The organism is Salsipaludibacter albus, assembly GCF_019798055.1.
GTDB lineage: Bacteria > Actinomycetota > Nitriliruptoria > Nitriliruptorales > Nitriliruptoraceae > Salsipaludibacter > Salsipaludibacter albus.
On sequence record NZ_JAHOPH010000004.1, the window covers coordinates 1 to 57,671 of the forward strand.

Consider the following 57,671-nt stretch of genomic DNA (forward strand, 5'->3'; position numbering starts at 1 on the left):
CCTCGGCGGCGGCCTCGGCGCTCTCCACGGCCTCGGCGGCGCGGACGGCGGCACGATCGGCCGCTGCCAGGTCGTCGCGAGCACGGACGGCGGCACGCTGGGCGTCGGTCTCCTCGGCCGCGAGCTCGTCGAGCTCGGCCTGCAGCGCGGCGACCCGCTCCTGCAGCAGTGCGACCTCGGCGTCGGTGATGCCGCCGACCGACGGGATCTGCATGCCCGAGCCGGGGATGTCGCCGATGCCGGGCGACGGTGAGGGCGACGGGGTCGGGTCGGGCTCGTCGCTCCGCGACGGGTCGGGCTCCGGGTCGTCGGTCGGCGTGGGCGGCCGCGACGTCCGGGTCGGCTTCGGCCGGGGCTCGTCCGGCTCGTCGGGCTCGTCGGGCTCGTCGGGCTCGGTCGGATCGTCGGGCTCGGTCGGTTCGGGCGACGGATCGGGGCTGGGGGTCGGCGACGGCGAGGTGGTGGGCTCCGCCGGACCGGGGGAGGCGCTGGCGTCCGTGCCGGGAGCCGCCTGCTCGGCGGCGACCGGCAGCGCAGCGGCGAGCAGGATCGTGGTGGTGACCACGACCGTGGCGATGCGACCGACTCGGACCATGTGTGTGACCTGGGGGCAGCTGCCCGTCGGTGGGACGGGTCCCCGAAGATGCCCCCGCGAGGCGCCACTGTAGCCGTCCGACCGGGAGCATCAACACCACTCTTCGTGGATCTCGCGGTCCCTCGTGGCGCTGGTCGGGCACGCGTCCTGCCGGTCGCGGAAGGTGGTGTGACGGCTATCGTCGCCGCTCTGTCCCGGAGCGCAGGAACCATAGTGGTCGAGTCCCGCACGCTCGCCCGGAGCTATCGGCGTGCCGGGGAGGGCGAGGCTGCGCGCACCTCGCCGCTGGACGCGCGCGTGGCGATCGCCCTGGCCGAGTCCGACGAGGCGATGCGGGCGATCGCGGCGGCCCCGGCGCACGGCCGCCGACCCTCGGCCGTCCTCGCGGCACTGCAGGACCTCGCCCTGGCGGGGCGTGCGCCGGCCCTCGCCTCGGCCCACGCCGACCGCGACGGTGACGCGGCCGCGGTCGCCGCGGTCGCGTTGCTGGTGACGACGCCGGACCTGGTCATGGCCACGGCGGCACGCCGACCGGTCCGCGCCGACGAGACCGGGCGCTGCGCCGTGCTGCACCCCGCGATCGCCGAGGCCGCTGCCCGGGTGGGCGCGTCCACGATCGGGATGGTGGACCTGGACGGTGGGGCCGGGCTGAACCTCACCGTGGACCGGGCGGCCGTGCGCCACGGCGACGGCGGGATGCTCGGGGACCCGTCGTCGGTCCGCCACACCGCCGAGGTGGTCGGCGACCGGAGCGTGCCGTGGCGCGTCCTGCCGGAGGTGGTCACGCGGATCCTCGTGGACCGTGACCCGTTCGACGTGACCGATCCGGACGACACCCGCTGGCTGCGTGCCTGCGTCCCGCCGGACCATCCGGAGCGACGCGCCCGCCTGGACGACGAGCTGGCCCTGGCGGCGTCGGCGCCACCGACCGTGGTGCGCGGTGACGCGGTCGACGTCCTGTCCGAGGTCGTCGCCGACATGCCGTTGGACGCACTGCCGGTCGTCGTCACCACGTGGTCACTCGCCCGGCGTTCCCGCGAGGAGCGGCTCCGGATGATGGAGCACCTCGACGCGTCGGCGACCGACCGGCCCGTGGCCTGGATCACGGTCGAGGGCGTGGGCGTCGCGCCGGCCGTCCCGACCCTGGGTGATCGGCGCGGCTCCGGTCACAGCATCGTCGGGTTGACGATCGTCGAGGCCCAGACCCTGCGCTCGGAGGCCATCGGCCGGTGCTGGTCGCGCGGCCGGTGGATGTCGTGGCTGGCCGACACCCGTGGCGACCGCACCGCAGTCAGTCCTGCGCCAGCTCCTCGGCCAGCATCACGATGATCCCGCTGGGTCCACGGACGTAGGTCAGCCGGTAGACGTCCTGGTAGTTGGCCACCCCACGCAACGGGTGGCACCCGTGCCGGGCGGCGATCTCGAGGGCCGCGTCGAGGTCGTCGACCGAGAAGGCGACCCGGTGCATGCCGATCTCGTTGGGGCGGGTGGGCGTCGTCTCGATCGCGTCGGGGTGGATGTACTCGAAGAGCTCCAACCGACCATGGCCGTCCGGCGTCTGGAGCATCGCCATCGCGACGTGGTTGCCGTCCAGCCCGACGGCGGTGTCGGCCCAGGCACCACGGACCGTGTCGCGGCCGAGCACGGCCAGGCCGAGGTCGGTGAAGAAGGCGATCGCCTCGTCGAGGTCCCGGACCGCGATGGCGACGTTGTCGAGGGTGATGGGCATGCGGGGGAGGCTAGTGGGCGACCTGCCGGGGGACGGGTGGCCCGCGGTGCACGCCAACGCCCCTCGGAAGTCGCAATTGTTCAGCATAATCAGTGTTATCAGGAATTCAGACGGCAACGTGTGGAGCACGTCGTCGTGGTCACCGGTCCCAGCCACTATCGTCATGCCCCGACCAACGACGAGGACTCCCGTGACCGTGACCACGCCCCTCGTCACGCGACGTACGAGACTCGAGACCAGCCTCGTCGTCCTGACCCTCGTCCAGGTCGTGCTCGTCGTCGTGCAGGGCCTGACCGCCGGCCACGTGCTGACCGGCAACCGGACGTTCGTCCTGGCACACGAGATCGTCGGCGCCAACGTCATCGGGTTCGTCTCGATCGCCCAGATCGTCGTCGTCGGCCTGCTGCTGCGTGCCCGGCTGGTCCGACCGTGGCTGCTCGTGCTGGCCGTGGTCGCGTTCGGGCTGGTCGTCGCCCAGGTGTTCCTGGGCTTCGACGGCCGCATGGCGCTGCACGTGCCCAACGCGTTGCTGGTCCTGGTCGCCCAGGGCGTCCTGCTCGTGGGCGGTCGTCGCGACCCACGAACCGACACCGCCTGACGCCGTATGGCCGTCCCAGACAGGAGCACGAGTGCCCGGGCCCGAGCAGCGCTGGTGGACGCTGGCACCCCTGCGTCGTGGTCGCCTGTGGATGGCCCCGGCAGCCGGCATCCTCACCGCCTTCGTCACCGCGGCTGGCGCGCTGGCCGTGGACCGCTGGCTCCTCGACGGCAGCGGGCCACTCCCGCTCTACGACGGCAGCGCCGACACGGCCCGGACCCTGTTGTCGGTCACCGTGACGAGCCTCGCGACGATCATCGCGCTGGTGCTGACCATCGTCACGGTCGTCCTCCAGCTCGCCAGTGACAAGTACTCGCACCGGGCCCTGCGCACCTTCCTGCGGGACACCCAGTCGCACGTGTTCCTGTTCACCGCGGCGGGGACGTTCGCGTACGCGCTGGTCGTCCTGCTGCTGCTGGACCTCACGATCGAGCCCGACAGCGGCCGGGTGGTCGGGATCGCCATCCCGCTGGCGTTCGTGGGTGCGATCCTGTCGCTCGGCGTGTTCGTCCGCTCGGTGGACCACATCGTCCACGCGTCGCGGGGGACCGCGATCATCGCGCGCATCGCCGACGAGTCCCGTCGCCAGGTCGGCCGGGTCCACCCCGAGTCCCACGATGCGGGTGACCCCTCCCCTGCCGCGCCGCCGGAGTCGGATCCCGTCCGCCTGGTGCGAGCACCGGAGCCCGGGGTCGTCGAGGCCGTCGAGGTCGACCCCCTCGCGGCATGGGCCGCCGAGCACGACGCCGTGGTGGTCGTCGCCGTCGGCGTGGGCCGCTTCGTGCCGGGCGGGGCCCCGATGCTGGCCATCCACGGCCTCGATGAGGACGATGACGACGTCGGGGACGGCGCTGAACCGGGTGTTGGGAACCACCGGGTCGCCCGCACGGAGCCGGACGACCGCGCGGGCGACGACGGGCCGGACAACCTCGGGCGCCTCGTCCGGCTCGACGCGGAGGCGACGATCACCGCCGACGTCCGGTTCGGCTTCCGCCTCCTGGTCGACATCGGCGAGAACGCGATCTCGCCCGGGGTCAACGACCCGACGACCGCCGTGCAGTGCATCGACCAGTTGCACGACCTGCTGCTCCTGCTGTCCGGCCGTGCGCTCGGCCAGCCGTGGATCGACGGTCCCGACGGGCAGCCGCGGGTGTACCTGCCCACCCCGGGGTGGGAGGACTACGTGGGCCTGGCCGGGGACGAGTTGCGCCTGTACGGGTCCCGGGACCTGCAGGTCGTGCGCCGGCTCCGGGCGATGTGGCTGGACCTGCTCGACGTCGTGCCGGAGGATCGCCGCCCGGCGGTGCAGGACCAGCTCGAGCGACTCGAGACGGCCGCCGACCGCGACCTGCCACCCGACCTCGCCGACTGGCGCGACGACGACGGGCGCTGACGGCCCTGCGGCGTCCGATCGATGCTTGCCGGCACCGGATCGGCGCGACCACGGGATAGCGTCGGGCCCGATGACTGCCACCACGATCACCGACCGGGCGTCGCGCCTGCGGACGCGACTCGCCCGTGCGTCCGACATCGAGGGCAGCATGCTGGCGATGGGGGCGTTGACGGGGTTGTTGACCGGGCTCCTGGCCTCCGGGTTGATCCTGGGCATCCGGTTGCTGCAGCCACTGCTGTGGGGCGGCGACGTCCTGTGGTGGGAACTGCTCCTCCTGCCCACCGCCGGCGCCTTCGTCGTTGGCCTGCTGGTCACCTACGTGGTCCCGGAGGCGTCCGGTTCGGGCATCGTGCGGACCATGGAGACCCTGGCCGTCCGTGGGGGCAGGTTCCGCCGTCGGGTCCCCCTGGCCGGACTCGCGGCCACCACGGTCGCGCTCTCGGCCGGCGCCTCGGGTGGCCGCGAGGGACCGATCGCCCTGATGGGGGGCGCCACGGGGTCACTGGTCGGCCAGTTGTTCCGGCTCGACGAGGACCGGATGAAGTCCATGGTCGGCGCCGGGGTCGCGGCCGGGATCGGCGCCTCCTTCAACGCCCCGATCGGGGGCATGCTGTTCGCGATCGAACTGATCCTGGGCCGGATGCGTGCCCGGTCGCTGCAGGTCGTCGTCGTGTCCTCGGTCGTGGGGTCGGTGACGGCCCGCCAGCTGGTCGGTTCCGGGGTCACCTTCGACCTGCCCGTCGACTACCAGTTCTCGGACCCGTGGCACCTGCTCGGCTACGCGGTGCTCGGCCTGTCCGCGGCCGGGCTCGGGCTGGCGTTCGTCCGGGGGGAGGCCGCCGCCTTCCGGATGTTCACCTGGCTTCGTCGTCGGCTGTGGCGTCCCCTGACCCTGGCGATCGGCGGTCTCGGGGTCGGGATCATCGCCCTGTTCGTCCCCGAGGTGCTCGGGACCGGTGACGCCCTGCCGCCGATCGAGGGCCTGATCGACCCGGTCCATGCCCTGCTGACCCGTGACCTCGACGTCGGCTGGGCAGCGATCGGGGTGCTGGCCGCCCTCCTGGTGGCGAAGTTCGCGGCGACCATGCTCACGATCGGCTCGGGCTCGGCGGTCGGGACCTTCGCCCCGACCCTGTTCACCGGGGCGGCCCTGGGTGCCATGGTGGGCATCGCGGCGGACACCATCGTGCCGAGCGCCGGCCTCGACCCGCGGGCCTTCGCCCTGGTGGGGATGGCGGCGGGGTTCTCCGCGGCAGCCCGGGCCCCGCTGACCTCCATCATCATCGTGTTCGAGCTGACCGGCGACTACGGGATGGTGCTGCCCCTGATGCTGTCGTGCGGCGTGGCCACGTGGCTGGCCGACCGATGGGAGCCGGACTCGGTCTACACCCACCCGCTCCACGAACGCGGGATCGTTCCGGGCGAGCTGGACGACATCGACGTCCTGCAGGTCGTGACCGCTGGCGAGGCCATGACCCCGGACCATCCGAGCCTGCTCGACGTCCAGCCATGGGAGGAGGTCGTGGACCTGTTCGAGCGGACCGGCAGCCACGGCTTCGCCGTCGTGGACGGGGGCAACCGCCTGGTCGGCGTGGTGACCCGCAGCGACGTCGAGGACGCCGAGCGCCACCCGCTGGTGCGCTCGGGCAGGCGACGGGTGTCCCAGCTGACCGCACTGGACCTGGCCACGCAGCGACCCGTGGCGGTGCATCCCGACGACCCGGTCCACAATGCCGTGCACCGGATGGCCGCGCTGGACATCGGTCGGGTCCCGGTCATCGAACGTCGCTCGCGGCGTCTGGTCGGCATCGTCCGGCGGGGTGACGTCGTCGGTGCCTACCAGCAGGGCCTCAACCGTCACCTGGGCGACCAACAGCGTCGTGCGACCCGCTCGCTGCGCGACCTCGCCGGGGTGTCGTTCGTGGAGGAACGCGTGGCCGAGGGCAGCCTGGCGGACGGCAATCGCGTTCGCGAGGTGGCCTGGCCCGCACGCACCATCGTGACCACGATCCGGCGGGGCGGCGAGGTCGTCATGCCGACCGGCGACACCCGCTTCTCCCCCGGCGACGTGGTGGTCGTGCTGGCCGACAACGCCTCGCGCGGGACGGTGCGCCACCTGCTCACGGTGCCCAGCCGTGACGGCTACGACCCGACCGATCCTGCCCAGCAGGACGGGGTTGCCGATGACGAGGCGACCGTCGAGTGAACGACCGCCCCCGTCGTCACCGCCCACGCCCTCCCGCGAGCGCCCGGTGACCGTCAGGCCGGGGTGTCCAGTCCGAGCGCGACGCGGACGGCCTCCTGGCCGGCATCGACCAGGCGACGGGCCTGGGCCGGCTCGAAGTCCAGGATCTCGCCGATGCCCCTGATCGGCTCCTCGGGGGTGACTGGCACCAGGTCCACGCGACGATGCTTGGTGTCCACGCCGGACGCGACCAGGTCGTTGACGGTCCGTGCGTGGTCGAGGTCGGTCAGGATCGACGAGCGGAAGGTGTGCTCGACGGCCAGCGCCAGGACGTCGCCCAGCGACTGCGGGGGTCGGGGCCGACCGCTGGGCACCGACGACGCGACCACCACCGCGACGTCCGGGTCGTGCTGCAGTGCGGCCGCCAGCGGGGTGTTGGACGCCAGCCCGCCGTCCCAGTACTCCCGCCCGTCGATCTCGGTCGGGCGGAACAGCCCCGGGATCGCGGCCGACGCCAGCAGGTGGTCGACGGTCATCTCGACGACCCGCAACCCGTCCATCGGGCGATCCGGAGGCGGACGGTTGGCGAACCGCACGAGTTCCCCGGTGGCGACGTCCACCGCGGACACGACCAGGGTCACGTCGTCGCGCAGTGGCAGGACCTCGCCCCCGATCGTGTCGACCAGCCGGGCACGCAACGGCCCGAGCTGGAACAGCCAGGTCCACCCGACCAGGTCCAGGAGCCACTCGGTGGTGGTCTGCTCACCCAGCCCGAGCACCCGGCCCGCCAGGGTGCGCGGGTCGGCGAGCAGCCGGCCCGGTCGCAGCAACCGGTGCACGTCCATCCGCGGTCGGTAGACGTCGCGTGTCTGCTGGTCGGTCCACAGCGAGCGGATGCGGTCCGGCGACCAGTCCATGGCGGCCGCCGCGGCCGTCAGCGCGCCGGCGGAGGTCCCGGCCAGCACCTGCGGTCGCAGGCCGGCCTCGTGCACGGCCGCGACCACGCCCGCGTCGAACGCGCCACGGGCACCCCCACCGGACAGCACGAGTGCGAGTCGCCCGTCCCGCAGCTGCGCCCCGCCGGGCGGGGCGTGGTCGTCGGCGCGGGCATCGGCCACGTCAGGTGTCGGTGTCGTGCTCGTCCGGACGCTTGGCGGAGTCCCAGGCACCCACGCGGCGATCGTCGGCGGCGCCGATCAGTCGTCCGGCCTCGGGATCGACGATCAGGGCCTGGATGGCACCGTAGAACTCGACCGTGGGCACCTCGGTGGTCACCTCGTAGCCCATGGCGGTCAGGTCGCTGACCACGTCGCCCGGTGGCGACTGCTCCACCTGCAGCGTGTGCCCCTCCAGGTGGAACCGGGGATCCTCGACGGCCTTGGTGATGTCCTCACCGTGGCCGGCCCACCGGATGATGGTCTGGGCGACCATGTTGGGGATGCGACGACCACCCGGCGATCCGATGCCCATCTTGGGATGGCCATCGCTGGTCAGGATCAGGGGTGACGTGAAGCTGCGGGTGCGCTTGCCCGGGCCGACGGCGTTGACCGACTCGGGGTCGCGGGAGAAGTTCTTGAGCTGGTCGTTGAGCCAGAAGCCGTCCACCATCAGCCCCGAGCCGAAGAAGTTCGACAGGGTGTTGGTGGCCGACACCATGGTGCCCTCGTCGTCGACCACGACGAAGTGGGTCGTGTCGGTCGAGTCGGTGAACAGCGGGACGTCCTCCTCCCACTCCCCCACGTCGGCGAACCCGTCGGGCGGGATGGTCTCCGCCAGCGCCTCGGCGTGGCGTTGGTCGGTGAACGCGTCGACGTCCACCTCCTCCATCGTCGGGTCGCCGATGTACTGGATCCGCTGGCTGTTGGCCACGCGCCACGCCTGGGAGATCTCGTGGTAGCCCTCGGTCGACTGGACCTCGACGTCGTCGACGCCCTCGGCCTCGGCGATCTCGAGCATCTGGATGACCGTCGGGCTGCCGGTCGGCGCGCCGGCTCCCACCAGGCCGTAGTCGGCGTACGTCCCGGTGGACGGCTCCAGCCGCAGGGGCTCGTAGGCCGCGAAGTCCTCCATCGACAGGCCGCTGACCTCGTCGGTGATGTCGGTGGCCAGCTGTCCCTCGTAGAAGGCGGACGGACCCTCGTCCTGGATGCGGCGCAGCGACTCGGCGTACTGGGGCTGGTACACGGTCTCGCCGACCTCGACGACGCTGCCGTTGGGGAAGAAGCCCGGGATGAGGTGGGTCGGCATCCGGTAGGTCGCCGCGAGCAGCCGCTCGCGCAGGTACTCCCCCACGACCAGGCCGTCCTCGGCCTCGCGGGCAGCCGGCTCGATCAGGCTGGCCATCGACACCGTGCCCCAGTCGTCATGGAGCATCTGCATGCCGGCGACGAACCCCGGGACCCCGATGTTGGACGACGGGATCTCGCCACTGAGCGGCGCGGTCTCGCGGTAGTCGTAGGCGACCGGGTCGCCCTCCCACGGGTGGACGACCATGGCGCCGCCACCCCCGATGCCCGACCCGAACGGCTCCACGACACCCAGGACGTAGGACACGGCGATCGCGGCGTCGACGGCGTTTCCGCCTGCCTCGAGGACCTGCATCCCGACGTCGACCGCGATGGGGTGGCCGGCCGCGACGCCGTAGTCGCCCAGGTCGTAGGGCTCGGCCGGCGGGAGGTCCGACGCCGTCGCCGACGGGTCGATCGAGGGCGCCGGTGCGGGATCCGACGTGGGAGCGGCCTCCGCGTCGTCCGTGGGCGCGGGGGCGTCCGGGACGAACTCGATGGGGTCGCGGGCGTCCGGGTCGACGGTGGGCGCGACCTGCTGGGCCTCCACGACCTGCTGGCCGAGGAAGACGGCCTGCTCCTGGGCCAGGCGTGGGCGCTCGAGGACCCACACGCCGAGCATGCCGACCGCCACGACGACGGCCAGCACGGCGTTGATCCAACGGTTGGTCACGACTGCTCCTCCTCGAGCATCGCGGACTGGTCGAACTCTGCGACCAGGACGTCTCCCTCGCGCTGCCACGGCAGGCTGCTGCCCGCGGTCACACGCTGGAAGATCCGCGCACGACGGTATGCCCCCGACAGTCCCTCCACCACGCGCGGGGTCGCCTCCTCGATGTAGATCGGCACGATCTCCACCATGGCCGAGCCGTCCTCGTCCAGTCCGTAGCGGGCGATGAACGACTCACGGGTGCGCGACCACCCCTGGTCGAAGACGAAGTTGCCCAGGCTGTAGAACACCAGGGTGTCCCCGACGACGTCGACGGTGAGGGCCACGTGCGGGTGGTGGCCGGCGATGACGTCGGCACCGGCGGCCGAGGCGGCCTCGACCAGTTCGCGCTGGCGCGCACTCGGGCCGTTGTCGTACTCCTCGCCGAAGTGCATGTTGACGATCACCAGGTCCGCGTTGGCGTCGGCCTCCACGATCATCGGCAGCATCGTGTCCTCGGAGGCGTCGAGGACACCGCCCTGGAACGCGCGGGCGATGAAGCCGTTGACGAAGACGTCGGTGAACGACAGCGTGGCGACCGTGAAGTCGCCGAACTCCTGGTAGTCGATCGTCTTGGCCTCGTCGAGGTCGCGGCCACCTCCCGCGTGGTGCAGCCCGGCCCCCTCGACCGCCTCGATCGTGGCGCTCAGGCCCGGGATGCCGTGGTCCATCGCGTGGTTGTTGGCCAGGCTCACGGTGGTGAAGCCGGCGTCGACCATCGCCTCGGTCGACGCCGTCGGACTCTGCAGGAAGATCAGCTTGTCGGCCTCGGGGAGGTCCGGGTCGTCGGACACGACGGTCTCGAGGTTGCCGCTGACGTAGTCGCCGGCCAGCAGTGGCTGGACGTTGCGGAACAACGGCTCGTAGCCCCGCCGCTCGACGATCTCGCCGACGCCGCGGGCGAACATCATGTCCCCGACCATCGTGGCGGTGAACAGCTCGTCGGGACGCTCCGGGTCCAGCACCGTCAGGGACGCCGGGTTGACGGGATCCGCCGTCGCCGTGCGGGTCAGCCCACCGACCAGCACCAGGGCGAGCGTCACGATCGCGGCCACGGTGGCGTGGTGGTTGGCGTGACGCCGCTCCTCACGCAGACGTCGCTGGAGCTGCCCACGGCGGTCGACCGGGGGCGTGACGGGTTCGAACAGCTCGGCGCTCACCCGAAGGCCAGGCCCACGGCGAACACCAGCAGGAAGGTCAGTCCCGACAGCAGCAGGGTCGAGGTGATCGTGTAGACCACGCCCTGGCGGGCGATCGCGTTCGCGATCAGGCCGGGGACGATGACACCGATGCCGCGGAACTCGTAGACCTCGAACGGCAGCGCCGGATACAGCCGGTCGAACACCAGCTTGCACAGCACGCCCACGATCATCATGGCGAGGAAGCGTCGTCGTCCGAAGAGGATGACGTAGCGGGACACGCCCTTCTCGACCACGAGGAAGGTGATGAAGCTGATCATGAGGATGAAGGCGACGAAGATCACCTGGTCCAGCACGAGCGCGAGGTAGCCCGGGACCACCAGGCCGGCGGGGATGACCCCGGTGCGCTCGGCGTACACCAGGCTGACGGCGACCCCGATCAGCAGCGACAGGTACAGCTCGGTCCCGAACATCAGTGCGCTCCCTCGGGTTGCTGCCCGATCGCCAGTGCTTGCAGGGCCGCCAGGATCTCGACGCCCCCGCCGTGCAGGTTCCCGACCCCCAGCACCACCCGGTCGACCAGCTTGCCCTGGAGGGTCTCGACGACCTGGTCGGCCGGCTGGTCGGTCAGGTCGTGGAACTCCCGGACGTCCAGGTCGCCGCTCTTCACGGCCCGGGTGATCGCCCTGGTCGCCGACCCCGTGACCAGCAGGGTGTCGATCGGCAGCCGTGGCAGGACGTCCTCGGCGAACAGCGTGGTCCGCTCGATCCGGTCGTCGCGACAGTTCATGATGACCACGAGGTCCTCGCCCGGGTAGCCCAGGCTGCGGACGTGGTCCCAGACCCCCAGGGTCGACACGGGGTCGTTGGCCGGGAAGGCGTTGACCAGCAGGGCCGGGTCCCACGGGTCACCGATGGGCAGCAGCCGGGTCGCGAACGGGTCGGGCGGCGCCCAGCGCATCCCCTCCAGGGCGATGTCGTCGGGGATGCCGAGCCATCGCGTGACCTCGTAGACCTGGGCGAGGTGGTCCGGGAACACGAGGTGGTCGAACCCGCGGAGCTGGTCACGGGGGATCCGGTTGGGGTTGGCGACCAGCAGGGCCGCGTCCTTGCGCAGCGCCGCCTCGCGGAACGTCGGCAGGTGGCGACTGTGGGTCACGACCACGACACCGCCACGTGGGATCGAGTCCGCGAAGACCTCGGCCACGTCGTCGGCCGTGGGGCCCATCTGTTCGAGGTGGTCCTCCAGGGCGTTGGTGATGACCAGGACGTTCACGTCGACCAGGTCGCGGTGGAAGATCCGCTGGTACTCCGGGTTGACCGCCATGCACTCGGCCACCACGGCGGTGGCGCCCTCGTCGGCGGCGCGGGCCATGATCGCGCGCTGCTCACCGATGTTGGGGCCCTCCGGCCGGCGGACGACGTCTTCTTCGTCGCCGGACCAGCCGAACACCAGCCGCGCCTCGGTCCCGGTCGTCTTGCCGAGGGTGCGCACGCCGCCAGCCGCCAGTGCGCCGGTCAGCAGCCGCGTGACGGTCGACTTGCCCCGGCTGCCGTTGACGCTGATGCGCAGGGGAAGGCGGCGCAGGCGGCGGCGATGCTGGATCCCCTCGCGCATCCCCAGTGCCAGCATGATCAACGCCACCACCACACCCACCACGAGGGTGGCGTCGTCGATGGTCAGATCAGGCATGCGGGCAACACTTCGCTCGTCCGGGAACGGCCTTCCAAACGGGGTGTCGCCCACGCGAGGGGGCGGAAGGTGGGGATGAAGGCCGCAGATGAGCGTACCCACCGGGCCACCGCCCCGGCCAGACGAACCGCGTCCGTCCGGCGGGTCCCACACCCCCGCGTCAGGCTTCGGGTTCCTCGCCAGCAGCAAGGCGGATCTGGCCCCGCCCACGAAACCCGGCTGCTTCGGACCTCGGCACCATCGGGCGGGGTTTCAGACCGCGCGCGAGCGGCATTCGGTGTGACGGCGAAACGCCTCGCGTCAGCCCTCGGGGTCCTCGCCCGCGGCAAGGCGGTCTGCGTACTCGTTCCAGCGGTGGCCGACGTGGGCCTTGATCCAGCGGACCTCGAGCTCGGGTCGGGCCTGGAGCAGCTCGTACAGCTCGCGGACGAGGTCGAGGTTCTCCACGGGACCGCGCTTGCGACGCCAGCCTCGGGCCTTCCACCCGGCCGCCCACTCGTTGACCGTGCGCACGGCGAGGTTGGAGTCCGACCAGAGGACGGCCGACTCGCCGACCGGGACCAGTCCCACGCCGCCGATCAGTGCCTGCAGTTCCATGCGGTTGTTGGTGGTGTCGGGGTCCCGGCCACTCGCCCGGTCCACGACCTGGTCGTCGACCACGCGCACGGCCCCCCAGCCACCGGGACCGGGGTTGGGCGTCGCCGAGCCATCGGTGAACACCCCGTCGGTGAGCTGGTCGGCATCCCGGACCTGGGAGCGGGATCCGCCGGAGCGCCGCGAGCCACCCGAACGGGCGCGATGGCAGTCCCGGCAGTCCTTGGGGATCCAGCCGTCGAAGCGCGCCACCAACCCGGGATCGGGCGTGAAGGTGGTGCCACAGGTGCGACAGGTGACCGGATCGGTCATCGAGTCGCGAGGAGGATCGACACGCGTGGCAGGGCCCGGACGCGCCGGGATGCCGGCGACGGTGCGCCGAGGATCACAGGCGGCGTTCGGATCCCGACAGCACGGGACCGAAACGGTCCCGGGTGTAGCGACCGGGCTGGCCACGGTCGATCAGGAATTCCACCTCGGATGCGTCGAGGTCGAATCCCACGACCAACTCGCAGGTGTCGCAGCGATACTTCCCCATGCCCTCGAAGGTCGCGACGAGATGCTGTGAGCCATCACAGCGCGTGCACTCGCGCGTGTCGGGTGGGGTGGTCGGGGCGGCGGTGGGAGTCGTCGTGTCCATGTGGGCCACCGTACCCCAACGTCCTCGGACGCCGGGGCAACCTGTGCCCCCGCCGGGGAGACAACCTGCGTCGGCTCCACACAGGGTGCCCGGGGTCGTGGCACGAGCGGCATATCCTGCCCCCATGGACATTCTTCGACTCCACGACGACATGGACGCCCGGGGCGCCACCTCACTGGTGGTCGGCCTCGACGGCTGGACCGACGCCGGGGCGGCCGGGACCACCGCGGCCGAGCACCTGGTCTCGGACCACCCGTCCCAGCACCTCGGAGACGCGCGCCCCGACGCGGTCTTCGACTTCCGCGACCGCCGCCCGATGGTGCCCATCGACGCGGGCCACTTCGGGGAGGTCACCTGGCCGACGATCGACCTGTACCGGGTCGACGTCACCGACGAGCGCTCGATCCTGGTGCTGACCGGTGCCGAGCCCGACTTCGCCTGGCAGGCGCTCGGGGACGACCTCGCCGAACTGACCCGGGCGATCGGCCTCAGTGACTACGTCGGCCTGGGCTCCGTGCCGGGGCCGGTCCCCCACACCCGGCCCGTGCGGGTCACGACGACCTCCAACGACGAGTCGCTGCTGGTCAGGTTCGGTCGGGCCCACGAGAAGATGGTCGTGCCGGGCTCGGCGCAGGTGACCCTGGAGGTCGCACTGGGCGACCTGGGCCTGCGCACCCTCGGCATGTGGGCGCGCATCCCCCACTACGTCGCCGGTGACTACCCCGCCGCCGCAGCCATGCTCCTGCGCCGGCTGGGCGAGCACCTCGACTTCACCCCCCGGCTCGACGAGCTCGAGGAGGAGGCGGTCGGCCACGCCGAGCGCCTCGCCGAGGCCGCCGCGGAGTCGGGCGAGGTGTCGGCCCACATCAGCGCCCTCGAGGGTGCCTACGACGCTGACGTCGCCGAGGACTCGGGCCTCGAGGGCCCCCTGCCCACCGGTGACCAGATCGCCGAGGAGCTCGAACGCTTCCTCCGCAACCGCGGATAGTCACGGACGGGCACCCGCTGCGGAAATCATGTCCGTGGGCGGCGGGAAGGACCGGGGCGAACCGGCCCGCTTCGCCTCGTCCCACCTCCCCCGCATCGGGTGGGCGAGGACGAGCCAACAGCGCTCGTCCTCGCCTCCATCCTCGCTCGCAACGGACGTCCCACTCCTGCAGTCGAGTGTGCGCCCTGCTCCAGCGCGTTGGAGGGATCAGCACACTCGACGTGGCTGGAGGCAGCGCCGACCGCTGTCTGGTCGGCCCTGCCCACGCGGTGCGGGGGACGCCGGTGCAGGCGAAGGACGCCGGCTCGTCCGGGTCCTTCAAGCCCTGACCGGGACCGCCATCCGCACCGCGTGCTGACCTCGTTCCCGACCTGGCTGGAGGCAGCGCCGACCGCTGTTGGGTCGGCCCTGCCCACGCGGTGCGGGGGACGCCGGTGCAGGCGAAGGACGCCGGCTCGTCCGGGTCCTTCAAGCCGTGACCGGGACCACCGTCCGCACCGTGTGCTCATTCAGAGCCGGAAGTCCATGTCGGCCTCGACGGTGGCGACGTCCATCTGGGCCTTCTGGAGTTGGCCCGACCAGTCCCAGTTGGTGGACTGCCAGCGAGTGACCTGGTCCAGCACCCAGATCCCGGACTGGCGCGCGCCGTTGCCGGACTTGCCGTTGCCGCCGAAGGGCAGGTGCGCCTCGGCCCCCGACGTCGAGTTGTTGATCGACAGCATCCCCGCCGACACCTGCTCGCGGAAGCTGAACGCCGTCGCGGGGTCGGTGGTGTAGATCGACGACGACAGTCCGTAGCCATGGCCGTTGGCCAGCTCGACCGCGTCGTCGAAGTCGACCGCGGTGGTCACGGGCACGATCGGACCGAAGGTCTCGTTGCGGTACAGCGCGTCGTCGCGGGTCACGCCGCTGACGATCGTCGGGTGGTCGAAGATCCCGATCGTCGGGTCCCCCACGAATCCCTCGCGCGGGTTGTCCGCGGTGATCCGGCCGACCCCGGTCGAGCCGGCGACCGTGTGGTGGTCCTCGATCTCCTGCAGCCACTTCTCGAAGTTGACCGCGAACCGCTCGGAGATCATCGGCCCGTACAGGACGTCCTGGGTCGGGTCCCCGATCGCCGCGGACTCGACCGCCGCGGTGAAGCGTGACAGGAACTCGTCGGCGATCTGCTCGTGCAGCACCAGGATGCCCAACGACGTGCAGCGCTGGCCCGCCGTGCCGAAGCCCGAGAACAGCGCGCCCTCGACCGCCAGGTCGAGGTCGGCGTCGGGCATGACGACGAGCGGGTTCTTGCCACCCAGCTCGAGTGTCGGGCTGACCAGGTGGCGTCCGCACAGCTCGGCGATGCGGCGACCGACCGTGGACGACCCGGTGAAGCCGACCTTGTGGAGCGAGCCTGCCTCCAGGGCCTGCTCGAGCCCGTCCGAGGTGGCCGGGCCGTCGGCCAGGACCATCTGGAACACCGACGGCGGGATGCCCGCCGCGTGGACCAGCCGGGTGAAGGCCTCCGCGATCGCCGGCGTGTACTCGGCGGGCTTCCACACCACGGCGTTGCCGGCGACCAGCGCGGGGACGACGTACCACGACGGGACCGCGACCGGGAAGTTGCCCGCGGTGACGATGGCCATCGTCCCGACCGGCACCCGGTAGGTCGACAGGTGCTTGGCCGGCATCTCCGACGGCACCGTCTGGCCGTACAGCCGCCGCCCCTCCGAGGCGAAGAAGATGCAGGTGTCGATCGCCTCCTGCACCTCGCCCAGCGACTCGGGCAGGGGCTTGCCGATCTCCCGGGTCACCAGTTCCGCCAGCGCCTGCTTGTTGTCCTCGAACAGGACCCCCAGGCGGTGGATGGCGACGCCGCGGATCGGGGCGGGCACGGCGGCCCACTCGCGCTGGGCGGTGGCGGCGTCTGCGGCGGCGCCGGCGAAGGCGGCCCCGTCGACCAGCGACGCCTCGCCCAGCACGTCGTCCAGGTTCGCCGGGTTGGCGGCGGTGAGCGTGGTGGGGCCAGTCTGGGCCTCGCCGTTGATGATCGAGGTGAACATGTCGGACTCCGGAGCGGATCGGGCAGGTGGGGAGGTCGGTGGCCGGGCGTGCCCGGCAGTGGTGTCGCGGTGCCGTTCAGGCAGTGGCCACGAGGGCACGCTGGACGGCGTCCAGGGCGAGGTCGATCTCGGCGGGCGTGATCGTCAGGGCAGGACGGAACCGGATGGACCGGGTGCCGCAGCCCAGGACGATGACCCGCTCGTGGGCGTACAGGTGCGAGACGACGGCGTCGCGCCGGTCACGGTCCGGCAGGTCGAAGGCACAGAACAGGCCACGGCCACGGGCGTTGGACACCGACGGGTGGTCGTCTGCGAGCTCGCGCAGGCCGATCAACAGGTGCTCGCCCACCTTCGCGGCGTTGTCGACCAGGCTGTCGCGCTCGATCACGTCGAAGATCGTGGTCGCGCGCGCGATGTCGGTCAGGTTGCCACCGAAGGTCGAGTTGATCCGGCTCGAGACCGTGAAGACGTTGTCGTCGAGGTCGTCGACGTGACGTCCGCCCATCACGCCGCACACGTGGGTCTTCTTGCCGAACGCGACCAGGTCCGGCTCCAGCCCGAGCTGGGTGTGCACCCAGGGGCTGCCGGTGATGCCGACGCCGGTCTGCACCTCGTCGAGGATGAACAGGCTGTCGTGGGCGTGGCAGAGCTCCTGCACACCCTGCAGGTAGGTCGCGGAGAGGTGCCGGTCGCCCCCCTCGCCCTGGATCGGCTCGGCGATGAACGCGGCGATGTCGTGGCCACGCTGCTCGAAGAGCTCGGTGACGGCGGCCAGCGCCGCGACCGTGGCGGCCTCGTTGGCGTCGGCGTTGGCCTCCAGGGGGAACGACAGCGCGGGAGTCGGCAGGCGTGGCCAATCGAACTTCGGGAACCGGGCAACCTTGGCCGGGTCGGTGTTGGTCAGGCTCATCGTGTAGCCGGACCGTCCGTGGAAGGCGCCCTGGAGGTGGGCGATGACGCCCGGGCCGTCCCCGCGACCGGCCGCCTCGCTGCGTCGCGAGTGGTGGTCGAACGCGGCCTTGAGCGTGTTCTCGACGGCCAGCGCGCCGCCCTCGATCAGGAACAGGTGGGGCAGCTCGTCGATGCCCAGCACGCGCTCGAACGAGGTGACGAAGTCGGCGAGCACGTCGCTGTAGACGTCGCTGTTGGACGGCTTGTTGATGGCGGCTCGCAGGAGTCGCTCGCGCACGTCGTCGTCGGCGAAGACGGGGTGGTTCATCCCCAGTGCGTTGGACGCGAAGAACGAGAACATGTCCAGCCACGAGCGGCCGTCGCGTTGGTCGACCAGGTGTGCGCCGGAACTGCGATCCAGGTCCAGCACGAGGTCGAAGCCGTCGACGAGGAGGTGTCCTCGGAGGGTGTCCAGCACGTCTGCGGGCGCGCCACGGGTCATGGGGGCTCCTTGCCGATCGGTCCGTCGACATCGGCCCGCGCCGTCGCTGCCGGCACGGAGGGGTCACCTTCAGCAGCAGGACGGTCCGGGCGCACGACGGAGTGCGGTCGTCGTTGACCGTGCCCGCCAGCCTACGACCCGGCGCCGCTGCGGGCGAAGTCGGAGGCCGCGCGGGTGCGCCCATCGCGCTCGTGGGTCGCGCCCGGTCGGCCGGGACGCCGTGTGTCCTCGCGGTCGGCCGCGAACTACCCTGAACCCGTCGATTCTTCGTCCTCCGAGGCCCCCATGCGCATCGCCGTGACCGGCTCCATCGCCACCGACTACCTGATGACCTTCCCGGGTCGCATCTCCGAACAGCTCGTGCCCGACCAGCTCGACCGCGTGTCGTTGTCGTTCCTGGTCGACGAGCTCGAGGTCCGCCGGGGCGGCGTGGCCGCCAACATCGCCTTCGGGCTCGCCCTGTTCGGCCAGCGTCCGGTGCTGGTCGGCGCGGTCGGCGAGGACTTCAACACCGACTACCGGGCGTGGCTGGATCGCCACGGCGTCGACACCTCCGGGGTCCACGTGTCCGAGCTCAAGCACACCGCCCGGTTCCTGTGCACCACCGACGACGACCAGAACCAGATCGCGTCGTTCTACACCGGCGCGATGGAGGAGGCCCGCTTCATCGAGCTCGGGCCGATCGCGCAGCGGCTGGGCGGCCTGGACATGGTGGTGGTGTCGCCCAACGACCCCACCGCCATGCTGCGCCACACCGAGGAGTGCCGCGAGCAGGACATCGCCTTCATGGCCGACCCGGGCCAGCAGATCGCGCGCATGCCCGGCTCGGACGTCCGCAAGCTGGTCGACGGTGCCGCCGTGCTGATCATGAACGACTACGAGAAGGCCCTGCTCGAGCGCAAGACCGGCTGGGGCGACGACGAGGTGCTCAAGCGGGTCGACGTCCGCGTGACCACGCTGGGCCCGAAGGGTTGCCTGCTGGAGCGCGAGGGCGACGAGCCCGTGCGCGTGGAGGCGGTGCCGGAGCGACGTCGCACCGACCCGACGGGCATGGGCGATGCCTTCCGTTCCGGCTTCCTCGCCGGACAGTCGTGGCAGCTCGACCTCGAGCGGTGCGCCCAGCTCGGATCGCTGACGGCGACCTACGTGCTCGAGCACGTCGGCACGCAGGAGTACGGGCTGGAGCGCACGAGCTTCCTCGACCGGTTCCGCACCGCGTACGGCCGCGACGCCGCCAGCGAGCTCGAGGACCGACTGACCATCCGCTAGAGGTGGTCGCCTGAGCTTCGCTCAGGTTGGAGTTGCTGCGCGGCCTGCGGCCGCGTTGGAGTTGTTCGCTGCGCTCACAACATCCCGCTCTCCTCTTCGCCGAGGGCGGGCGTCCGGGTCAGAGGTGGTCGACGATCCAGTCGACCGTGGCGACGTAGGCCTGCAGGTCCGACGCCGGGACGGCCGGGAACATCCCGACCCGCAGCTGGTTGCGACCGAGCTTGCGGTAGCCGTCGGTGTCCAGGACCCCGTTGGCGCGCAGCACGTCGTTGACCAGGTCGGCGTCGATCGCGTCGTCGAGGTCGATCGTCGCCACGACCAGTGAACGCTCCGACACGTCCGTGACGAACGGCGACGCCCAGTCCCGCTCACCGGCCCAGTCGTAGACGATTGCCGCCTTGTCGCGCTGGTCGGCCACGACCGCGTCCAGTCCGCCACGACCGGCCAGCCAGTCCGTCTGCTCGGCCGCCAGGAAGATCGTCGACACCGACGGCGTGTTGTAGGTCTGTTCCTTGCGCGAGTTGGTGACCGCGGTCGACAGTCGCAGGAAGGGTGGGATCCACCGGTCACCGCCCGCGAGCTCGTCGATCCGCTCGAGCAGCGCGGGCGAGGCGATGACCACCGTCAGGCCTCCCTCGGCGGCGAAGCCCTTCTGCAACGAGAAGTAGTAGGCGTCGACCTGCGACAGGTCGACCGGGAGTCCACCCGCGCCCGAGGTCGCGTCGACCAGCACCAGGGCGTCGTCGGCGCGGACCGGGTCCATCATCACGCCGGTGGACGTCTCGTTGTGGGTCAGGGCCTGCACGTCGACGTCGTCGGGGGCGGGCGTGACGGTCGGCGCCGTGCCGATCCGGGACTCGACGACGTCGGGGTCGGCGAGGAACGGTGCCTCGGCCGTGACCGCGGCGAACTTGCCCGAGAACTCGCCGAAGACGTAGTGACGGGCGCGCCCACGGACCAGCCCGAACGTGGCTGCGTCCCAGAAGGCCGTCGCCCCGCCCATGGCCAGCAGGACCTCGTACCCGTCGGGCAGGTCGAAGACCTCGGCGATGCCCCGCCGCAGCCGGGCGACCTGGTCCCGGACCCGGTCCTTGCGATGCGACGTCCCGAGCAGGTCGGCACCCGTGGCGGCAAGCGCCTCCAGTGCCTCCACGCGGACACGGGACGGTCCACAGCCGAACCGCCCGTCGGCGGGCAGCAGGTCGGCGGGCACGGTCAGGTCGGGCGTGGCGGGCATGGGTTCCCCCGGCGGTCGGGTGCGGGGCACGGACACTACGGCGTGGCTGGCCGACGTCGCCACTCGGCCCGGTGGCAACCGGGCCGAGCCACACGCCGTGGCCGGACGCTACTCCTTGACGTAGGGCACGCCGTCGGCGGCGGGTGGCCGCGGCCGCCCGACCAGTCCGGCGACGACCACGATGGTCACCAGGTACGGGGCCATCAGGAGGAACTCCGACGGGATCGGGACCTGCACGATGGCGAGGCCACCCGACAGTGAGCCGGCGAACCCGAAGATCAGCGCGGCACCGAGTGCGCCGAAGGGACGCCAACGACCCACGATCATCGCTGCCAGCGCGATGAAGCCCAGCCCCGCAGTCATCTCCTCGGAGAACTGGGCGGCGGAGTCCAGGGTGAAGAAGGCGCCGCCAAGGCCGGCCACCGCGCCCCCCAGGACGACGGCCTGGTAGCGGATCCGGTAGACGTTGATGCCGACGGTGTCGGCGGCCCGGGGGTGCTCACCGACCGAGCGGACCCGCAGGCCCCACTTGGTCTTGAACAACGCCCAGTGGACCAGCAGCACGGCGGCGAACGCCCCGTAGACGAAGATGGTGTGGTTGAAGAACAGCGGCCCCAGCACCGGGATCCGCGACAGCACCGGGATCCCGATGGGTGACACGATCGCCGGGGTGTTGAGGTCGGGGTTGGGGGTCAGCAGCTGGCTGGCCAGGAACGACGTCAGCCCGGTCGCGAACACGATCAGCACGACCCCGACGATGATCTGGTCGGTGCGGTACTTGATCGCCATCACGGCCAGCAGCCACCCGATGAAGGCCCCGCCGGCAGCCCCGGCCAGCAGTCCGACCCAGGCGTTGCTGGACACGCTGCCGACCAGGGCGCCGGTGAACGCCGCGGTGAGGAACTGGGCCTCGATGGCGATGTTCATGACTCCGGAGCGTTCGCACAGCACGCCGGCGAGCGCTCCGAACACCAGGGGAACGGCCTGGCGGATGGTCAGGCGCAGGATCGCGAGCAGGTTCAGCGAGGAGCCCGCGGTCGCCCAGGTCAGGAAGGCGAACACGAACAGCGCCAGGACCAGGCCGAGCACCAGGTACGTGCGTCGGCCGAAGCCGCGGGCGAGCTGGATCCCGCCGGCGAAGGCCGCGAGGATCGCGACGACGAGCACCACCGTGCCGACAGAGACGACCAGGTCGGGCATCTGGAAGTACGGGTCCCCACCGGTGATGTCGCGCAGGACGAAGGTGGCCTCGCCCCCCTCCCCGAGCAGGAACAGCAGGGTGACGGCGGCCAGCGCCACCAGGAAGATGCCGAAGGCGCGTCGTCGGGTGACCAGGGGGCTGGTCGGGTCCAGCCCGTCGTCGCGGGTGGACTCGGCGGGACGGGCGTCGAGGTCGGCACTCATGCGGACCACCCCCCGGACGCGGTGGCCTCCAGGCCACTCTCCTTGCGGGTCTTGACGTGCCACAGGGAGCGGATCAGGGCCGGGGCCGCGATGAAGATCACGATCAGGGCCTGCAGGACGGTCACCAGGTCAAGCGAGATCTGGGTGTCGGCCTGCATGGCCAGCCCACCGGCCCGCAGCCCACCGAACAGCAGGGCCGCGGCGATGACGCCCAACGGACTGGAGCGGCCCAGCAGGGCGACGGTGATCCCGTCGAACCCCAGCCCGGCGGCGAACCCGGGCGTGATCCGTCCCTGGACCCCGGACAGCTGCACGATTCCGCCGAGCGCCGCGAGCCCACCGGCGATCGCCAGGACCAGCCAGTAGATCCGGTCGGGATTCATGCCCGCGAACCGGGCGGCGCGTGGGTTGTGCCCGACCGCCTTGATCTCGAAGCCCAGCGTGCTGCGCTCCAGCATCCACCAGGTCGCGATCGCGACCAGCACCGCCAGCACGAACCCCCAGTGGACCCGAAAGCCGGCGCCGAACAACAGTGGCAGGGTCGCCGAGCCGGCCACGGCCTTGCTGATCGGGTCCGGGCGGTCTGGCCGCTGGAACAGCGCGGTCAGCAGCAGGTAGTCGGTGAGCAGGATCATGATGTTGTTGAGCATGATCGTCGTGATGACCTCGTGGGCCCCGGTACGCGCCTTGAGGATGCCCGCGACCCAGCCGACGATCGCGCCCCCCAGGAACCCGGCGAGCAGGGTCAGGGGCAGGTGGATGACCATTGGCAGGCCGGTCACGCCGAAGCCCACCAGCCCGCCCAGCAGGGCGCCGCCGAGGAACTGCCCCTCGCCACCGATGTTGATGATCAGGGCACGGAACGGCAGGGCGAAGGCCAGCCCGGTCAGGATCAGCGGGGTGGCCGACACCAGCGTCTCCGACCACGCGCGCGGGCCCCCGAGGGCACCGCGGAACAGCGCCCCGTAGGCACCGCCGACGGTCTCCCACGCCGCCGCGAAGAAGTCCCCGGGCCGGGCGAAGAAGTACGTCAGCGTCTCGCGGGTCGCCTCCTCCGACAGGATGATCAGCACGGCCCCGATGGCCAGCGCCGTGACCAGCGCCAGGAACGTCAGCAGCAGGGTCTGGCCGTCGACGATCTCGGTCCGGAACCGGGCGAGCCAGCCCGGGTCCTCGTCCCGTCGCTCGCGCTCGTCGACCGCCTCGTCGACCGCCTCGGGGGGCGGGTCGTCGCTGGTGCTCATGTCTGCTCGTCCGTCGGGTCGCTCATGCCTGTCGGGATCCTCGCTCATGTCTGCGGGGGCTGTTCGGCCGAACCGCTGGCCGTGACGGGCCGGTCCGGGTCGATGCCGGCCATCAGCAGTCCGATGGCGTCCCGGTCGACCGGGGCGTCGTAGGGGCCGGACAGTGTTCCGCCGTGCATCACCGCGACTCGGTCGCCCAGAGCCATCACCTCGTCGAGCTCGGTGGAGACGACCAGCACGGCGTGCCCGGCATCGCGGAACGCCACTATCCGCTCGTGGATGTACTCGATGGAGCCGACGTCGATGCCGCGGGTCGGTCCCGCCGCGACCAGCACGCGCAGGTCACGGGCGAACTCGCGCGCGACCACGACCTTCTGCTGGTTGCCGCCGGACAGGTTGCCCATGTCGGTGTGGATCGAGGGCGTGCGGATGTCGAACTCCTCGACCTCCTTGCGGGCCAGCTCGTCGATGGTGCGTGACTGCAGGACCCCACGGCGTGCGTAGGGTTCGGCGTCCCACGTGTTCAGGACCAGGTTCTCGGCGACGCTGAACTCGGCGACCATGGCCTCGGCGTAGCGGTCCTCCTGGACCTGGCCGACCCCAGCACGCAGGATCTCCTTCGGGTGGAGCCCGACCAGCTCGCGTCCGTCCAGCTCGATGCTGCCACCGGTCACCTCGGCGACCCCGTTGAGGGCCTCCACGAACTCGCTCTGCCCGTTGCCCTGGACCCCGGCGATCGCGACGATCTCGCCGGCCCGCAGGTCCAGGTCGACGCCCTTGACGGCCAACTGGCCACGGTCGTTCACGACCTCCAGTCCCCGGATGGCCAGCACCACCTCGCCCGGGGTGGCGGGCTCGCGGTCCACGACCAGGTCGACCTCGCGACCGACCATCATCGCGGCGAGCTGGTCCTGGTCGGTCTCGGCCGGGGTGGTGTGGCCGGCGATCTCGCCGCCACGCAGGACGCTGATCCGGTCCGCCACCTCCAGCGCCTCGCCCAGCTTGTGGGTGATGAAGATGATCGAGGTCCCCTGGTCCTTGAGGGCCCGCATCGCCGTGAACAGCTCCTCGGTCTCCTGGGGGGTCAGCACCGCGGTCGGCTCGTCCATGATCAGCAGTTCGGCGTCGCGGTACAGGGCCTTGAGGATCTCGACGCGCTGCTGGAGGCCGACCGGCAGGTCCTCGATGACGGCGTGCGGGTCGACCGGCAGGTTGTGGCGGTCCGACAACTCGCGGACCGACTCCTCGGCCCGGCGCACGGCGAGCCGGCCGGCGCCACGGGTCGGCTCCACGCCCAGCACGATGTTCTCGGCGACGGTGAACACGGGCACCAGCATGAAGTGCTGGTGGACCATGCCGATGCCGGCCGCGATTGCGTCGCCGGGCCCGTTGAAGGTCCGTGGCTGGTCGTCGAGCAGGACCTCGCCCTCGTCAGCGTCGTAGAGGCCGTACAGGACGTTCATGAGGGTCGACTTGCCGGCCCCGTTCTCGCCGATCAGGGCGAGGATCTCGCCCTCCTCGACCACCAGGTCGACGTCCCGGTTGGCGATCACGCCCGGGAAGCGCTTGGTGACGCCGCGCATCTCCATCTTCACCGCAAGGTCCCTCCCCGTCGTCACCGACACCCGCGGTGGGCCGAACGCCACCCCCGTCGGTACGCGTTGGGGGCACGCTAGCAGCGTGCCCCCAACGACGACGGTCGATCCCGGCGAGCGATCAGCCGCCCGACGTGACCTCGATCTCGCCGTCGATGATGCCCTGGCGGATCTCGTCCAGCGCGGTCAGGGTCTCCTCGGAGACGTCACCCTCGAAGTCGTGGAACGGCGCGATGGCGACACCCTCGTTCTCGAGCGTGCCGGTGTACAGGCCACCCTCGAAGCTGCCGTCGACGCCGGCGGCGATGGTGTCGTAGACCGCCACGTTCATGTTCTTCATGACCGAGGTGAGGATCAGGTCCTGGAACTGGGCGACGCTCTCGTAGCCGTCGGTGTCGACCCAGATCATCTTGCCGGTGCCGGCGGCGCGCAGTGCCGCACCGGTGCCCTGGCCGACGGGGCCGGCGACCGGCATGATGATGTCGGCGCCGTTCTGCAGCAGCTGCTCGGTGATGTTGCGGCCCTTGGTCTGGTCCTCGAAGTCCCCGGTGAACTGGCCCTCGGCGCCGTCCCACCCGAGCACCTCGACGTTGGCGTCGTTCTGCTCGTTGTAGTAGTTGGCGCCAGCCAGGTAGCCGTCCATGAAGATCGACACGGTCGGGATGTTGAGTCCGCCGTAGGTGCCGATCGCGTTGGTCTCGGTCTGGTCGGCGGCGACGTAGCCGGCGAGGAACGCGGCCTGGTCGGTGGCGAAGGTCAGCTCACGCACGTTGTCGAAGGTGATGTCCTCACCGGCCTCGGCGTCGAAGAAGTCGAAGTCGACGATGGCGAAGTTCTGGTCGGGGTTGGCCTCGGCGGCGGCCGCGGTGGCCTCGCCGAGCAGGAAGCCCACGGTCACGATCAGGTCGCAGTCCTGGTCGATGAACTCGTTGATGTTGGGCTCGAAGTCGGCGGCGGACTGGGACTCGAGCACGCTGATCGAGACGCCGAGCTCCTCCTCCGCACGCTGCATGCCCTCGTAGGAGGTCTGGTTGAACGAGCGGTCGTCGACCCCTCCGGTGTCGGTGACCATGCACGCCGAGTAGTCGGCGTCGCCGGCAGCGGTGGCGGTCTCGGACCCCGACTCGGTGGCCATGGCGCTCTCGGTCGCCATGTCGCTCTCGGTCGGCATGGCGGACTCGGTCGCCTCGGCGGTGGTCTCCTCCTCGGTGCTCGTCTCCTCGGGCGCGTCACCGCACGCGGTGATCACGAGGGCCGATGCAGCAAGCATGGCTCCCCAGCGGTAGTGCTTCCTCATGGTGTCTCCTGTGTGGGCTGATGCGCCGGTGGTGCGACCGAGACGTCCCGGTCACTGCCCCAGCAGGCGATCTGGCGATGTTCGTCCCCCGCCCGACGCGTGTCGGAGCAGGGTAGTCGTTCGGATGCGGCGGGGGGACGGCTGTCGGCTGCGGGGAGCTGGATGCTCCGGCCACGTCAACGACCGAGATAGTAGGGCCGGGGAGCCCGGGGTGGACCGAGGTGTCCGTCAGGTGCGCACGGTGGTGGCGCGGTCAGTGGACCTGCTCGGCGTCCGGCACGTAGTCCCGGTCGGCGTCGAGCTGGTCACGTCCCGGCGCGAACCAGCGCAGGAGTCCGAAGCCGAGCAGTCCGGCGACCAGCGAGCCGGCGAAGATCCCGATCTTGGCCGCGTCCGCCGCGGCCGGGTCCTCGAAGGCCAACGACGCGACGAACAGCGCGACGGTGAAGCCGATCCCGGCCAGCAGTGCCAGGCCCGCGACGTGGGTCCACGTCGTGAAGTGCGGCAGGCGGCCGAGGCCCGTCCTGACCGCCATCCAGGCGAAGCCGAACACGCCGACGAACTTGCCGACCACCAGGCCCAGGGCGACACCGAGCGTGACGGGGTCGCTGACCAGGCCGCCCAGCGCACCGGCGTCGATGACCACCCCGGCGTTGGCCAGGGCGAAGATCGGCACCACGACGTAGGAGGACCACGGCGCCAGGGCGTGCTCGGTGCGGTCCAGGGGTGGGACGGTCTCGGTCGCCAGGCGGCGCAGGTCGGTGACCAGCCCGGTCACTCGCTCCTTGGTGTGGTGGTCGACCTCGTCGAGCGAGTCGGAATCGGGCAGGTAGTTGTCGATCCGGGCCGTGAGTTGCTCGGCCCGCGGGGCGAACAGTCGCGGGCTGTAGTGCGAGGTCACGGGGGTCAGCAGGGCCAGCGCGACGCCGGCGATCGTGGCGTGGACACCCGATTCCAGCACCGCCAGCCAGACGAACGTCCCCACGATCAGGTACGCCGGCAGCGCCCGGATGCCCGCCCGGTTCATGCCCCAGACGGCGACCAGCCCGGCGACCGCGGCCAGCAGCCAGCCCATGGCCAGCTCGGTGGTGTAGACCAGGGCGATGACCGCGATCGCACCCACGTCGTCGACGATCGCCAGCGCCAACAGGAACAGCTTGGCCCCCACGGGGACGCGGCTGCCGACCATCGACACCACGCCCACCGCGAACGCGATGTCCGTGGCCATCGGGATCCCCCACCCGTGGGCGTAGTCCCCCCCGACGTTGAACAGCAGGTAGATGGCTGCCGGGACGACCATGCCGCCCAGCGCCGCGATCGCGGGCAGGGCCGCGGCTCGCGGGTCACGCAGGTCGCCGACGACCACCTCGCGCTTGATCTCGAGGCCCACCACGAAGAAGAAGATCACCATGGCGGCGTCGTTGATCCACTCCTGCACCGTGAGCTCGCTCAGGTGGTGGAAGTGGTAGCCGCCGAACGAGATCTCGATCGTGGACTCGAAGATCGTGAAGTACGAGTCCCCGATCGGCGAGTTCGCCCAGGCCAGGGCGACCACGGCCGCGATCAGCATCAGGATGCCGCCCGAGGCCTCGAGTCGGAAGAAGCTGAGTGCCGGCTGCACGAACGTGCGGGGCACGAACCGGTCGCTCTCGCGCCAGCCCGGGGGCAGGACGGGGTCGGATTGGGGGTCGGACGTCACGGCGCTCCTCGGCACACACGAAGTGGGGCGCACGATACCGCGACCCGCTCAGCCCCCGCGAGACCGGTGCGCGACGACGAACGGCCCTCCCACGTGGGAGGGCCGTTCAGCGAACTCTGGGGCGGCCGGTCCGGTCGGCAGGGTGGTCGGTCGCCGCTGTCTGGCGATGCGACCACCATGTGCTCAGTACCGGTAGCTGTCTTCCTTGTAGGGGCCGCCGACGTCGACGCCGAGGTAGTCGGCCTGCGCCTGGGTCAGCGTGGTCAGCTTGGCGCCGACCTTCTCGAGGTGGAGGCGGGCGACCTCCTCGTCGAGGTGCTTGGGCAGGACGTACACCTCGTTCTTGTACTCGGCGTGGTTGTTCCACAGCTCGAGCTGGGCCAGCACCTGGTTGGTGAACGAGGTCGACATCACGAACGAGCTGTGGCCCGTGGCGCAGCCCAGGTTGAGCAGGCGTCCCTCGGCGAGCAGGATGATCGAGCGGCCGTTGGGCAGGTGCACCAGGTCGACCTGTGGCTTGACGCTGGTCCACTCGAACTCGCGCAGCGCCTCGGTCTGGATCTCGGTGTCGAAGTGGCCGATGTTGCCGACGATCGCGTGGTCCTTGAGCCGCAGCATGTCGTCCACGGTCAGGATGTCGTCGTTGCCGGTGGCGGTGATGACGATGTCGACGTCGTCGATGACGTCGTCGAGCAGCACCACGCGGTAGCCCTCCATGGTGGCCTGGAGCGCGTTGATGGGGTCGATCTCGGTGACGACCACGGTGGCGCCCATGCCGGCCAGCGCCTGGACGCAGCCCTTGCCCACGTCGCCGTAGCCGCACACGACCGCGCGCTTGCCGGCGATCATCACGTCGGTCGCCCGCTTGATGCCGTCGATCAACGACTCGCGGCAGCCGTAGAGGTTGTCGAACTTGGACTTGGTGACCGAGTCGTTGACGTTGATCGCCGTCATCCGCAGGGTCCCGCCCTTGCTGTACTGGCGCAGGGTCTTGATCCCGGTGGTGGTCTCCTCGGAGACGCCGAGGATGTCGGGGATCAGCTCCTCGTACTCCTCGTGGACCAGGGCGGTGAGGTCGCCGCCGTCGTCCAGCAGGAGGTTGGGGCCCTTGCCGTCACCGAAGTCCAGCGTCTGGCGGATGCACCACACGTACTCGTCCTCGGTCTCGCCCTTCCAGGCGAACACCGGCGTGCCGGCGGCGGCGACGGCCGCGGCAGCGTGGTCCTCGGTGGAGAAGATGTTGCACGAGGACCAGCGGACCTCGGCACCCAGCTCCTCGAGGGTCTCGATCAGGACCGCGGTCTGCACGGTCATGTGGAGGCAGCCAGCGATGCGGGCACCCGCCAGCGGCTGGGTGTCGGCGTGGCGCTCGCGCAGCGCCATCAGGCCGGGCATCTCCTTCTCGGCCAGTTCGATGGCGATGCGTCCGGAGGCCGCGAGGTCGAGGTCGCGGACCTTGAAGTCGCCGGTGGTCGCGGAGGTGTCGGCAGGGGTGGTCGAGGTGCTCACGGGTGGCCCTTGGTTCGATGCCGGCCACGAACGGGCTGCGTGCACGTCGGCACATGCAGGACACGTCGGGCCGTGGAGGTTCGCCGTCGCCGGACTCGGCGGGCACCAACAGGGTGCCAGATCCGACGCGACGATGCCGGGACCGAGGGGCGCCGGACGGACAGGGACCTCGGGCGTTCAGGCCAGGCGGTCGACGTCCATGCGGTCACGACGCAGCCGCACGTCGTCGTCCCGCACGGTGTCGAGCAGCTCGAGGAACCGGGCCCGAGGCAGGTCGGAGGCACCCATCGAGCGCAGGTGCGGGGTGGTCAGCTGCGTGTCCAGCAGCACGCCCCCGGCCAGGGCCAGCCGGTTCACGAGGTCGACCAGCGCGACCTTGGACGCGTCGCTGACCCGGTGGAACATCGACTCGCCCGTGAAGATGCCGCCGACGAGGAGGCCGTAGATCCCGCCGACCAGGTCGTCGCCGTCCCACACCTCCAGGCTGTGGGCCCACCCCAGGTCGGCCAGCGTCCGGTAGGCCGCCGCCATCTCGTCGGTGATCCAGGTCCCCTCCCCCGGTCGATGGCGACAGCCGGCCATGACCCCACCGAAGTCGTGGTCGACGGTGGTCGCCCAGCCCGACGTGCGCAGGCGCGCACGCAGGGAGCGCGACACGCGGACGTCGTGGACGTGGATGACCCCCCGGGGGTCGGGCGAGAACCACGGCAGCGGCAGGTCGTCGTGTGGCCACGGGAAGATGCCGTGGCGGTAGGCGTCCACGAGGGTGGCCGGGTGCAGGTCGGCGCCGACGCCGATGACGCCGTGCTCGTCGGCGGTCTCGGGCGCCGGCAGGATCCATCGGGACGGGCCCGGCGGTCGCGGGGGCGCGGTGTGGCTGGTCATGGCACGAATCTAGGCCGGCGGTGGGACCCGGTGGCGACTCCGGTGCCGTGCCCCGAGGCGACGACGACGATTACCGTGGGCACGACATCGCGGGCGAAGTGCCTGCCCGGTCGAACGAGGACGTGGCCATGCGACTGCACCTGGTGGACGGGACCTTCGAGCTGTTCCGGGCCCACTTCTCCCCCGGTCCGTCGCGGGAGGCCGGTGGCCGCGACGTCAAGGCCACGGTCGGGGTGGTCCGCACCCTGCTGGCCCTGCTCGACGATCCCGACGAGGCCGTGACCCATCTCGCCGTGGCCTACGACAACCCGATCGAGTCGTGGCGCAACGAGACGTTCCCGGCCTACAAGGACGGCTCCGGGATCGAACAGGAACTGCTGGACCAGTTCGACCTGGTGGAGGAGGCAACGGCTGCGCTGGGGATCGTGGTCTGGTCGATGCAGCAGTGGGAGGCCGACGACGCGCTGGGGACGGCCGCCGTCCGGTGGTGCGACGACGTGGACCAGGTCCGGGTGATGACCGTCGACAAGGACCTCGGCCAGGTCGTGTCGGGTGACCGGATCGTGCAGGTCGACCGGATGCGCGACCGCGAGTTCGACGAGCAGGGCGTCGTCGCACGCCTGGGCGTGCCACCCGCGTCGGTGCCGGACTACCTCGCCCTGGTCGGCGACACGGCCGACGGCATCCCGGGCCTGAGGGGCTTCGGCGCGAAGACGGCCGCGACCCTCCTCACCCGCTGGGGTCACCTCGAGGACATCCCCGCCGACCCCGACGACTGGGACGTGCCGGTCCGTGGCGCCGCCCGCCTGGCGGAGACGCTGGCGGCCGAGCGCGAGGCGGCCGAGCTGTACCGCCACCTCGCCACGCTCAGCCTCGACGTCCCCCTGGCCGAGGAGCTCGACGACCTCGCCCATGCCGGCGTGCCACGCAGCGCCACGGCGACGTTCGACCGCCTGGAGGTCGACCTCGCCGACCGCGTTGCCACCTGGGCGGACTGATCCGGGTCGGCTCGACCCCGTCCGTGCTGCGGGGGACCTGCCGGACCACGTCTCCGACGGGGCGTAGCCTCCGCACGGGATCCGCCGGCTCCCCGCCGGCGGCCGCTCGACGACCGACCCGGGCCTGGCTCGGGCCCGACCCGGGCCGGGGTTCGTCGCCACGCCGACCCGACCGCCCACCACTCGACCCCTCCGGATCGACGACGTGACCGAGACCCAGGATCCGACCGCGACCTCGTCGCGTCGTGGGGCCACGCTGGTCGCGGCGGGGATCCTCGCGTCCCGGGTCATGGGCTTCGTGCGCCTGCGCGTGATCGGCAACTTCTTCGGCACCTCCGCGGTGGCCGACGCCTTCTTCACCGCGTTCCGGATCCCCAACGTCATGCAGAACCTGCTGGGCGAGGGTGTGCTCTCCGCGTCGTTCATCCCGGTGCACGCCAAGCTGCTGGCGGCGGGACGCCGGGAGGAGGCGGGACGCGTCGCCGGCGCGGTCCTGGGGCTGCTGACGGTCACCGCCGCGGTCGTGTCCCTCGCCGGCATCCTGCTGGCCGACCCCCTGACGTCCCTGGTCGCCCCGGGCTTCGTCGGGGCCAAGCGCGACCTGACCGTGCAGCTGATGCGGATCATGACGCCGGGCATCGGGCTGCTGGTGCTCTCGGCATGGTGCCTGGGCGTGCTCAACGCCCATCGGAAGTTCTTCCTGTCCTACGTCGCACCCGTGATCTGGAACGTGATGCAGATCGGGGCGCTGGTCGGCGCGGCCTGGTTCATCCTGGATCCGCCACTGGCGGTGGCCGACGCCAGCCCGTCCCAGCTCGAACAGCTCGCGGTCGCGCTGGCGTTCGGCGCGCTGGCCGGTGGCCTGGCCCAGTTCCTGGTGCAGCTGCCCGCGGTGCTCCGGCTCGAGCCGGACCTGCGCCCCAGCCTGCGTCGCGACCTCCCCGGCGTGCGCCAGGTCCTGCGTGCGGCCGGCCCGGTCGTGGCCGGGCGGGGCGTCGTCCAGCTCGCGACCTACGTCGACCTGCTGCTGGCGTCACTGCTGGCGACCGGGGCGGCCGCACTGCTGACCTACTCCCAGCAGCTGTACCTGTTGCCGGTCAGCCTGTTCGGGATGAGCGTGGCCGCGGCCGAGCTGCCGGACCTGTCCGCCATGGACCACGGGGACGTCCGGCGCGTGGCCACCCGGATCGACGACGGGCTGGCCCGGATCGCCTTCTGGGTCGTGGGATCGATGGTGGTCTACATCGTGGTCGGCGACCTGCTGGTCGGGACGCTGTTCCGCACCGGGGCCTTCGACGCCGACGTGCAGACCGCCGTGTGGCTGGTGCTCGGCACCTTCTCGCTCGGGCTGGTCGCCACGACCTCGTCCCGCCTGCTGCAGTCGTTGCTGTACGGCGTCGGGGACACCCGGACGCCGGCCATCACCTCCGTCATCCGGGTCGGGGTGTCGATCGTGGTCGGTGGCCTGCTGATGCTGCAGTTCGACCGGTTCGGGATCGTGGACGGCGCCGTCACCCTGCTGGATCCCGGGTCCCTGCCGACCTTCCGACCGGTGGATCCCACCCTGCGGGGCCAGGCGGTCGACCAGCAGCTGCGGCTCGGCGCCGTGGGCCTGGCGGTCGGTGCGGGCATCGGGGCATGGGTCGAGTGGCGCCGGCTCCGACGCGTGATCGCGGACCACATGGGGGTCCGCGCCCGCATCGCGGGTCGGTCACGAGGCCGACTGCTCCTGCCCGCCGTGGCCGCGGTGGCCGCCGGGCTGGCCGCACGGGTCCTGGTCCGTGGGTGGCCGGTCGCCATCGCCGGGGTGGTCGCGACCGGCGTGGTCGGCCTGGTCTACGTCGCCACCGCGTTCCGCACCGGTGTCGGGGAGGTCGACGCGGTCGTCGGCTCGCTCGCCCCACGGCTCGGACCGGTCGGTCGGGTCCTGCTGCTGTGGCGCGCCTCACTGCGTCGCAACCGCCCCCGCGACTGACCGGACCTGCCGCGTGGCTGCGGCAGCTGTCAGGGGGCGAGGATCACCTTGCCGAGGTGGCCCCCCCGGTCGAAGTCGTCGTAGGCGGTGGCGGCGTCGCCGAGGTCGTGGATCGCGGCGACCGGGACGGTGTAGGCATCGCGTGCGGCCAGCGTGCCCAGGACGTGGCCGGCGGACCGGGTCGCGGTCACGCGGTCGGCCAGGGGACGGGCACGCAGGGTCGAGCCCCGCAGGGTCGCGCGGGCACCCATCAGTGCCAGCAGGTCCAGCTCCAGGCGGGAACCGGCACCCACCCCGATCACCACGATCCGTGCACCGGTGGCCAGTGACCGCAGCAGCGTCGCGACGCTGGGGGCACCGACCAGTTCGAGGACGACGTCGAACGGGCCGGCCGCGGCCTGGTCGTCGGGCAGGACCACCTCGGCGGCACCGAGTGACCGCAGCGCGTCGTGGCGGTCCTCTCCACGGGCGGAGGCGACCACCTCGGCCCCCGTGGCGACGGCCAGCTGGATCGCCGCCGTGCCGACCCCGCCCGCGGCCCCGGTCACCAGCAGGCGGTCGCCGGGTCCGAGTCGGCCCTGCGTGAACAGGGCGTCGTGGGCGGTGATGAGCGCCTCGGGGGCGCCGCCGGCATGCACGAGGTCCCAGCCGTCGGGCACGCCGAGGACCAGGTCGGCGGGTGTCGTGACCAGCTCCGCCTGGGCGGCACCACCGACGATGCCCATCACGCGGTCGCCGGGGGCGTGGTCCACCACGCGATCGCCGACGGCGGTGACCGTCCCGGCGAACTCCAGGCCGGGCTGGTCGTCGGGGATGCCGGCCGGCGCCGGGTAGTGGCCGGCGCGCTGCAGCAGGTCGGCGCCGTTCAGTCCCGCTCCCGCGACCCGCACCAGCAGCTCGTCCGGACCCGGCGCGGGATCGGGTCGGTCCGCCACCCGGATCGTGCCGTCGTCGATGGTGACTGCCTGCATCGTGGACTCCTCGGTCGCGGTGGGGGCTGCCCGGGGTCAGTCGTCGTCGTGGACGGGGTCGTCGAAGTGGGACTGGGACTCCGGCGCGATCCCGGCCAGGACCTGCTCCTGGAGCATGGCCAGCCAGTCGACGACCTGCACGGCGGCCACGGTGGTCTCGTCGGGGACGGGGCCGTCCGACCGGCCCTCGAGCATGCCCGGGAGATCGATCCTGGCGGCGATCGCCAGCCGCACGTCGTTGACCACGCCCAGCAGCGCCACCGCCTGCTCGTCGTCGACCGCCAGTCGCTCGGTGTCCTCGTCATGGGTCGCGAGCAGGTCCTGGACCGTCGTGAACGCCTCACGGCGGCCCGCGACCAGGTCGGGGTGCACGAGGTCACGCAGGTCGGCGTCGAGCGTGTCGTCCGTGCTGGTGGCCGGGTACAGCCGTTGCCACGCTGGATGCTGCTCGTCGGGCTCGTCGTGGAGGGCGACCAGTTCGTCGACCAGGCGCGCGAGCAGCCCGACGGTGCCAGGCGGAACAACCAGCTCGTGCACCATCGCGGCTCCGTTCGGTCGATCGGCTCGACGAGACGCGGCCTGCGCCCCGGTCGTCCGAACGGGCGTCCCGACACTCGCGATCAGGCAGCCCGCTGGATGGTGGCCTGCAGTCCGTAGCCGTGCAGTTGCTGGAGGTACAGCTCGGCGCGTTCACGGGGCTCGGAAGCCACCAGGGACTTGCCCTCGCGGTGGACCTCCAGCATCAGCTTGCGTGCGACCGGCTCCGGGAAGGAGAACACCCGCATGAACACCCAGACCACGTAGGACATGAGGTTCACCGGATCGTCCCAGACGATCACGTCCCAAGGACGGTCCGGGTCGATGTCGGTGGTGGTCTCGGGGTCGTCGACCAGGGGGGCAGGCTGGCCCGACAGGACCCCGGGCGCAGCCCCCACGACCCGGTGACCGCGCACCCCGACCACGCGGGGGCCGGTGCGGCCCGGGCGGGCCGGTGAGGTCGGCGACGAGGCGCGGTCGGGCACGTCGGGTTCAGCGACGCCGACGGCGGTTCTGGCGACGACGGCGGTCGCGCTCCTCGAGGTCGTTCCAGGTCGGCGGCTGGCCGAGCGTGCGACCCACGGGGTTGTCGTCCGGCGCGGCGCGCACGACCTCGACGTCGACGGCCTTGTCGCCCTGCTCGCCCTCGCCGACCTCGTAGGTGACCTCGTCGCCGGAGCGCAGGGCGCCCCCGCTGACGTCGTCGACGTGGACGTAGACCTCTTCGCCGTCCTCGGCGGTGAGGAAGCCGAACTGGCGATCGGGATGGAAGACCTTGACGCGGCCGGTGGGCATGGAGAAGTCCGTTTCGTGCGGGGAACGTCGCGCGAGGCTCGCGCGACGGCGGGGTTCGTCGGGAGGGTCGGGATCGAGACTGTGCACGCCACCAGGGGTCGCATCGTCGCCGGGCCCGTCGAGGGAGCGGCGCGGTCGATGACCGATGGTCGCGCCGGCGGTGGGCCGCCGGTGGGGCTGGTCGCACGCGCACACCGCGTCCGACGTCGATCGGCCATGCTACCGCACCGGCCGAGCGGCATCCGGACGCTTCCTGTCACGGTGGACGCCCCCGTCACGGACCCGACGTGGGGCCGTGGGACCGGCGTCACGGCCGCTGCCACGCGCACGGGTTCGTCCGCCGACTCAGCCCTGTGCGGCGATGAATGCCCGGCACGCGTCGACCACGTCGTCGTGGTCCCCCTCGGCCAGGGCCTGCAGCGGACTGCGACCGTCCAGTCGACGAGCCGGCTGGCCCAGCCAGGCGGCGGCCTGGTCGTCGTCGACCCAGCCCTGCAGCAGCCGCAGGACGTCCAGGCCCGTCTCCAGGGCCGCCCGGTCGTCGCCCAGGTCGTCGACCGGCTCGTCGCCCACCAGTGCACGCAGCTCGAGCTCGTCGTCCATCGGTTCGTCGCGGTACACGGCGCGCTCAGCCCTCCGCGGACTGCAGGCGACGATGGGCCGCCTCGCACGAGCGCGCGTACTCCGCGGCCGCCTCGAGCCGGTCGTCCATGCGCGACAGCTCGTCGCGCACCGCCTCCTGGCGCTCGCGGACGGCGTCGGCCAGCGGATCGTCGGTGTGGCGGAGGCGGCGGCGCAGGCGGCCGGGTGCGTCGTCGGCCGCGGCGTTGGTCTCGGCCAGGAAGCGGGTCAGCCGACGCAACTCGTCGCGGAGGTGCTCCTCGTAGCGCTGCAGGTCGGCGTGGTCCTCACGTGCCCGCAGCAGGGCGAAGTAGGCGGATTCGACCTCGGAACGCATGGTGGGGTGCCTCGGATCGCGGTGGTCAGGTCGACTCGACGCGTGCCTTCAGGCCCTTCAGGCCGGTGTCGAGGATGGTGCGGGCCGCACGCTTCTTGATGAACCCGGGCACCGGCATCGAGATGTCGACCTCGAGGGCGTAGGTGACGTGGGTGCTGCCGTCCCGGTCGACGAGCGTGTAGCTGCCGTCGAGCTGGCGCAGCACCTCGCCCTCCAGGAGCGACCACTGGACGTCGGCGGGGCCGTCGTAGTCGTAGCGCAGCACGTAGTCGACCTGGGCGACCCGGGCGTCGACGTCGAAGCGCGCGTCGCGGGGGCGGCCCTGGCCGTCGGTGGACACGACGTCGACGCTGTTCACGTCGTCGGACCACTCGGGATAGGCCTCGAGGTCGAGGATGACCGCCAGGACCTCGTCCGGCGTGGCGTCGATGACGACGGTGTCGCTGACCTTCTGGCCCATGGCGCTCTCGATGTCGATGATGCGGCGGGAGGTGAGCCTATCGGTGGGGCTCCCGGGCGCATCCCCGGCCGCCCCTCCCCCGGTTGCGGGGGAGCATTCAGCCGGCGGTCGACGTGCCCCGGGGCTGGTCCTCGGGCTGGTCATCGGGCTGGTCGTCGTGGTCATCCGCCACGACGTCCTCGGCAGGGCGCCCGCGCAGGGTGGTCGCGGTGTCGTCGGAGCCGACCGGGTCGAGCCCGCGCTCCGCGAGCTCGTCGGCGAGCCGGTCGATGCCCGCCTCCAGCGAACGCAGCCGGCCCAACCCCCGGCGCAGCTCGCGGCGCAGCCGGTCGCGCTCGACGACGGCGGCGCCGTAGCCCTCGCCGTCACCCTCCCAGGCGGGACAGACCGACTGGTGGTCGCACCAGTCGCACAGCCGGGTGGGCACGGGCTCGTACTGCTCGTCCAGCACACGACGCGCGGTGTCGACGATCGCCTCGCGCGCCCCGTCGAGGTCGAGTTCGTCGACGGCGACCCGGACCTCGACGCCGGCGACGACGTAGTCCAGGGCCACCGTGGCCGGCAGCCGTCCGTACAGGTGCTCGCAGGCCAGGGCGTAGATCGCCAGCTGGAGAGAGCCGCGGACCTTCTCGCGGTCGCGGAGCTTGCCGGTCTTGTAGTCCACGACGTGCAGGTCGCCGTCGTCGTCGACGTCGACCCGGTCGATCGACCCGACCACGAGGGCCTCGTCGCCGACGGGGAGCTCGAACCACTTCTCGGTGTCGGCGGCGGGCCGGTAGTCGTCGGCCACCCGCTGGTGGTAGCGCTGCAGGGTGTGCTGGGCACGGCGGTAGTCGTCGACCTGGCGGTCGCGTGACACCTCGGCGTAGCCGGACGAGTCCCAGTGGTCGTAGAGGAACTCGAGCAGCTCGTCCTGGGAGGGCATCCCGAACAGCGTCCGCTCGTGGAACAGCTCGAGCGCCGCGTGGATCGAGGTGCCGAAGGACAGGTAGGTCGCACTCTTTCCCGGCAGGTGGTCGACGTAGCGGTAGCGGAACCGCAGCGAGCACTGCTGGAAGGTGTCGATGCGCGAGAACGACAGCCGGACTCGCCCGTCGGTGGCGATCAGCGGCGGCCGCGTCGGCTCCAGCTCACCCCCGTCGACCCCCTCGTCGTCCTCGGTCCCGTCCAGCCGCAGCACGGCCCCGTCAGTCGTCACCGTCGTCGTCTCCATGCCCCCCAACCTATCCCCGCCGAGTGACACCCCCACCGACGTCTCCCACCCTGTGCATCACCCATCCCTGGGCACCCAACCAGCCTCGCCGAAGCAGAGCTGGACGTTGCGAGGCTCCAGCCGAGCAACTCCAACTTGGTGAGTCCGTGCCCGGAGTGGGCCAGATCCGCAGCCATCAGCCATGTCCGGGCACGGCTCACCAAGCGTCGAGCGGCGACTCGTCGAAGCGCATCACGATGTCGTTGGGCTGCACGGTCAGGGTGACCTCCTCCTGGGGCACCCACAGCGGGATGCAGGAGCCCTGGCCGGCGTGGCCCATCAGGAAGATGCCGAGCTCGCCGTCGGGGCTGATCCCCACCAGCTGGCGGGCGTAGGACAGCAGCTCGTGGACCTCGGCGTTGCCGGCGCGGCGACGCTGGTAGGTCTGGGCCCAGCGGGACTCGCTGCGTCCGTAGTTGGCGATGATCTGCCCGTTGGAGATCTTGGCCAGGGAGTTCAGGCTGCGAACGGACTTGAGCGCCTTGTCGCCCTTGGCGGTCTTGGCCAGGCGCACGGCGGCATCGGGGTTGGACAGGATCCCCGGGAGTTCGTCGAGGTCGAACGTGCCGGCGGCCTGGGCCGCCTTCTGGCGTTCGACCGGGATCTGGATCGAGGTCTTCTTGGCTGCCACGATGGTCCTCGGAGGGGTTGCGGGCGGAGATGTCGGGTCGGGTGCGACGACGCCGCCCCCCCGACCGGGAGGTCGGGTGGTCGCGACGCGGACGTGGTGGTACCCCCGACGGGATTCGAACCCGCGTCACCACCTTGAAAGGGTGGGATCCTCGACCGCTGGACGACGGGGGCGTGGGGCCGGGTGGACGAAAGGGGCAGGCTACCGGGCAGGCTGGTCGGCCTGCCGGGCGCGCACGGATCGTGGATGCAGGCCGTCGGGGTGGCGGGGCCGCTGGATGCCCCAGCCAACCACCTTGACCATCGCCTCGGCGACGATCGATCGCGAGATCTTCGACGCGCCGACGGTCCGCTCGACGAACGAGATCGGCACCTCGGCCAGGACGAACCCGGCCCGGTGCGCGGCGACGACCGTCTCGAGCTGGAACGAGTAGCCCTCGGAGTCCAGGTCGGCCAGCCCGATCGCGTCGAGCACCGCCGCGCGGAAGACGCGGTAGCCCGAGGTGGCGTCGTGCACCGGCACCCCGGTCAACGCCTGGACGTAGACGTTTCCTCCCGACGACAGCATCCGGCGGTGCCATGGCCAGTTGACCGTGCCGCCGCCCGGGACGTAGCGCGACCCGATCACCAGGTCGGCGTCACGGGTCGCGGCCAGCATCTCCGGCAGGTGCACGGGGTCGTGCGACAGGTCGGCGTCCATCTCGACCAGCAGCGGGTAGCCCCGCTCCAGCCCCCACCCCAGCCCGGCGCGGTAGGCGGCCCCGAGTCCGGCCTTCTCGGGACGGTGCAGCACGTGGACGCGTGGCTCACGGGCCGCCAAGTCGTCGGCCCACTCCCCCGTGCCGTCCGGTGAGCTGTCGTCGACGACCAGCAGGTCGACCCCCGCCGGGCTGGCCAGGACACGCTCGGCCAATCGCGGCAGGCTCTCGCGCTCGTTGTAGGTGGGGGTCACCACCAGCGTGTCGCTGGTTCGATCGGGCGGCGTCATGCCTGGTTCCTCCGATGGATGGCGAGGACGGCTGCAGCGAGGACGGCGAGCACGACCACGGCCCGCCCGACCGGGTCGAGGACGTCACCGATCCGCAGGAACGGGGTCATGCTCGTGGCCAGGCCGACCTCGTCGCGGACCGAGTCGACCGTGAACAGCTCGGTGGTGCCGTGGGTCGCACCGTCGGGGTCCACCATCGTGGTGATGCCCGAGGTCGTGGCGTGGACCACCCAGCGTCCGGTCTCGATGGCCCGCAGCCGTGACTGGGCGACGTGCTGGGCGGGCTCGCCGCTGCGCCCGAACGACGAGTCCGACGACGAGATGACCACCAGCTCGGCGGGGTCGTCGCCGGCCAGGACGTTCGAGCGTACGGCATCCGGGTACATCGACTCGAAGCAGATCCCCACGGCGACGTCCACGTCACCGACCCGCACGGTCGTCGCCTCGGTGCCCGGCAGCACGTCGCGCGGGACCTGGCGCAGCGGGGGGTACCAGTCGATCAGCGATCGGAACGGCACGTACTCGCCGAACGGGACGAGCACGCGCTTGCGGTAGGTGTCTCCCAGGGTCCCGTCCACCCCCACCACGGTGCTGACCCGGAACAGGTTGGTGGAGTCGGGGTCCTCGAGGTCGGTGCCCAGCAGGAGCCGACCGTCGGTCAGCGCGCCCGCCTCGGCCACGACCGCGGCCAGGTCGGCATCCCGTGCCGGGTCCAGTCCGACCGTCCCCTCCGGCCAGACCACCAGGTCGGCCGGGCCGTCCGCGGCGATCGACGCCGCCGTCTCGTCGAGGGCCTGGGTCGCCACGGTGCGTGCGTCGTCGCGGTACGGGCCCTGGGGGAACTCGATGTCGTTGCCCTGCACGGCCAGCACGTCGATGCTGCCGGTGCGCTCCGGCGGGGCGACCGTCACCAGGGTCACGGCCAGCAGGGTCAGCACGACCCCGCCGGTGCCGAACGTCGAGGCCCCGGTCGCGGCGTCGAGCCGGCCCCGCCAGCCACCGGGTGGGGCAGCCCCGCCCCTCGTCCGCCGTGGCCGGGGGTGGTCCTCGGCCGGGGGGGTCGCCCGGTGGGCCAGCAGCCCGTCGCGCACCGCGACCCAGGCGAACAGCGAGACCGACGCCACGACCAGGGTCAGCCCCTTCTCGCCCAGCACGCGGGCGACCGGCACCAGCCACGCGTTGTCGGCCTGGCTGACCCCGAGCGTCCCCCATCCGAACCCGCTGAACGGCCACGCGCCCCGCCAGGCGTCGATCCCGACCCACACGATCGGGGCGAGCACGATCGTCCAGCGACGCTGCAGCAGCCACGCCAGCAGCTCGGCGAGCAGGGCCCACCATGCCGCCCCGACCAGGGCCAGCAGGATCCAGGCGACCACGCCCGCGCGGTTGGCGATCCAGTGGATCAGCAGGAGGTTGCCCAGCAGCCCGGCGGTGAAGCCCATCACGGCCGGGCGACGTCCCAGCGCCAGCGCCCCCTCCCCCGCCAGCGCGAGCAGCGCCGGGACGGCGAAGGCCAGCGGCCAGGCGGCCACGGGCGGATGGATGCCCGCCAGCAGGAACCCGGCGAGGATCGCGGCGCCCCAGGGCAGCAGGGCCGCCGACCACGACACGGCCTCGGGGGTGGCCGAACGTTCGGTCACCCGGTCCTCACCAGGGGTCACGCCGACGCCGGTGACCGGGGCGGTGCGGGCGGGGCGACACGGCGGGTCATCGCGGCCTACACGCAGTCACGGCAGAGGAGCTTGTCCTCGTCGGCCAGCGCTGACTCCCGCTTGGCCATGAAGCAGGAGCGGCACACGAACTCGCCCTCGCGCACCTCGTCGTCCACGTCCAGTTCACGGGCTCCGGCCGAGACGTCGGGGTCCAGCTCGTCGAGCAGGTCGTCGGCGTCCTCCACGAGCGCGGTCGCGGGAGCGTCCCCGCCGACCACCTCGTCGTCGCCGACCGCGGACGGGTCGGCGTCCGCGTCGGCCTCGGCGAGCTCGTCGAGCGACTCCTCGGGAACGTCGGAGTCGTCGTCGGTGTCGTCGAGGTCTTCCAGGCCGAGCACGGCCAGCTCCCCGTCGAGCTCCTCGGACAGGTCGTCGGGGAGGTCGTCGTCGTCGAGGTCCCCCGGTTCGAGGTCGTCGCCGAAGTCGAACTCCTCGTCGAGGCCGAGCTCGTCGGTGTCCGCGTCGTCCGGGAGATCGTCCTCGAGCGCGTCGAGGTCGTCCAGGTCGAGGTCGTCGGTGTCGTCGAAGTCTGCCACTGAGGTCGGCCCTCCAGCAGGTCCAGTGGGTGACGCGGCGGACGGTAGCGCATCACGACGGGCACGCCGTCGGGCCGTCCGGCCGGGCGAGGGAACGCCCGGTGCCACCTACCCCAGGTCGAGATCCCCGTGCACGACCCGGCCCTTGACGACCGTGAGGACGCAGGACGCGCCGCGCGGGTCGTCGGCCTCGTAGGGATCGCCCTCCCAGGCCGTCAGGTCGGCCCGCATCCCGGCGCGCAGCACCCCGACCCAACGCTCCTGGCGGGCAGCATGTCGGCCACCCAGGGTCGAGGCCGACACGGCCTCCAGGCGGGTGATCTCGTGGCGGTGGCGGTGCCGGTGCTCGGCGGCCCAGACCATCTCCCACGGCGCGATCGGCGTGACGTTGGCGTCCGAGCCGAAGGCGAGCGGCACCCCCCGGTCGGCCAGGGCCCGGTAGGGATTGGTGGTGGTCGCACGATGCGGGCCCAGCCGCTGCTCGTAGAGTCCACCCGGGCCACCCCACAACGTCTCGAAGGCGGGTTGTGCCGACAGGACGATCCCCAGCTCCACGAGGTCGTCGAGCTGGTCGGGACGGACCACCTCGCCGTGCTCGATGCGGTGGCGCAGGCGCCGGACGGCGTCCGCGAGGTGCTCGGGCAGGTCCGCCACGACCCGGTGCCAGCACCGGATGGCCTGGTCGATCGCGGCGTCGCCGATGGCGTGCACCGCGACCTGCATCCCGGCGTGGGTGGCCTCGGTGAACAGTTCCACCAGCGTGGCGTCCGCATACTCGAGGTCACCCGACCCGGGGTGGTCGGCGTAGGGCTGGGTGAGGGCCGCGGTGTGGGACCCCAGGCTGCCGTCGAGCCAGATGTCGCCACCCACGTGGCGCAGGTCCCGGTCGAGGGCGAAGGAGAGGTCCGTGGCGCCCCAGTAGGGCACGACCTCCAGGCCCCAGTCGCCCTCGCACCAGGCGTCGAAGTCGGTCTCGCCCATGGCGTCGGGGCCACCCATCTCGTGGACGGTGCCGACCCCGCGGGACACGGCGAAGCGCACCGCCTCGGCCCGGGCCCGGTCGAGGTCGGCCTCCGACATCGCACCGACGGCCCAGCGCCGGGCAACCTTGTTCGCGTCGCGACGCAGCCGTCCGGTCGGGCGCCCGTCCGCGTCCCGCTCGATCCCACCCGTGCGGGTGAGCGGTGCGGAGCGCAGGGTCGAGGTGTCGACCAGGGAGGAGTGGCTGTCGATGCGGGCCAACGTGACGGGACGGCCGCCGGAGGCCTCGTGGAGCTGCTCGGGCGTCGGCAGGGGCTGGTCCCAGTCGTGGTCGTCCCAGCCGTGCCCCCAGATCACCCGCCCGGTGTCCTGCTCGGCGTGCAGGCGCACCGCCCGCAGCAGCTCGTCGGGCGAGCGCACCCCCGACAGGTCGAGCCCGAGCAGGCTGATGCCGGTCGGGGTCAGGTGCACGTGGCTGTCGACGAAGGACGGCCCGATGACGCACCCGTCGAGGTCGATGCGGCGGGCATGCGGCGGGGCGAGGTCGGGGTCGTCGCCCACCCAGACCACCCGCGTGCCACGCACCAGCAGGGCCCGAGCCTGGTAGCGGCCGTGGCCGAGGGTCACGACACGATCCGCGGTGAGCAGGACCCCGCGGGCGCCCGGCCCGTCGGGCTCGCCGTCTGCCGGCGACGTCGCCACCGACATCCGCGGCCCCCCCAGATCCCCAGTCGGGTTCATCTCGCCTGTCCCGGGACGAAGTCGTCGGTCGTCGGTCGTAGCTCGTCGTCGGTTCCCGCTCGGTTGCCACCAGGCAACGTGACGCTGAACGCTAGCACCGCCACGGGCCGACGTCGCGGATCTGGTGCCGTCGGTTCGGGGGGGTCGGTGACGGCACGCAGGCGACGCGTCAGCCGCCCGCCGCGCCGGCCATCGCCATCACCACGACCGTCGCGACGAACAGGACCAGCCCCACCACGACGCGACCCCGGGACACCGTGCGTCCGCGGAACTCGTCGACCACCGCGGTCCCCAGGGCCAGCAGTGCACCGATCGCGAAGGTCGTCCCCAGGACGAGGAGCAGGACCACCGCGGCGACCGCCCCGGAGCCACCGGACATGCCGGTGACGACGGCCCCCACGACGGCCAGGCCGAGGCCGACCGCCAGCACGATCGCGACCAGGCGCAGCCGCCGGTCGGGGACCCGGCCGGACGCCGGGTCCCGGTCCTGCTCGGACCCGGGCGACGACGTCATGCGACGGTCAGGCCCCGTGGCCGGTGGTTGGCCGACGCGACACCGTCCTCGGTGACCACGACGATGTCCTCGATGCGGGCACCGTGGCGTCCCGCCACGTAGATGCCGGGCTCGACCGAGAAGGCCATGCCCGGGGCCAGCTCGGTCACGTCCCCGGCGACGATCCACGGCGGCTCGTGGCCGTCCACGCCGATGCCGTGGCCGGTGCGGTGGATGAACTGCTCACCCCAGCCGGCGTCGTCGATGACCGCGCGTGCGGCGGCGTCGACCGACTCGGCGGTCACCCCGGGACGCACGGCATCGACCCCGGCCGCCTGGGCGGCCTCGAGCACGTCGTGGAGTTCGCGGTAGGCCGGGTCCACGTCGCCGACGACGTAGTTGCGGGTCTCGTCGGAGCAGTAGCCGTCCAGCACGCCGCCGATGTCGACGACCACCGGATCCCCGACCTCGATGACCCGGTCGGACAGCTCGTGGTGCGGGCTCGCGCCGTTGGGCCCGCTGGCCACGATGACGAAGGACACCTGGTCGTGGGTCCCCCGGATGAGCTCCGCGATGTCGCGACCGACCTCGGTCTCGGTCCGACCCGGACGCAGCAGGTCGGCCACGCGGGCGTGCACGTCGTCGATCGCGGCGCCGACCGCGTGCAGCGCCGCCACCTCGTGGTCGTCCTTGACCATGCGCAGCGGTGCCGTCACGGTGCTGCCCGGGACCCACTCGGCGCCCGGCAGGGTCTCCTGCAGGGCGAGCGTGAACGAGGTCCACAGCTGGTCCTGGACGGCGAGGCGTCCGTCGCCCGGGACGGTGCCGGCCACCAGGGCGATCGGGTCGTCGGTCTCGCCCCACGCCGACAGGTCGGCGAGGTCGGTCGCGCCGGACGCCTCGGCCCGCGCCACCTCCAGGCCCGGCACGAACAGGGTCGGGTCACCGTCGACCGGCACGACCAGCATGGTCAGGCGTTCGAGGGGCATCGCCTCGTAGCCGACCAGCCAGCGCAGGTCGGCGGACGGGCCGACCAACAGGGCGTCCACGCCCTGGTCGGCCAGTCGGGCGCGGACACGGTCCAGGCGGGTGCGCGACATCGGGGGTGCCCTTCCGAGCGGGAGACGTGGGTCAGATGGTGAGGTGGAGCAGGCCGGGCAGCAGGTCCACCGTCGCGGGAGTCGTGCCGAGGAACTCGCCGTCGGCCTCGACCGGCAGCGGATCGCCCTCCGGTCGGATCGTGACCGTGGTGGTCTGCCACTCGCGCACGCCCGGATGGTCGAAGTGCTCGCCCATCCGGACACGGGGCAGCTCGCGCAGCACGTCGACCGGACGGGTCTCCCAGCTCTGCACGTTCAGGCGACCGTCGTCGGGCAGCGCTCGCGGGGCGACCTTGAGCCCCCCACCGAAGAACTGTCCATTGGCGACCACGACCGAGCACACCGGGTCGTCGCGCCGCGTGTGGTCGAGGTCGAGGACCACCGGTGCGGTGCGCATGGCCGGGGCCGCCGCGACACCGGCCACGACGTAGCGCAGTGCCCCCAGCGACCGCGGCAGGGCCACGGACCGGCGGACGACCGCTGCCGGCCAGCCGACGCTCACGACGTTGGCGAACGCGCGGACCCCCGGGGTGCCGTCCGGACCCACCAGGCGGACCCGACCGACGTCGATCGCCATCGTGGTGTCGTGGAGGAGGTGGCGCGCGGTGACGGTCGGCGCACGGTCCAGCCCGAACGTGCGGGCGAAGTCACTGCCGCTGCCGGCGCTGACGAGGCCGAGGCGGATGCCCTCGGCGTGGGCCTGCCCCGACTCCGGGTCGACCAGGCCGTTGAGGACCTCGTGGAGCGTCCCGTCGCCACCCACCGCGACGACGTGGCGAACACCCCGGTCGATCGCCTCGCGGGCCAGCCTCGTCGCCTCGCCCGGGCCACGCGTGATCGCGACGTCCACGACCCGCCCGGCCTGCCGAAGGGTGGTCGCCGTGGTCTCGACCGGGGTGGGGCGACCCCGCCCGACGGGACGGCCCGCCGCAGGGTTGGCGACGACCAGGATCCGGTCGTGGGCCGGCGTGCTCACTTCGGGACGCGGACGTGCGGCACGGGATCCACCTCGCGTGGCTGTCGGAACGAACACGCCCCCGGCAACGCGCCAGCGGCGACCCCCCATCCTAGTCCCTCTCCCCCACCACCCCGACCCCGAGCCAGCGACCCCGACCTGACCCGGCGAAACCAGACGTCACTCCGAAGCAGGGCTGGACGTTGCGAGCGCAGCGAGCAACTCCATCGTGACTGGTGCAACGTGGGTCCGCAGGATCACGCCTCGCCAGTCACGCTTCGACAATGCCGCGACGCAACCCGTCCAGCGCGGTGTCGGCGACCGACCACAGTTCCGGTGCGGCCCCGCGCAGCTGGCCAACCAGGTCGGCGACCTGCTTGACGTTGCGCACGAAGTCCCCCCCGGTCATGTCACGCCCGGCGAGTGCGTCGTCGAGGTCGGACCCGGTGGCCCAGCGCCAGGCCGGACCGACGAACCCCGCGTCGAGGTCCCGCAGTGGCTCGAGATCGTGGTTGGCCTCGTGGGCTCGCAGGTCCGCGGCCAGGTCCAGCACCGCGTCGTGGAAGCGGGCCAGCCCACGGGTGGGCAACCGGGGATCGACGGTCGCGTCGTCACCCCGCGGCTCGTGGGTCAGCAGGGCGGCGGCACCGGCCAGCTCGGACGGGTTGAGGTCGTCGAACAGCCCACGCCCGATCGCCTCGGCCACCAACAGGTCGACGTCGGCGTAGACCCGCGCCAGCAGCAGCCCGGACGGGGTCGGGCGACGCTCGTCGTCGAGGTAGTCCAGCTCCGCCAGGACGGCCGCGAGCCGTCGGAACTGGCGCACCAGCGAGCCGGTGCGTGCCTCGATGCGCTGTCCGAGCTTGCGGACCGTGGTCTCGGCCTCGTCGGCGCGACGCTGCCACGCCTCGTGGTCGGCCCGGTCCGGGCACCCGTGGCACGGATGCGCCTTCATCGCCGCCCGCAGCTCGTCGATCGAGGCGGCGACGTCCTCGGGGACGTCGACCCGGGGCGGCGTCGGCAGCTCGTCCAGCGGCTCGACGTCGGCCAGCGCTCCGGCGATCTCGTTGCGGAAGGCGCGCTCACGGGGATTGCCCGACCGCGGGAGCCGGATGCGGTCGATCACCGGTGGGGGTCCGTCGAGCTCGCGTGGGCCGACCCGCTTGAGGACCCGGTTGTCGGTGACGACGTCGGCCAGGGGCACCCCGGACCCGGTCAGCCGGACCCCGACGACCGCGGCCAGGCCACGCTGGCCGATCCAGGGCAACCCCAGGACGTCGCCGGGCACCAGGGCTTCGATCCCGGCACGCTGCGCGGCCGCGGCCTGGCGTCGACGGTCCTTCGCGGTCTGCTTCTCGAGTCGGGACAGGCCCTGGCGCATCGCCCAGTACGCGTCCCAGTCCCCGCGGTCGCACACCGTCGCGTCGTGGTAGCCGGCCGCCGTCTCGCGCGCCTCGCGACGACGCTGCTCGAGGTCGGAGGTGGAGCGGTCGACCTGGAACTGGGCGAACGAGGCGCCCAGCAGGTCCTCGGCCTCGGCGGGTGGGTGGTTGCGCAGCAGGTTGACGACCATGTTGTAGGACGGCGTGAACGACGAGTTCAGCGGGTAGGCACGACGCCCGACCAGCCCGGCCACCGTCGCGAAGTCCAGGTCGCGCTGGTACAGCACGACGGCGTGTCCGACCTTGTCCAGTCCACGCCGTCCGGCCCGCCCGGTGAGCTGGGTGTACTGGCCGGCGGTCAGCAGCACATGGCGCTCGCCGTTCCACTTCTCGAGACGCTCGATCGCCACCGTCTTGGCCGGCATGTTGATGCCCAGCGCCAACGTCTCGGTCGCCACGACCACGCCCAGCAGGCCAGCCTGGAACGCCTCCTCCACCACCTCCTTGAAGGCGGGCACCATCCCGGCGTGGTGGGTGGCCAGGCCCCGACGCAGCCGGGCGCGGAACGCCTCGACCCCGAGGGTGTCGAGGTCGGAGGGGTCCACGTCGGCCAGCAGGGTGTCGAGCAGGCGGTCGATCTCGTCGCGCTGGGCGGCGTTGGTCAGCGAGATCCCCGCGGCGACCAGTTCGTCCACGGCCCGGTCGCACCCGGCCCGGGAGAACACGAAGATGATCGCCGGCAGCCAGTTGCGGTGGGCCAGCTCCTCCACGACCACGGGTCGCGACGGCCAGCGCAGGCGGACGTCCGGGCCGAGCCGTCGCCCCCGGTTGGTGACCCGGTTGCGGGTGCGGGCCTTGCGCTCCAGCATCCGCACCTCGGGGTTGGGGACCCCGCCGCGTGCCTGCGCGGCGTCCTCGCGGTGCTTGCGGGACTGGCCCTTGGAGCCTCCGGCCTTGAACGTGGGGTACACCCGGTCGTTGACGTAGTAGTGGTGGCGCAACGGCACGGGTCGCTGCTCGGAGATCACCACGTCGACACCGTGACGGACCTCGTCCAGCCATGCCCCGAACTCCTCGGCGTTGGACACCGTCGCCGACAGGGCCGCCACCTGCACCGTCGATCGCAACTGGACGAGCACCTCCTCCCACACCGACCCCCGGGCACGGTCGGCCAGGTAGTGCACCTCGTCCATCACGACGAAGCGCAGGTCGTGCAGCGCCGAGGAGTCCTCGTAGATCATGTTGCGCAGCACCTCGGTGGTCATGACCACCACGGGCGCATCGCCCCGGATGCTGCGATCGCCGGTGAGGAGCCCGACGTTGTCGGCACCGTGGGTCGCCACGAGGTCGCGGAACTTCTGGTTGGACAGCGCCTTGATCGGGGTGGTGTAGAAGCACCGGCCGCCCGTCGCGACCACGCGGTCGACGCAGAACTCGGCGACGACGGTCTTGCCGGCACCGGTGGGAGCGGCGACCAGCACACCGCGTCCGGCGGCCAGCGCCGTCACCGCCTCGCGCTGGAAGTCGTCCAGCGGGAAGTCCAGGGTCGCGGCGAACGCGGCCACGGGGTCGTCGGAGGTCTCCGGGGCGTCGGGATCGGGCGGGGGGATCACGCGGTCTGCTGTCGCCGGCGACGTCGTTCGATCAGCCACGCCACCCAGATCGACACCTCGTAGAACACGATCATCGGACCGGCCATGGCGAACAGGGTGAGCGCGTCGGTCGTCGGGGTGATGATCGCCGCCAGGGCCACGTTGACCACGACCGAGTACGGCCGGAACTTGCGCAGGCCGGTCGAGCTCACCACGCCGACCAGCGACAGGAAGATCAGGACCAGCGGGATCTCGAACACCAGCCCGAACGCGATCGACGTCCGCAGGAAGAAGTTCAGGTACTCGCTGGCCGACAGCGTGGCCACGATCTGGTCACCGCCCAGGCCGAGCAGGATTCGCAGGCCCTGCGGGATGATGAACCACGCGAACACGATGCCGGCCGCGAACATCAACTGGCTGAGCAGCACGAACGGCAGCGTCAGCTTCTTCTCGGTGTCGGTCAGCCCGGGCGTGATGAATCGCCACAGCTGGTAGAAGATCACCGGACCGCCGATGAACAGTCCCACCACGATCGCCGTCTTGATCCGCACGGTCAGCGGCTCGAGCGGGGTCAGCGCGATCAGCGAGCAGGACTCGGGGTCGTTGCCCAGGCGCACGAGGGCATCGGTGGCACACACGGGTGCCAGGGCGGCGCCGAGCAGGAAGTCGAACGCGACGTAGCCGACGATCGCACCGGCGACCAGGGCGGCGAGACTCTTGAGGAGGCGATCGCGGAATTCGGTGAGGTGCTCGACGAGCGGTTGCTCGACGTCACTGGTCGTGATGGATCACTCTTCCGTGTTGGCCGGGGGCGAGACCCGCGGGGTCTCCTCGTCCTCCCGGTCTCGCTCGTCGGAGGCCTTGCGGAACTCCTTGATGGAGGACCCGATCGACCTCGACAGCTCGGGAAGCTTCCGGCTCCCGAACAGCAGGAGCACGATGACCAGGATGATGATCAGTTCCGGGGGCCCCAGGTTCATGTCGCGCCTCGTCGTCGGGTGGTTTCCACGAGTGTAACCGCGCCGGGGCCGGGGGCGACGTCCGGCCGGGCGCTGACCCCACGGGCCGGCCGGGGACCCGGACCGGGTTCGTCAGTGGCGTCGATGGCGGTCGTGGGCCGCGAGCCCGGCACGCGCCCTCCGGGTGACCAGGTCGCGCAGCCCCGGTGGCTCCACGACGGTCACGGCGGCGCCCCCGGCCAGCACCAGCTCGGCCAGCCATCCCAGGGCGTCGGTGCGCAGCTCGACGTGGCGGACCCCGTCGGTGGTGCGGTCGACGTCGGCCCGCACGTAGTCCCCCAGGAAGTGCGCGGGACCCGCCAGGTCCAGCACGGCACGGACGGCGTCGTCGTCGGGCACCCACGCCGGCGGTGGCAGCTCGTCCGGCGCCGAGGTCGTGACCGGATCCTCGGTCACGGTCACCGTGGCGATCCGGTCCAGCCGGAAGACCCGGTGGCCGTCCCGGTCGAGGTCGTGGGCCTGGAGGTACTGGCCGTCCGGGGTGAGGTCGAGTCGCCATGGCTCGACCCGGCGACGCTGGGCCGTGTCGTCCTTGCGTCCGAGGTAGTCCAGCTCCACCACGTGGCCGTCGCGGATGGCCTCGCGCAGGGTCGACAGGTGGTGGTCGTCGTCCACCACGGCGACCGTGGCGGACTCGTCGAGCCCGGCGGCGTCACGCACCTTGGCCAGGGCACTGGCCAGGCCCGGCAGGTCGTCGCCCACGATCCGCTGGGCCGCCGTGAGCACCAGCACCAGCCGCAGCGCCTCGTCCGGGCGCAGTCGCAGGGGCCGGCGCAACTCGTCGGCGGCCGTCACCGTGACGCGGTCGTCCACGATCTCCAGCTGGAACTCCCAGCCCCCACCCAGCCGGGGCCCGCAGTACATCAGGTCGGTGAGCTCGGACCGGACCGTGTCCACCGACGTGCCAAAGGCCGTGGCGACCTCGTCGAGGGTGACCCCGGGTCGCTCGATGACCCACGGGACCATGTTCAGCATGCGCTCCACGCGGGTGGTCACGGGCGCTCCTCGGGGTGGTCGTCACGGGCGAGCAGCTCGGCGAGGCGGGACCGGACCCGGTCGTGCAGCTCCGGTGGGTCGACCACGACGACGCGATCGGCCACGCCGGTCAGCCAGCCCGCGAGCCGGACCGGGTCGCTGTCGGGGAAGCACATGACCACCCAGTCCTCGCCCGGGTCGTCGTGTGGGTCATCGGCGCGGTCGTCGGTCGTGGACCCGCTGGATCCCCGGCCGGTCTCGCCGTCCCCGTCGTCGGCGGGCTCGACCAGGCGGCCGCCGTGGGCCTGCACCGCGGCGATGGCGGTCGGCTCGACGAGCACGGTGACGTCGGTGCCCTCCCCCAGCGGTGCGACGAGCTCGGCGCCCAGGTCGACGTCGTCCGGACGCTGGAAGGACCCCTCCTCCCCCACGCTGCGGATTCGCGACACGATGCGCGACAGCCGGAACACGCGGCGATCCCGGCGGTCGTGGTCCCATCCGGTCAGGTAGCCGACCCCGTTGCGGATCCCGATCGCCCACGGGTCGACCGTGCGGGCCCGCTCGGCACCGTCGGCCCGTCGGTAGGCGAACGACAGGGTGGTCCGGGTGGAGACCGCACCCGCGACCGTGGCGAGGTGGTCCTCGGCGACCGACACGTGCAGGGCCGGGTTGGGATCCACGTCCAGGGGCTCGGTCAGGTGGGTGGTCAGCCGGGCCACCGCGAGCCGCTCGTCCTCCCCGCCGGCCATGGCCACCCCGGCCAGCAGGGCACTGGCCTCCTCGACGGTCAGGTCGAGCGGCGCCAGCTCGTAGTCGTCACGGTCGATCAGGTAGCCCTCGGCGTCGGACAGGAGCAGGCGGGTCGTCGTGATGGGGATCCCCATCCCCCGCAACTCGTTCTTGTCCCGCTCGAACATCCGGCGTGCGCTCTCGGGATCGTCCTGGTCGTAGGTGTTGCGGAGCTGGTCGCGCAGTTGGGCGAAGGTCCGCGGCGCCCGGGCCTCCAGCAACGCCGTGGTCAGGTTCACCAGGCGTTCCGCCTTGTCCCGTACCACGCGTGCTCCTCGATCGGCCGTCGGTCCCGAGGTTGCCAGATCCGCCGGACCGCCGCAGCCCACCCCCTCCCGGCAGCCGTGACCGAATCCCGCCGACTGTTGCCCTCATGCATCACGGTTGCGCCTCGTCTGGAGTTCACTGGCTCGGCGGCTGCGCGTCTGGACGTTCCGAGCGCAGCGAGGAACTCCAATGCATCGGGGTCGGGACACCAGGTCCCGGATCGCCTACGGGCCGTGGAGTTGCGAGCGAAGCGAGCACACTCCAATGCAGCCGGACACGGCTTCGTTCGGAGCTCAACGGCTCGGCGGCTGCGCGTCAGAGGCTGGCGATGAGCTGGTCGACGCGGGGGTCCTCGGAGACCAGCGGGTCCTTGCACAGCACCGTGCGGGGGCCCTGGTCGTTGACCTTGAGGTGGACCCAGTCGACCGTGTAGTCCCGCCCGGCCCGCTTCGCGGCGGCGATGAAGCGGCCCCGGAGTCGGGCGCGGGTGGTCGCCGGCGGCTCGGTGACGGCGCGCTCGATCTCGGCGTCGTCGAGCAGGCGATGGGTCCGGCCACGGCGCTGCAGGACGGCGAACACCCCGTGCTCGGGATCGAGGTCGTGGTAGGCCAGGTCCAGCATCGCCACGCGCGGATCCGACAACGCCAGGTCGTGCCGGCGTCGGTAGGCGTCGATGACCAGCTTCTTGGCGACCCAGTCCAGCTCGGCCGACAGGCTCATCGGGTCGCGGCGCAGCCGGTCGAGCACGTGTGCCCAGGCGCTGACGACCCGTCGGTCGGCAGTCGTGGTGTCGTCACGACTGGACACGAACCGGTCGACCTGCTCGAGGTAGAGCTCCTGGAGGTCCAGGGCGGACATCTCCCGGCCGTTGGCCAGTTGGACCCGACGAGTGCCAGTCAGGTCGTGGCTGATGTCGCGGATGGCCCGGATGGGGTTGTCGAGGGTGACGTCACGCGTGACGGGGGTCTCCTCGAGCATCCGCAGGACGAGGTCGGCGGTCGCGATCTTCAGCCAGGCCGTGTACTCGTTCATGTTGGAGTCGCCCACGATGACGTGCAGGCGTCGGTACGCCTCGGCGTCGGCGTGGGGCTCGTCGCGGGTGTTGATGATCGGGCGCGACCGGGTGGTGGCCGAGCTGACCCCCTCCCAGATGTGGTCGGCGCGCTGGGACAGCGTGTAGATCGTCCCACGGGGGGTGGTCAGCAGCTTGCCCGCGCCGGCGAAGACCTGGCGGGTCACCAGGAACGGGATCAGGTTGTCGGTCAGCCGTTGGAAGTCACCGATCCGCGAGACCAGGAAGTTCTCGTGGCAGCCGTAGGAGTTGCCGGCCGAGTCGGTGTTGTTCTTGAACACGCTGACCCGGCCCGGGATCCCGTCCTGGGCGAGCTGGGCACCCGCCGACGCCGCGAGACGCCGCAGCATCTCCTCGCCGGCCTTGTCGTACAGCACGGCCTGGCGGGGCGAGTCGCACTCCGGCGTGGCGTACTCGGGATGCGACCCCACGTCGAGGTACAGCCGCGCGCCGTTCTCCAGGAACACGTTGGACGAGCGCCCCCACGACACCACGCGACGGAACAGGTACCGCGCCACCTCGTCGGGGGTCAGCCGCCGCTGACCGTCCTGCGTGTAGGTGACCCCGTACTCGTTCTCGATCCCGAACACCCGCCGCCTCACGGGGAGCGCCGAGGTCGGGTGCCGAGGGTGTGCAGCCGGAGGATCATTCCCGGGCGAGCAGGTCGGCGAGGCGATCCTCGTCGAGCCGGAAGAACTGCCGGCGACCCCGGGTGCGGTCCAGGCCGGACACCTCCAGGTCGGGTGCCCCCGGATCGCGCTCGGTCGCCCCGGCCAACGCGTGGACCGCCAGCCGGACGGCCCCACCGAGGTCCAGCCCCGGGGTCCACTGCTCCCGCAACCGGGTGGTGATCGCCTCGGCGTCACCGCCGATCGCGACCACGTCCGCCTCGTCCACGATCGAGCCGTCGTAGAGGATGTGGAACAGCTCGACCGGGGTGGACGCACCGTTGACCTGGGCGATCAGCAACTCGACCTCGTAGGGCTTGCCGTCCCCCATGAAGATGGCACCCAGGGACTGCGAGTACGCGGTGGCCAGCGACTTGGCGGTCACGTCCTCACGCGCGTACTGGTAGCCCTTGACGTCGGCCATGCGGATCCCGGCGACCCGCAGGGACTCGAACTCGTTGTACTTGCCGACCGCCCCGAACGCGATGCGGTCGTAGATCTCGGAGGTCTTGGACAGCAGGCGGGACGGGTTCTCGCTGACGAACAGCACGCCGTGTTCCCAGCTGACCGCGGCCAGGGAGCGACCCCGGGCGATGCCCTTGCGGGCGTACTCCGCCCGGTCCTGCATCATCTGCTCGGGGGCGACGTAGAAGGGCGTGGCCATCAGGTCACTCCGGCGGGGCTGGTCGGGCAGGCAGGGGACGGGGCGGGGAGGCGGCGGAGGCCTGGGTCGGGGCCTGGGTGGGCGGCCATGTCAGGCCTGGTCGCGATCGACACGCTCGCGGTGGGCGGCGACGACCTCGTCGACGATCGCGGCGACGGCCTCGGGCTCGAGCTCGCGGTAGCCGTCGCCGTCGATGACCGCAACGATCGGGTAGATGCGTCGGACCAGGTCCGGGCCACCGGTCGCCGAGTCCTGCTCGGCGGCGTCGAACAGGGCCTCGACGGCCACCGTCGCCGCCGCGGCCTCGTCGGCCCGGGGGTCGAAGCGATGACGCAGGGTCTGGGCCGCGACCACGCCGCCCGAGCCGGAGACCGCGAATCGGCGGGCGAGGTAGCGCCCGCCGATCGGGTCGTACTCGTGGATGCCCGGCTCGCCGCTGTGCGGGTCGACCCCGGCCAGCAGCGGGACGACGACCATGCCGCGCATGGCCATGGGGAGGTGGGCACGCACCATCCCGGCCAGTCGGTTGGACTTGCCCTCCAGGCTGAGCACCTCGCCCTCGACCTTCTCGTAGTGCTCGAGCTCCGTCGCGAACAGGCGGGCCATCTCCATGGCGGGGCCGGCGGCCCCGGCGATCGCCACGGCCGAGTGCCGGTCGGCCGGGAACACCTTGCGCATGTCGGTGCGCGAGATCATGTTGCCGGCGGTCGCCCGGCGGTCACCGGCGACGACCACGCCGTCGGCGAAGCGCAGGGCCAGCACCGTCGTGCCGTCCACGACCCGGTCCCCCAGGCCGCCACTGCCACCCGCCGGGACGACCGGGTCGGACAGCAGGCCCGCGAAGGACGAGCCGGACGGCCCGAACGGCCGCGGCATCAGGTCACCGAGGTCGAGCTGGTCGCCCTCGGTCACTGCCCGCCCTTCTGCACGTAGTTGCGCACGAAGTCCTCGGCGTTCTCCTCGAGGACTTCGTCGATCTCGTCGAGCAGTGCGTCGACGTCGGACAGGTCGGTCGCGGAGTCGCTCGACGTGGTGGCGTCGGCCTCGGCCTCCTCGACGGGCTGCTCGGTGGAGCGGCGGCGCGATGATGCGCCCTGGTTGTCGGCCATCCGGTCCCCCTGCTGGGTCGTGTGTCCGCGAGCGTATCCACGGGTCGTGACCGGTCCTCCGACAGCGGCCGTCGGCGACCCGGTGCGCCGACGACGGCCGCCGGTGTCGCGTTCAGCCCGTCAGCAGGTCGAGCAGCTCGCGCAGGTCCGCGGCCCGCGCGAACAGGTCCTCGACGTGTGCCCTGGTCCCCCGCCGCGGGTCGATCATCGGGATGCGGGTGTAGGAGCGTCGGCCGGCGTCGACGATCATCGCGTCCCATCCCACCGCGACCACCTCGTCGCGGAACCGCTGCAGCATCCTCCCGCGGAACCAGGCGCGGGTGTCGGCCGGCGGCTGGATCCGGGCCCGTGCGACCGTGTCGTCGTCGACCAGCCGCCGGACCCGGCCGGCCGCCTCGAGCCGGTGGAACAGCCCCTTGTCGGGACGCAGGTCGTGGAACTGCAGGTCGATGAGGGCGAGGCGCGGGTGGTCCCAGTCGAGGCCGTCGCGCTCGCGGTAGCGCTCGAGCAGGGCGAGCTTGGTCGCCCAGTCCACGATGCCGTCGAGGTCACGCGGCTCGTCCTCGGCGATGGTGAGCACCTCGTCCCAGCGGGCGAGCACGTCGGCCTGCGCGGTCGTCGCGCCGCGGCGCTCCAGCCAGCGGGAGACCGCCGCCTGGTAGTGGCGCTGCAGCTCCAGGGCCGTGACCGTGGCACCGCTGCGACGCGCGAGCGGGAGGCGGCCGGTGAGGTCGTGGCTGGCCAGGTGGAAGGACTCGACCGGGTCGGCCAGTCGGATCGGCGCCGGCGCCGCGCCGTCCTCGAGCATGCCCAGGACGAGGTCGGTGACCCCGACCCGCAGCAGGGTCGCGGTGTCGGCCTGGGTGGCGTCACCGGTGATCACGTGCAGCCGGCGCCACCGGGCCGGGTCGGCGTGGGGCTCGTCCCGGGTGTTGATGATCGGGCGTCGCAGGGTGGTCTCGAGCCCGACCGGGGCCTCGAAGAAGTCCGCCCGCTGTGACAGCTGGAACGGGACCGCACGGTCCCGGAACTCGCTGCCCAGCCGACCGCTGCCGGCATAGATGCTGCGTGACACGAACAGCGGCGTGAGCTGGTGCACGAGGTCGGCGAACGGGACCGACCGGGCGACCAGGTGGTTCTCGTGTGCCCCGTAGGCCGCGCCCTTGCCGTCGGTGTTGTTCTTGTGGACCAGGATGGTCCCGCCCTCCGGCAGCGACCGCGACGCCTGGGCCGCGGCGTCGGCCACGATCCGGTCACCCGCCCGGTCCCAGGTCACCGCGTCCAGGGCCGTGGCCACCTCGGGCGTGGAGTACTCGGGATGGGCGTGGTCGACGTAGAACCGCGCACCGTTGTCGAGCACCGTGTTGGTCAGGCCCAGGTCGTCGGCCGCCAACGGCTCGTGGGGATCGGGGACGTCGTCGCGCGCGTCGCGCAGCGGGTGTTCCTCGCTGTAGTCCCACGAGATGTCGTCGTCGTGGCGTCGCGACGCCACGACCAGTGACGAGGCGAGCACCGGGTTGACCTCGACGGGTGAGCCCACCACGGTGATGCCGTACTCGGTCTCCAGGCCCATGATGCGCGCCTGGTCGGGCCCGTCGTCGTCGGTCGACGGGGACGGGGCCTGGCGGCCCCGCCGGGTGGACGGGACCGTCACCGTCGACCCGGGCGGCCCCGACGACCCGTGTGCAGGGTCGACACCCCCGGGGCCGAGGTCGACGTCGTCACAGGTACTGGCCCGGCGAGATGGTGTCGATCGACTTGCCGGTGTCGCCGCCCTCGCTGGTCAGGGTGCGCACGTAGGTGATGCGCTCGCCCTTCAGGGCCGAGATCCGGGCCCAGTCGTCGGGGTTGGTCGTGTTCGGCAGGTCCTCGTTCTCGCGGAACTCCTCGCGGATGGCCTCCAGCAGGTCCTCGGTGGTCAGGCCCT

53 protein-coding genes, 1 tRNA gene and 1 pseudogene (1 of these 55 running past the window's edge) are annotated in these 57,671 nt (G+C 71.9%); 8 read left to right on the top strand and 47 right to left on the bottom strand.

The window, feature by feature from the left end; all coding sequences use genetic code 11:
* Positions 1 to 595 (bottom strand): annotated as a pseudogene (locus KR546_RS03800) (hypothetical protein); the annotation flags it as partial.
* Between the two features lie 213 nt (positions 596 to 808).
* On the opposite strand from KR546_RS03800, the gene KR546_RS03805 reads away from it, so the two are divergent.
* Positions 809 to 1,924, top strand: a complete 1,116-nt coding sequence (locus KR546_RS03805; RefSeq protein WP_238443375.1) for a DUF2332 domain-containing protein — start codon at positions 809 to 811, stop codon at positions 1,922 to 1,924.
* Here the strand turns inward: KR546_RS03805 and KR546_RS03810 are convergent.
* A complete protein-coding gene (locus KR546_RS03810; protein WP_238443376.1) occupies positions 1,887 to 2,324 on the bottom strand; it encodes a VOC family protein in 438 nt (145 codons plus the stop codon). The genes KR546_RS03805 and KR546_RS03810 overlap by 38 nt on opposite strands.
* Positions 2,325 to 2,520: 196 nt before the next feature.
* On the opposite strand from KR546_RS03810, the gene KR546_RS03815 reads away from it, so the two are divergent.
* The 3 genes from KR546_RS03815 to KR546_RS03825 all read left to right on the top strand — a co-directional run bounded on the left by KR546_RS03815 (position 2,521) and on the right by KR546_RS03825 (position 6,521).
* Positions 2,521 to 2,922 carry a hypothetical protein gene (locus KR546_RS03815; RefSeq protein WP_238443377.1) on the top strand — a complete coding sequence of 134 codons (402 nt, stop codon included), beginning with the start codon at positions 2,521 to 2,523 and terminating at the stop codon, positions 2,920 to 2,922.
* A 31-nt stretch (positions 2,923 to 2,953) separates the two neighbouring features.
* Positions 2,954 to 4,315, top strand: coding sequence for a DUF2254 domain-containing protein (locus tag KR546_RS03820; RefSeq protein ID WP_238443378.1), 1,362 nt, complete (start codon positions 2,954 to 2,956; stop codon positions 4,313 to 4,315).
* A 70-nt stretch (positions 4,316 to 4,385) separates the two neighbouring features.
* Positions 4,386 to 6,521 (top strand): chloride channel protein, encoded by a 2,136-nt coding sequence (locus KR546_RS03825; protein WP_238443379.1) that lies wholly within the window; start codon positions 4,386 to 4,388, stop codon positions 6,519 to 6,521.
* Between the two features lie 53 nt (positions 6,522 to 6,574).
* Here KR546_RS03825 and KR546_RS03830 read toward each other — a convergent pair whose 3' ends face one another.
* From KR546_RS03830 to KR546_RS03860, 7 genes are all read right to left on the bottom strand, one after another.
* A complete protein-coding gene (locus KR546_RS03830) occupies positions 6,575 to 7,618 on the bottom strand; it encodes a patatin-like phospholipase family protein (protein WP_238443380.1) in 1,044 nt (347 codons plus the stop codon).
* A gap of 1 nt (position 7,619) precedes the next feature.
* Entirely contained in the window at positions 7,620 to 9,458 is a 1,839-nt protein-coding gene (locus KR546_RS03835) for a gamma-glutamyltransferase family protein (protein WP_238443381.1), read from the bottom strand.
* The gene (locus tag KR546_RS03840) at positions 9,455 to 10,654 is read right to left on the bottom strand and encodes a CapA family protein (RefSeq protein ID WP_238443382.1); all 1,200 of its coding nucleotides are present in this window, start codon (positions 10,652 to 10,654) and stop codon (positions 9,455 to 9,457) included. The genes KR546_RS03835 and KR546_RS03840 overlap by 4 nt, the downstream gene beginning before the upstream one ends.
* Positions 10,651 to 11,106: a poly-gamma-glutamate biosynthesis protein PgsC gene (gene pgsC, locus KR546_RS03845; protein WP_238443383.1), complete on the bottom strand. Its 456-nt coding sequence runs from the start codon at positions 11,104 to 11,106 to the stop codon at positions 10,651 to 10,653. Before pgsC ends, KR546_RS03840 begins: the two co-directional genes overlap by 4 nt.
* The gene (gene pgsB, locus KR546_RS03850) at positions 11,106 to 12,326 is read right to left on the bottom strand and encodes a poly-gamma-glutamate synthase PgsB (RefSeq protein WP_238443384.1); all 1,221 of its coding nucleotides are present in this window, start codon (positions 12,324 to 12,326) and stop codon (positions 11,106 to 11,108) included. The genes pgsC and pgsB overlap by 1 nt, the downstream gene beginning before the upstream one ends.
* A 300-nt stretch (positions 12,327 to 12,626) precedes the next feature.
* Entirely contained in the window at positions 12,627 to 13,232 is a 606-nt protein-coding gene (locus tag KR546_RS03855; protein ID WP_238443385.1) for a ribonuclease H family protein, read from the bottom strand.
* Positions 13,233 to 13,305: 73 nt separating this feature from the next.
* Positions 13,306 to 13,560 carry a hypothetical protein gene (locus tag KR546_RS03860; protein ID WP_238443386.1) on the bottom strand — a complete coding sequence of 85 codons (255 nt, stop codon included), beginning with the start codon at positions 13,558 to 13,560 and terminating at the stop codon, positions 13,306 to 13,308.
* 124 nt (positions 13,561 to 13,684) lie between these two features.
* Between KR546_RS03860 and KR546_RS03865 the strand changes: the two genes are divergently transcribed.
* Entirely contained in the window at positions 13,685 to 14,548 is an 864-nt protein-coding gene (locus KR546_RS03865; RefSeq protein ID WP_238443387.1) for a PAC2 family protein, read from the top strand.
* A gap of 509 nt (positions 14,549 to 15,057) precedes the next feature.
* On the opposite strand, the gene KR546_RS03870 is transcribed toward KR546_RS03865, so the two are convergent.
* Complete coding sequence (locus KR546_RS03870; RefSeq protein WP_238443388.1) at positions 15,058 to 16,593, bottom strand: aldehyde dehydrogenase family protein; 1,536 nt, start codon at positions 16,591 to 16,593, stop codon at positions 15,058 to 15,060.
* Between the two features lie 76 nt (positions 16,594 to 16,669).
* Positions 16,670 to 17,986: an L-lysine 6-transaminase gene (lat, locus tag KR546_RS03875; protein ID WP_238443389.1), complete on the bottom strand. Its 1,317-nt coding sequence runs from the start codon at positions 17,984 to 17,986 to the stop codon at positions 16,670 to 16,672.
* A gap of 285 nt (positions 17,987 to 18,271) precedes the next feature.
* Between lat and KR546_RS03880 the strand changes: the two genes are divergently transcribed.
* On the top strand, positions 18,272 to 19,255 hold the full coding sequence (locus tag KR546_RS03880; protein ID WP_238443390.1) for a carbohydrate kinase family protein: 984 nt from the start codon (positions 18,272 to 18,274) through the stop codon (positions 19,253 to 19,255).
* Positions 19,256 to 19,373: 118 nt separating this feature from the next.
* On the opposite strand, the gene serC is transcribed toward KR546_RS03880, so the two are convergent.
* From serC to aat, 8 genes are all read right to left on the bottom strand, one after another.
* The gene (gene serC / locus KR546_RS03885) at positions 19,374 to 20,492 is read right to left on the bottom strand and encodes a phosphoserine transaminase (protein ID WP_238443391.1); all 1,119 of its coding nucleotides are present in this window, start codon (positions 20,490 to 20,492) and stop codon (positions 19,374 to 19,376) included.
* 108 nt (positions 20,493 to 20,600) lie between these two features.
* Positions 20,601 to 21,896: an ABC transporter permease gene (locus KR546_RS03890; RefSeq protein WP_238443392.1), complete on the bottom strand. Its 1,296-nt coding sequence runs from the start codon at positions 21,894 to 21,896 to the stop codon at positions 20,601 to 20,603.
* The gene (locus tag KR546_RS03895; protein ID WP_238443393.1) at positions 21,893 to 23,140 is read right to left on the bottom strand and encodes an ABC transporter permease; all 1,248 of its coding nucleotides are present in this window, start codon (positions 23,138 to 23,140) and stop codon (positions 21,893 to 21,895) included. Before KR546_RS03895 ends, KR546_RS03890 begins: the two co-directional genes overlap by 4 nt.
* A gap of 44 nt (positions 23,141 to 23,184) precedes the next feature.
* On the bottom strand, positions 23,185 to 24,735 hold the full coding sequence (locus KR546_RS03900) for an ABC transporter ATP-binding protein (protein ID WP_420804238.1): 1,551 nt from the start codon (positions 24,733 to 24,735) through the stop codon (positions 23,185 to 23,187).
* Between the two features lie 121 nt (positions 24,736 to 24,856).
* Positions 24,857 to 26,032 (bottom strand): BMP family lipoprotein, encoded by a 1,176-nt coding sequence (locus KR546_RS03905; protein ID WP_238443394.1) that lies wholly within the window; start codon positions 26,030 to 26,032, stop codon positions 24,857 to 24,859.
* Between the two features lie 253 nt (positions 26,033 to 26,285).
* On the bottom strand, positions 26,286 to 27,731 hold the full coding sequence (nhaA, locus tag KR546_RS03910; protein WP_238443395.1) for a Na+/H+ antiporter NhaA: 1,446 nt from the start codon (positions 27,729 to 27,731) through the stop codon (positions 26,286 to 26,288).
* A 183-nt stretch (positions 27,732 to 27,914) separates the two neighbouring features.
* Entirely contained in the window at positions 27,915 to 29,240 is a 1,326-nt protein-coding gene (gene ahcY / locus KR546_RS03915; RefSeq protein ID WP_238443396.1) for an adenosylhomocysteinase, read from the bottom strand.
* 177 nt (positions 29,241 to 29,417) lie between these two features.
* Complete coding sequence (gene aat / locus KR546_RS03920; protein WP_238443397.1) at positions 29,418 to 30,125, bottom strand: leucyl/phenylalanyl-tRNA--protein transferase; 708 nt, start codon at positions 30,123 to 30,125, stop codon at positions 29,418 to 29,420.
* A gap of 128 nt (positions 30,126 to 30,253) precedes the next feature.
* Here aat and KR546_RS03925 point away from each other — a divergent pair, with 128 nt between their 5' ends.
* Positions 30,254 to 31,123, top strand: a complete 870-nt coding sequence (locus KR546_RS03925; RefSeq protein WP_238443398.1) for a 5'-3' exonuclease — start codon at positions 30,254 to 30,256, stop codon at positions 31,121 to 31,123.
* A gap of 205 nt (positions 31,124 to 31,328) precedes the next feature.
* A complete protein-coding gene (gene murJ, locus KR546_RS03930) occupies positions 31,329 to 33,098 on the top strand; it encodes a murein biosynthesis integral membrane protein MurJ (RefSeq protein ID WP_238443399.1) in 1,770 nt (589 codons plus the stop codon).
* 29 nt (positions 33,099 to 33,127) lie between these two features.
* Here murJ and KR546_RS03935 read toward each other — a convergent pair whose 3' ends face one another.
* The 28 genes from KR546_RS03935 to arc form a co-directional block, all read right to left on the bottom strand.
* Positions 33,128 to 34,069 carry a zinc-binding dehydrogenase gene (locus tag KR546_RS03935; protein WP_238443400.1) on the bottom strand — a complete coding sequence of 314 codons (942 nt, stop codon included), beginning with the start codon at positions 34,067 to 34,069 and terminating at the stop codon, positions 33,128 to 33,130.
* Between the two features lie 36 nt (positions 34,070 to 34,105).
* The gene (locus KR546_RS03940; protein ID WP_238443401.1) at positions 34,106 to 34,609 is read right to left on the bottom strand and encodes a DUF2017 family protein; all 504 of its coding nucleotides are present in this window, start codon (positions 34,607 to 34,609) and stop codon (positions 34,106 to 34,108) included.
* 80 nt (positions 34,610 to 34,689) lie between these two features.
* Positions 34,690 to 34,983 (bottom strand): ATP-dependent Clp protease adapter ClpS, encoded by a 294-nt coding sequence (clpS, locus tag KR546_RS03945; protein WP_238443529.1) that lies wholly within the window; start codon positions 34,981 to 34,983, stop codon positions 34,690 to 34,692.
* Positions 34,984 to 35,098: 115 nt separating this feature from the next.
* Positions 35,099 to 35,401 carry a cold-shock protein gene (locus KR546_RS03950; protein ID WP_238443402.1) on the bottom strand — a complete coding sequence of 101 codons (303 nt, stop codon included), beginning with the start codon at positions 35,399 to 35,401 and terminating at the stop codon, positions 35,099 to 35,101.
* A gap of 345 nt (positions 35,402 to 35,746) precedes the next feature.
* Positions 35,747 to 36,004 (bottom strand): antitoxin Xre/MbcA/ParS toxin-binding domain-containing protein, encoded by a 258-nt coding sequence (locus KR546_RS03955; RefSeq protein ID WP_238443403.1) that lies wholly within the window; start codon positions 36,002 to 36,004, stop codon positions 35,747 to 35,749.
* A 25-nt stretch (positions 36,005 to 36,029) separates the two neighbouring features.
* Positions 36,030 to 36,359 (bottom strand): hypothetical protein, encoded by a 330-nt coding sequence (locus KR546_RS03960; RefSeq protein WP_238443404.1) that lies wholly within the window; start codon positions 36,357 to 36,359, stop codon positions 36,030 to 36,032.
* Between the two features lie 25 nt (positions 36,360 to 36,384).
* A complete protein-coding gene (locus tag KR546_RS03965; RefSeq protein WP_238443405.1) occupies positions 36,385 to 36,819 on the bottom strand; it encodes an SRPBCC family protein in 435 nt (144 codons plus the stop codon).
* Between the two features lie 97 nt (positions 36,820 to 36,916).
* Entirely contained in the window at positions 36,917 to 38,032 is a 1,116-nt protein-coding gene (locus KR546_RS03970) for a RecB family exonuclease (protein ID WP_238443406.1), read from the bottom strand.
* A 196-nt stretch (positions 38,033 to 38,228) separates the two neighbouring features.
* Positions 38,229 to 38,702 carry a hypothetical protein gene (locus KR546_RS03975; RefSeq protein ID WP_238443407.1) on the bottom strand — a complete coding sequence of 158 codons (474 nt, stop codon included), beginning with the start codon at positions 38,700 to 38,702 and terminating at the stop codon, positions 38,229 to 38,231.
* Between the two features lie 97 nt (positions 38,703 to 38,799).
* Positions 38,800 to 38,875, bottom strand: a tRNA-Glu gene (locus KR546_RS03980).
* Between the two features lie 28 nt (positions 38,876 to 38,903).
* A complete protein-coding gene (locus KR546_RS03985; RefSeq protein ID WP_238443408.1) occupies positions 38,904 to 39,689 on the bottom strand; it encodes a polyprenol monophosphomannose synthase in 786 nt (261 codons plus the stop codon).
* The gene (lnt, locus tag KR546_RS03990) at positions 39,686 to 41,329 is read right to left on the bottom strand and encodes an apolipoprotein N-acyltransferase (RefSeq protein WP_238443409.1); all 1,644 of its coding nucleotides are present in this window, start codon (positions 41,327 to 41,329) and stop codon (positions 39,686 to 39,688) included. Before lnt ends, KR546_RS03985 begins: the two co-directional genes overlap by 4 nt.
* 77 nt (positions 41,330 to 41,406) lie before the next feature.
* Positions 41,407 to 41,937 (bottom strand): hypothetical protein, encoded by a 531-nt coding sequence (locus KR546_RS03995; RefSeq protein ID WP_238443410.1) that lies wholly within the window; start codon positions 41,935 to 41,937, stop codon positions 41,407 to 41,409.
* A gap of 108 nt (positions 41,938 to 42,045) precedes the next feature.
* A complete protein-coding gene (locus KR546_RS04000) occupies positions 42,046 to 43,620 on the bottom strand; it encodes an amidohydrolase (RefSeq protein WP_238443411.1) in 1,575 nt (524 codons plus the stop codon).
* 208 nt (positions 43,621 to 43,828) lie between these two features.
* The gene (locus tag KR546_RS04005) at positions 43,829 to 44,173 is read right to left on the bottom strand and encodes a hypothetical protein (RefSeq protein WP_238443412.1); all 345 of its coding nucleotides are present in this window, start codon (positions 44,171 to 44,173) and stop codon (positions 43,829 to 43,831) included.
* Entirely contained in the window at positions 44,170 to 45,252 is a 1,083-nt protein-coding gene (locus tag KR546_RS04010; protein ID WP_238443413.1) for a M24 family metallopeptidase, read from the bottom strand. Before KR546_RS04010 ends, KR546_RS04005 begins: the two co-directional genes overlap by 4 nt.
* A 31-nt stretch (positions 45,253 to 45,283) precedes the next feature.
* Positions 45,284 to 46,228, bottom strand: coding sequence for a diacylglycerol/lipid kinase family protein (locus tag KR546_RS04015; RefSeq protein WP_238443414.1), 945 nt, complete (start codon positions 46,226 to 46,228; stop codon positions 45,284 to 45,286).
* Between the two features lie 250 nt (positions 46,229 to 46,478).
* Complete coding sequence (locus tag KR546_RS04020) at positions 46,479 to 49,202, bottom strand: DEAD/DEAH box helicase (RefSeq protein WP_238443415.1); 2,724 nt, start codon at positions 49,200 to 49,202, stop codon at positions 46,479 to 46,481.
* Entirely contained in the window at positions 49,199 to 49,966 is a 768-nt protein-coding gene (tatC, locus tag KR546_RS04025; RefSeq protein ID WP_338019090.1) for a twin-arginine translocase subunit TatC, read from the bottom strand. The genes KR546_RS04020 and tatC overlap by 4 nt, the downstream gene beginning before the upstream one ends.
* Positions 49,967 to 49,969: 3 nt before the next feature.
* Positions 49,970 to 50,161, bottom strand: coding sequence for a twin-arginine translocase TatA/TatE family subunit (gene tatA, locus KR546_RS04030; RefSeq protein WP_238443416.1), 192 nt, complete (start codon positions 50,159 to 50,161; stop codon positions 49,970 to 49,972).
* Positions 50,162 to 50,272: 111 nt separating this feature from the next.
* Positions 50,273 to 51,196: a helix-turn-helix transcriptional regulator gene (locus KR546_RS04035; RefSeq protein WP_238443417.1), complete on the bottom strand. Its 924-nt coding sequence runs from the start codon at positions 51,194 to 51,196 to the stop codon at positions 50,273 to 50,275.
* Positions 51,193 to 52,230 carry a helix-turn-helix transcriptional regulator gene (locus KR546_RS04040; RefSeq protein WP_238443418.1) on the bottom strand — a complete coding sequence of 346 codons (1,038 nt, stop codon included), beginning with the start codon at positions 52,228 to 52,230 and terminating at the stop codon, positions 51,193 to 51,195. The genes KR546_RS04035 and KR546_RS04040 overlap by 4 nt, the downstream gene beginning before the upstream one ends.
* Positions 52,231 to 52,546: 316 nt before the next feature.
* Complete coding sequence (gene pafA / locus KR546_RS04045) at positions 52,547 to 53,905, bottom strand: Pup--protein ligase (protein ID WP_238443419.1); 1,359 nt, start codon at positions 53,903 to 53,905, stop codon at positions 52,547 to 52,549.
* A 43-nt stretch (positions 53,906 to 53,948) separates the two neighbouring features.
* Entirely contained in the window at positions 53,949 to 54,635 is a 687-nt protein-coding gene (gene prcA / locus KR546_RS04050) for a proteasome subunit alpha (protein WP_238443420.1), read from the bottom strand.
* Positions 54,636 to 54,725: 90 nt separating this feature from the next.
* Positions 54,726 to 55,547 (bottom strand): proteasome subunit beta, encoded by an 822-nt coding sequence (gene prcB, locus KR546_RS04055; RefSeq protein WP_238443421.1) that lies wholly within the window; start codon positions 55,545 to 55,547, stop codon positions 54,726 to 54,728.
* The gene (locus KR546_RS04060; protein WP_238443422.1) at positions 55,544 to 55,744 is read right to left on the bottom strand and encodes a ubiquitin-like protein Pup; all 201 of its coding nucleotides are present in this window, start codon (positions 55,742 to 55,744) and stop codon (positions 55,544 to 55,546) included. Before KR546_RS04060 ends, prcB begins: the two co-directional genes overlap by 4 nt.
* A gap of 112 nt (positions 55,745 to 55,856) precedes the next feature.
* On the bottom strand, positions 55,857 to 57,317 hold the full coding sequence (dop, locus tag KR546_RS04065; protein WP_238443423.1) for a depupylase/deamidase Dop: 1,461 nt from the start codon (positions 57,315 to 57,317) through the stop codon (positions 55,857 to 55,859).
* A 148-nt stretch (positions 57,318 to 57,465) separates the two neighbouring features.
* Positions 57,466 to 57,671, bottom strand: partial view of a proteasome ATPase gene (gene arc / locus KR546_RS04070; protein ID WP_238443531.1) — the final stretch only. Its footprint extends 1,507 nt past the window's final position; the window shows 206 of its 1,713 coding nt (coding positions 1,508-1,713); its start codon lies beyond the right edge, outside the window — the gene reads right to left on this strand; the stop codon is at positions 57,466 to 57,468.

Coding starts and splice junctions, on each gene's coding strand:
- KR546_RS03810 (WP_238443376.1), bottom strand. CDS start 2,324: ATGCCCATCACCCTCGACAACGTCGCCATCGCGGTCCGGGACCTCGAC.
- KR546_RS03825 (WP_238443379.1), top strand. CDS start 4,386: ATGACTGCCACCACGATCACCGACCGGGCGTCGCGCCTGCGGACGCGA.
- pgsC (WP_238443383.1), bottom strand. CDS start 11,106: ATGTTCGGGACCGAGCTGTACCTGTCGCTGCTGATCGGGGTCGCCGTC.
- pgsB (WP_238443384.1), bottom strand. CDS start 12,326: ATGCCTGATCTGACCATCGACGACGCCACCCTCGTGGTGGGTGTGGTG.
- KR546_RS03855 (WP_238443385.1), bottom strand. CDS start 13,232: ATGACCGATCCGGTCACCTGTCGCACCTGTGGCACCACCTTCACGCCC.
- KR546_RS03860 (WP_238443386.1), bottom strand. CDS start 13,560: ATGGACACGACGACTCCCACCGCCGCCCCGACCACCCCACCCGACACG.
- KR546_RS03865 (WP_238443387.1), top strand. CDS start 13,685: ATGGACATTCTTCGACTCCACGACGACATGGACGCCCGGGGCGCCACC.
- KR546_RS03870 (WP_238443388.1), bottom strand. CDS start 16,593: ATGTTCACCTCGATCATCAACGGCGAGGCCCAGACTGGCCCCACCACG.
- lat (WP_238443389.1), bottom strand. CDS start 17,986: ATGACCCGTGGCGCGCCCGCAGACGTGCTGGACACCCTCCGAGGACAC.
- KR546_RS03880 (WP_238443390.1), top strand. CDS start 18,272: ATGCGCATCGCCGTGACCGGCTCCATCGCCACCGACTACCTGATGACC.
- serC (WP_238443391.1), bottom strand. CDS start 20,492: ATGCCCGCCACGCCCGACCTGACCGTGCCCGCCGACCTGCTGCCCGCC.
- KR546_RS03890 (WP_238443392.1), bottom strand. CDS start 21,896: ATGAGTGCCGACCTCGACGCCCGTCCCGCCGAGTCCACCCGCGACGAC.
- KR546_RS03895 (WP_238443393.1), bottom strand. CDS start 23,140: ATGAGCACCAGCGACGACCCGCCCCCCGAGGCGGTCGACGAGGCGGTC.
- KR546_RS03905 (WP_238443394.1), bottom strand. CDS start 26,032: ATGAGGAAGCACTACCGCTGGGGAGCCATGCTTGCTGCATCGGCCCTC.
- aat (WP_238443397.1), bottom strand. CDS start 30,125: ATGACCAGCCACACCGCGCCCCCGCGACCGCCGGGCCCGTCCCGATGG.
- KR546_RS03925 (WP_238443398.1), top strand. CDS start 30,254: ATGCGACTGCACCTGGTGGACGGGACCTTCGAGCTGTTCCGGGCCCAC.
- KR546_RS03935 (WP_238443400.1), bottom strand. CDS start 34,069: ATGCAGGCAGTCACCATCGACGACGGCACGATCCGGGTGGCGGACCGA.
- KR546_RS03940 (WP_238443401.1), bottom strand. CDS start 34,609: ATGGTGCACGAGCTGGTTGTTCCGCCTGGCACCGTCGGGCTGCTCGCG.
- KR546_RS03950 (WP_238443402.1), bottom strand. CDS start 35,401: ATGCCCACCGGCCGCGTCAAGGTCTTCCATCCCGATCGCCAGTTCGGC.
- KR546_RS03955 (WP_238443403.1), bottom strand. CDS start 36,004: ATGGACGACGAGCTCGAGCTGCGTGCACTGGTGGGCGACGAGCCGGTC.
- KR546_RS03960 (WP_238443404.1), bottom strand. CDS start 36,359: ATGCGTTCCGAGGTCGAATCCGCCTACTTCGCCCTGCTGCGGGCACGT.
- KR546_RS03965 (WP_238443405.1), bottom strand. CDS start 36,819: ATGGGCCAGAAGGTCAGCGACACCGTCGTCATCGACGCCACGCCGGAC.
- KR546_RS03970 (WP_238443406.1), bottom strand. CDS start 38,032: ATGGAGACGACGACGGTGACGACTGACGGGGCCGTGCTGCGGCTGGAC.
- KR546_RS03985 (WP_238443408.1), bottom strand. CDS start 39,689: ATGACGCCGCCCGATCGAACCAGCGACACGCTGGTGGTGACCCCCACC.
- KR546_RS04005 (WP_238443412.1), bottom strand. CDS start 44,173: ATGACGTCGTCGCCCGGGTCCGAGCAGGACCGGGACCCGGCGTCCGGC.
- KR546_RS04010 (WP_238443413.1), bottom strand. CDS start 45,252: ATGTCGCGCACCCGCCTGGACCGTGTCCGCGCCCGACTGGCCGACCAG.
- tatA (WP_238443416.1), bottom strand. CDS start 50,161: ATGAACCTGGGGCCCCCGGAACTGATCATCATCCTGGTCATCGTGCTC.
- prcA (WP_238443420.1), bottom strand. CDS start 54,635: ATGGCCACGCCCTTCTACGTCGCCCCCGAGCAGATGATGCAGGACCGG.
- KR546_RS04060 (WP_238443422.1), bottom strand. CDS start 55,744: ATGGCCGACAACCAGGGCGCATCATCGCGCCGCCGCTCCACCGAGCAG.
- dop (WP_238443423.1), bottom strand. CDS start 57,317: ATGGGCCTGGAGACCGAGTACGGCATCACCGTGGTGGGCTCACCCGTC.